Here is a 51,169-nt window from a genome sequence, read left to right as displayed (position 1 = left end):
GGACCACCCCGAACACCACGCCATGCGGGAGTGGTGCGGGGAGGACTTCGAGCCCGGACGCTTTGATTTGTATGAGGTGAATGAGCGCTTGGAGAGGCTGAAAGTCTGAGGCGTCAAGACGGGGCTGGGACGACGCTTACGCTCGACCTGGTCGCCGACCAAGTGGGACACCGATACGTCGAGCGCCTCGGCGTACCTGAACAGCGCATAGGCTGGCATCCGCCGGCCTTGTCGCAGATAGCGGTCAGTCTGATAAAACGAGACGCCCGAGAGCACAGAGAGCACAGAGAGCCGGTAGAGCGTGATCTTGCGGTCTGCCAGGACGTGAAAAACCCGCTCGGCCAGCGCGACGTAATGTGGTCGGGGCGATCACGGTGATGATCGGGAGCAACCCTTTCAAGCCTTGGGAGCCCCAGTACAATCGCAGCGAGGTGGCTCCCCTGCCGGCGCCATCAGCCGATACGCGAGAGTTGATCCAGGCTGCCCTGTGGGGACTGCGGCGGATCTATCGTTCGGGCTACGCCTACAAGAAGGCCGGGGTGATGCTGTCTGGACTGAAGCCTGTGCAGCGACGTCAGGGAAGCCTCTTGGTCGATCCAGAGCGCGAGCGAAAGTCGGCTGCCCTGATACGTCCAAAACCACCTAACCGAAGCCAGGATGCCATGGCATGCCAGATAACACACCGGCAAAACCTAAAAACAAAAAAGCCCTTGAAAAACAAGGGCTTCTTCGTGTTTCTTGGCGGAGAGTGAGGGATTCGAACCCTCGATGCAAGTTTTAGCTCGCATGCTCCCTTAGCAGGGGAGTGCCTTCGACCTCTCGGCCAACTCTCCGCAACAGCCAAGTATTATAGACAACACTTGGCGGTTAGTCAAATCAAGCGGGGGCTTGATCGAGGCCGAATGCGCGATGCAGCACGCGGACAGCCAGTTCGAGGTACTTTTCGTCGATGGCGACGGAAATCTTGATCTCGGAGGTGGAGATCATCTGGATGTTGATGCCCTCTTCCGCCAGGGTGCGGAACATGCGGGATGCGACACCCGGGTGCGAACGCATGCCGACACCGACGATGGAGACCTTCGCCATCGTGCGGTCTCCCTTGATCTCACGGGCGCCGATGTGAGCCTGCACACCTTCGAGTATCTTGATGGCCTTCTCGTAGTCGGGGCGATTGACGGTGAAGGAGAAATCGGTGGTGCCGTCATGGCCGACGTTCTGGATGATCATGTCGACATCCACATTGGCATCGGCGACCGGGCCGAGGATCTGATAGGCGATGCCCGGCTTGTCGGGAACGCCCAGCACGGTGATCTTGGCTTCGTCACGGTTGAAAGCGATGCCGGAGATGATCGGCTGTTCCATGTTCTTGTCTTCCTCAACGGTAATCAGGGTGCCCTCGCCTTCTTCCTGGAACGACGAGAGGACCCGCAGCTTGACTTTGTACTTGCCGGCGAACTCGACGGAGCGGATCTGCAGCACCTTGGAGCCGAGGCTGGCCATTTCCAGCATCTCTTCGAAGGTGATGGTGTCGAGTTTGCGCGCTTCTGGCACGACGCGCGGGTCGGTGGTGTAAACGCCGTCCACGTCGGTGTAGATCTGGCACTCGTCGGCCTTGATCGCGGCCGCCAGCGCCACGCCGGTGGTGTCGGAGCCGCCACGACCGAGGGTGGTGATGTTGCCACCTTCGTCGACGCCCTGGAAGCCGGCGACGACGACGACTGCGCCGGCATCGAGATCGCGGCGGATGTTGTCGCCGTCGATGTCGAGGATGCGCGCCTTGGTGAAGGCGTCGTCGGTGAGGATGCGCACCTGGCCACCGGTGTAGCTGCGAGCCTTGATGCCCATCTCCTCTAGGGCCATGCACAGCAGGCCGATGGTGACCTGCTCGCCGGTGGAGATCACCACGTCGAGTTCGCGGGGGCTGGGGTTCGGGCTGATTTCCTTGGCCAGGGCGATCAGGCGGTTGGTCTCGCCGCTCATCGCGGACAGGACGATCACCATCTGGTGGCCTTGGGCCTTGAACTTCGCGACCCGCTTGGCCACGTTCTTGATCCGCTCGGGGTTGCCGACGGAGGTGCCGCCATATTTCTGAACTATGAGCGCCATCTTGACTTCTAAGAAGATGAGGATTTGGAAACCCGTGATCTTAGCGGATAAAGCAAACTCTTGCAGCTTTAGCAGTTCGCCCCGATATGTGCACGACGTCACGGGAAGTTCGTGCGGTAAACCCTAACCCATCCAAATATAACGTTGTATGTGTTGCGAGTAGTGATCTATACTTTCCGACATATAACGAAAGTTATAGCAGACAACAGCCCTCCCGCTGTTAATAACGAACAGAGTCAAACCCTTGAGGAACATAAGATGAAAACCACCGAAAAAGTCGATGTCCGTGAGATCCGTCGCAAGCTTGGCATGAACCAGTCCCAGTTCTGGTCCAAGATCGGCGTGACGCAGAGTGGCGGTTCGCGCTATGAGAGCGGTCGCAACATTCCGCGCCCGGTGCAGGCCCTGCTCCGTCTGGTGCATATCGAGCAGGTCGACATCACCAAGATCAAGAAGGATGACGTGGAAGTCGTCGAATACCTCAAGGCGACCAACCCCGAACTCTTCAAGACCCTGAAGAAGGAAGCCCGCGCCAAGCGCAAGGAGCGCGTCGCGCACTGAATCGCCGACGATTCGCCCTCAGGGGTTGACGGTCACCGTCAATCCCCGGGGCGCGATGCTTTCCTGCACCCGACGGGCAATGGCTTCCATCTCGTCCGGCGTGAGCGGCTGCAGGTGTCTGGCTTCCGGCTGAAGTGAAGGCCGAGCCACGCCATACAGCAGCACCCCTTTCGGCAGCTGGCCGGCAGGGGTTTTCTGGGCGCACGTCAGTGCGTGATCCAGTGTATCCAGATAGCTCGTCACCTGTTCCTGCGATGGTAGTTCGCCATCCCAGCGGAACAGGCACGTCTGCACCCAGGTCGGGCACAGCGACGCGCACTGAGCCAGCCGACGGGCGTGGGCGAGCGGGTCGATGTCGATTCCGTTGATGCGCTGGATGTCGGCTCCTGTCCCTGCGTCGAGCTTGAACCACACCTCGCCACCGGCCTCGGCCAGTCGCGTCAGCGCGGTCTGCACGTAGGGGCGATCGATCAGGCTGCCGTTGGTGATGAGGCGAATCGGCACGTGGCCAAGCCCGGCGGCGTCGCGCAGGGCGACCACTCGCGCCACGATATCGGCAAAGGCCTTGCTGCTGGTCGGTTCGCCGTTACCCGAGAAAGCGATGTCGCGGATCACGCGTGCTTCGGGTGGCACGTGCTCGATCATGAACGTGCCGTGCACCAGTTCGTGCAGAAAATCGCCCAGTTCGGCTTCGAGCTGAGCCTGATCGATCTCCGGCGCCGCGCCGCGCACCAGTCCGGGAACCTGGCAGTAGGCGCAGTGCCAGTTGCAGGCACTGTTGGGATTCAGGTTGATACCCACCGACACGCCACCCGCGCGCCGCGACACCACCGGGTAAACATAGGTCAGATGGCTGAAGCTCCGGTTGTGGTCGGTGACCGTGAGCATCTGTCCGGTGCGGTTCATGCGGTTTATCCAGGTGCGAAAACGAGGCGCGTATAATACGGGACCTTTTTTCTCGGCCGGCGCTGCGCGTCCGGTTTTCGCCATGCAAATCACGCGCCGCCTGGAATTCGACGCCGGCCACCGCATTCCCGACCACGCGAGCCAGTGCCGACACCTGCACGGCCACCGCTATGCGCTGGAGATCACCCTGTCCGGCGACATCATCCGCGCGGACGGCATGTCGGCCAACGGCATGGTCGTCGATTTCGGCGAGGTCAAGGCAATCGCCAAGCGCCACGTGGTGGACGTGTGGGATCACGCGTTTCTCGCCTATCGGGGCGATACCGCGGTGGTGAGCTTCCTGCAGGGCATTCCCGGCCACAAGACGGTGCTCCTCGACGTCGTGCCGACCGCCGAGAACCTTGCCGTCGCCGCCTTTCGCATCCTCGATCCGCTCTATACCGGCGCGTTCCAGAACCACGTCCGCCTTGAGCAGGTGCGCATCTACGAAACCCCCAACTGCTGGGCCGACGCCCACCGCAGCGACCTGGCCTGAGGCCTCACGCCACCTGCAGCGTCAGGCGGCCCACGCCGTCGACGCCCGCCTCGATGCGTTCGCCCGGCATCACCGGCCCAACGCCCTCCGGCGTGCCGGTAAAGATCAGATCGCCCGGCGCGAGCGCGAACAGTTCGGATAGCCGGGACACGATCTCGGCCACCGACCAGATCATGTCCGCCAGATCGCCCCGCTGACGGGGCTCGCCGTTCACCTCGAGCCATACCGCGCCGCTTGCCGGGTGTCCGATGGCGCTGGCCGGCACCAGCGGCGAGATCGGCGCCGAATGGTCGAAGGCCTTGCCCGCTTCCCAGGGGTGTCCCTTCGCCTTGAGCGTCGCCTGCACGTCGCGGCGCGTCATGTCCAGACCGACACCATAGCTCCACACGTGGCGCAGGGCTTCGGGGACCGGAATGTCCGCCCCACCCTGGCCGATCGCCACCACCAGCTCCACCTCGTGATGAAAGTCGGCCGTACGGCCCGGATACGGCAGCATGGCCACCGAATCCGGCGTCACCGGCAGCACGGCATCGGCCGGCTTGCAGAAGAAAAATGGCGCCTCGCGGCTCGGATCGCTGCCCATCTCCCGCGCGTGGGCGGCGTAGTTGCGCCCCACGCAGAAAATCCGCCGCACCGGGAAACGCCCGGCGCCCTGTGCCACCGGCACGGTGACCGCCGCCGGCGGTGGAATCACAAAATCGTTCATCGTCGCTTTGCTTCCAAAAAATCCGAATCATGACCAAACCCGCCGGCGGCCGAAAGCCCCGCCGACGCGGTAACGGGCTACCACCCGGGCGGCGATTGCCGCAGCCACACTGTTCGCGTCGAATCCACCCCAAACGCGAACCAAGGAGACCAATCATGTCCAAGAAAATCCTGATGATCTGTGGCGACTTCTGCGAAGACTACGAAACCATGGTGCCCTTCCAGGCACTGCTCGCGGTCGGTCACACCGTTCATGCGGTGTGCCCCGACAAGAAGGCCGGCGACACCATCGCCACTGCGATCCACGACTTCGAAGGCAATCAGACCTACACCGAAAAACGCGGCCACAACTTCATCCTCAACGCCACCTTCGCCGACGTGGATGTCGAGCGCTACGACGCGCTGGTGATTCCGGGTGGGCGCGGGCCCGAATATCTGCGCATGTACCCCGAGGTGTTGGCCGTCGTGCGCCATTTCTTCGACGCGGACAAGCCCGTCGCCGCCATCTGCCACGGGGCCCAGCTTCTCGCCGGTGCCCGGGTGCTCCAAGGCCGCACCTGCTCCGCCTACCCCGCCTGCCGCGCTGAGGTGGAACTGGCTGGCGGCAGCTACGCCGACATCCCGGTGGATCAGGCCGTCACCGACCGCAACCTCGTCACCGCGCCGGCCTGGCCGGCCCACCCGGCCTGGATCGCCCAGTTCCTGACCGTACTCGGCACCACCATCCAGCACTGATTTCCGCCTCCGGCACAAGCGCCCCCGCAGCCCCTACAATGGCCTGGCGGGGGCTTCCCCGTTTGTGGAGCGCCACCGATGTGCCAGATCTTCATCAACGCCGATCCCGATCTCTACGCCACCCGCAGCCGCTCGATCCGCCTGCACGGCGTCGCTACCAGCCTGCGCCTGGAAAACCTGTTCTGGCAGGTGCTCGCCGAGATCGGCGGGCGCGACGGGCTCAGCGTGCCCCAGCTCCTCGGCCGGCTCTACGACGAACTGGAAGCCAGCGGCAGGCTCGACGACAGCACGAACTTCACGTCCTTCCTGCGGGTCTCCTGTCTGCGTTACCTGCAACTCCAGCTCGCAGGCCGAATTCCTGCCGATCCGCGCGTTCCCATCCGCGGCCTCGATCCGGCCTGGGTGCTGGCTGCCGAACGCCGGCCGTCCGCCTGACGCGTCCGGATCGAAAATCCACCCACGGGACCCCAATCATGATCGACCTCTACTACTGGACAACCCCCAACGGCCACAAGGTCACCCTCTTCCTCGAAGAAACCGGCCTGCCTTACACCGTTCACCCGATCAACATCGGTAAGGGGGAACAGTTTCAGCCCGAGTTCCTGCGCATTGCCCCCAACAATCGCATCCCCGCCATCGTCGACACCGCCCCGGCCGGCGGTGGCGAACCCATCTCGATCTTCGAATCCGGCGCGATCCTGCTCTACCTCGCCGAAAAGACCGGACGCTTCCTGCCCGCCGACCCGCGCGGTCGCGTCGATACCCTGCAATGGCTTTTCTGGCAGATGGGCGGCCTTGGCCCCATGGCTGGTCAGAACCATCATTTCACCCAGTACGCCCCCGAGCCGATCCCCTACGCCATCGACCGCTACGTCAAGGAAACCGCCCGCCTCTACGCCGTGCTCGACCGCCGCCTGGCCGACCGCCCGTTCATTGCCGGGGCCGATTACTCCATCGCCGACATGGCCTGTTACCCGTGGGTCGTTCCCCACGACAAGCAGCGCCAGAATCTCGCCGATTTTCCCAACGTCAGGCGCTGGTTCGACGCCATCGCCGCTCGTCCCGCCACCCAGCGCGCCTACGCGCTCGTCGCCCAGATCAACCCGGCACAGGGCACGCTGAGCTCCGAAGCACGCAAGAACCTGTTCGGTCAGGACGCCGCCACCGTCGCCCGCTCCTGACGTGCAGCAGGACGGCGGGGCGCGGTTCCGGTAAAATTAAGTGTTTTGCTGAAGCCGCCTTCTCGCTCCGGGCCCAAGACCGCTTCACCCTCCACCCGGCCCGCGCCCCGCACGCCCATGACCGCACCCATCGAACGCTTCGACCAGCTCGACCTCCAGGCGCCGATCCTCGCCGCCCTCGCCGAGATCGGCTACGAAACCCCCTCGCCCATTCAGGCCGCCTGTATCCCGCATCTGCTCGCCGGCCACGACATCCTGGGTGAAGCCCAGACCGGCACCGGCAAGACTGCCGCCTTCGCCCTCCCCGCCCTCGACCGGGTCGACCTCGCCCAGCGCAACCCGCAGGTGCTGGTCCTCGCCCCCACCCGCGAACTCGCCATCCAGGTCGCCGAGGCCTTCCAGCGCTACGCCAGCAAGATGCCCGGCTTCCACGTGCTGCCGATTTACGGTGGCCAGAGCATGGTCGTCCAGCTACGTCAGCTGCAACGCGGCGCGCACGTGGTCGTCGGCACGCCGGGTCGGGTCATGGACCACCTCGAACGCAAGAGCCTCAACCTCGACAACCTGACCACCCTGGTCCTCGACGAAGCCGACGAAATGCTGCGCATGGGCTTCATCGACGACGTGGAATGGATCCTCGAGCACACCCCTTCCGCCCGTCAGACCGCGCTGTTCTCGGCCACCATGCCGGACGCCATCCGCCGCGTCGCCCACCGCTACCTGCGCGATCCGAAGGAAGTGAAAATCAAGGCCGCGACGGCCACCGTCTCGACCATCAAGCAGCGTTTCCTGCAGATCGCCGGCCCCCACAAGCTCGACGCCCTCACCCGCATCCTCGAGGTCGAGGACGACTTCGACGCCGCCATCGTCTTCGTGCGCACCAAGACCGCCACCGTCGAACTGGCCGAAAAGCTCGAGGCCCGCGGCTACGCCGCTGCCTGCCTCAACGGCGACATGACCCAGCAGCTGCGCGAGCGCGTCATCGAGCAGCTCAAGAACGAAACCCTCGACATCGTCGTCGCCACCGATGTGGCTGCCCGCGGCATCGACGTGCCCCGCGTCAGCCACGTCATCAACTACGACATCCCCTACGACACCGAGGCCTACGTTCACCGCATCGGCCGTACTGGCCGCGCCGGCCGCGCCGGCAACGCGATCCTCTTCGTGGCCCCGCGTGAGAACCACCTGCTGCGCCAGATCGAGCGCGCCACCAAGCAGCCCATCGAACTCCTCAAGCTGCCCAGCCGCGAGGCCGTCGCCGACAAGCGCGTCGCCGCCTTCCGCCAGCAGGTCAGCGAAGTCCTGGAATCCGAAGACCTCAACTTCTTCCTGGATGTGATCGCCGGCATCGAACAGAAGCACGACGTGGACGTCCACGAGATTGCCGCCGCGCTCGCCTTCCTCGCCCAGAAGGATCGCCCCCTGCAGATGCCCGACAACGGCAAGCCCGACATCGCCCAGATCGCCGCCGGCAAGCCCGAGCTTCGCGCGCCGCGCGAGCCGCGCGAGAACCGCGGGCAGATCCTCGAGCGCCGCCGCGACTATGCCGAAGGCCGCCTCGCGCGTTACCGCATCGACGTGGGCCGCGAACACATGGCCAGCCCCAAGGACATCGTCGGCGCCATTGCCAACGAAGCCGGCATCGAAAGCCGCTTCATCGGCCAGATCAACCTGTTCGAGGACTACAGCACCGTCGAACTGCCCGCCGACCTGCCCGCCGACATCGTGCAGATCCTGCGTCGTGCACGGGTTCGTCAGCAGCCGCTCAACCTGCGCCTCGCCAGCCCCGAGGAAGCCAGCCGCGAGCGCGGCCGTCCCGGTCCGGGCGGACGTGGTGCGCCGCCGAAGAAGCCGTTCCGAAAAGAAGGCGGTTTCGACAAGCCGGCCGGCGGGTTCAAGGCGCCTCGCAAACCCAAGTTCTGACGCCGATCAAGTGCCGGACACACTTCGCTGCGTGAACGGCGCGGGGCTCTGTTAAAATTTCAAACTACATTCATTAATTTGAAACACAGAGCCCATGTTCGGACGCCTGCTGCCCCAAGAGGGGCGCTTTTTTGAACTCTTCAACAACCACGCCGAGCAAATCGTGCTCGGAGCCCAGGAGCTCGTCGCCCTGATGGACGACATCTCCAGCGCCGAAAAGCGCATCTCGTCCATCGAGACCATCGAGCAACTGGCCGACAAGATCACCCACGAGACCGTCGCCCAGGCTCACAAGAGCTTCATCACCCCGCTCGACCGCGACGAGATCCATGGCCTCATCAACGCCATGGACGACATCCTCGACACCATCCAGGACGTCGCCGAGTGCACCACCCTTTACCACATCCAGCGCATCACGCCGGAAGCCCAGCAACTGGCCAACGTCAGCCTCTCCTGTTGCTCCCGCGTGAAGATCGTCGTCGGCCTCATCTCCAACATGGACAACGCCGGCGCGATCCTGCAGACCTGCCAGGAGATCGACCGCCTCGAGACCGACGCCGACCGCATCATGCGCGGCGCCATGTCCAAGCTGTTCCGCGACGAGCGTGACGCCCTGCAGGTCATGAAGCTCAAGGCCATCTACGAGCAGCTCGAATCCATCACCGACCGCTGCGAGGACGTCGCCAAGATCGTCGAAGGCATCGTGCTGGAAAACGCCTGAGCATCGCCATGGAACCCGTACAGATCGGCTTCTGGGTCATTGCCGGGCTGGTGGTCGTCGCCCTCGTTTTTGACTTCATGAACGGCTTTCACGACGCGGCGAACGCCATTGCCACCGTCGTGTCCACCGGCGTGCTCAAGCCTCATCAGGCCGTGGCCTGGGCTGCCTTCTTCAACTTCGTCGCGCTCTTCATCTTCCAGCTCAAGGTGGCCAGCACGGTGGGCAAGGGCATCGTCGATCCCGGCATCGTCGACCACCATCTGGTATTCGGCGCGCTGCTCGGCGCCATCGCTTGGAACATCGTCACCTGGTACTACGGCATTCCGTCGAGCTCGTCCCATGCGCTCATCGGCGGCATCGTCGGTGCCGCGATCGCCAAGGCTGGCACCGAACCGTTGATCGGCGCGGGCATCGGCAAGACGGTCGCCTTCATCATCATCTCCCCGTTGTTCGGCTACGTCCTCGGCTCGCTGATCCTGGTCATCGTTGCCTGGATCTGCCGCAACAAGACCCAGCGTCGGGTGGACAAGTGGTTCCGGCGCCTGCAACTCGTTTCCGCCGCGCTCTACAGCCTCGGCCACGGCGGAAACGACGCGCAGAAGACGGTGGGCATCATCTGGATGCTGCTCATCGCTGCCGGCGTCACGCTGCCGGGCGAGCCCGTTCCGATGTGGGTCGTTGTGCTGTGCTACCTGGCGATCGGTCTCGGCACGCTGTTCGGCGGCTGGCGGATCGTCAAGACGATGGGCCAGCGCATCACCAAGCTCAAGCCGGTGGGGGGCTTCTGCGCCGAAACCGGCGGCGCGATCACCCTGTTCCTGGCCACCAGCCTGGGTATCCCGGTTTCCACCACCCACACCATCACCGGCGCCATCGTTGGGGTTGGCTCGGTGCGCCGCACCGCCGCGGTGCGCTGGGGGATCGCCGGCAGCATCGTCTGGGCCTGGATCCTCACCATTCCCTGCTCGGCGCTGATCGCGGCCGGGGGCTACTGGCTCGGTCGCGGGCTGTTCTGACCCGTCGGACCGCTTGACGCGCGAGGAGAGAAACCCGATCCTCGCGCCTCTCAGCTTCCGTCAGGTTTTCACGCCGCTTCCGTCGATGGCCACGCCTACTCTCAAGCAACAAAAGATCTTCGCCGCCGTACGCATCGTCGGCGGCTTTGCCGCCGCCCTCGTCCTGGGCTACTCCTTCGCCGTCAACGTGCTGGCCGGCAAGCCGGTCGAAGGCCCGTTGTTGCTCACCGGCGCCATGGCCTTTGTCGGCCTGGGTTACGCGGCCTACTACACGCGCAGCCTGAGTCGTCTTGCCGAAGCGGAAAAGTCCGCCGGCGAATCCTGAGGATGGGCGCCGTCGTTCGTCTGACAGCGCTGCTGGGCGGCGTGCTGATCGTCGCCGGTTGCGCCTCCACCGGTCCGGTTGAATCCCGCCCGTCGCCCAAGTTGCCATCCCCGCCCGGCGGCGGGGCGATACCTGCGCCGCCCCAGCCCGTGCCGGAAACGCCCCGACCCGTGGTGCCACCCACTGCACCGATGCCGGCGCCGCTCCCCGTGCCTACCCCCCAGGTGCCCGCCCCTGTCGCCGCCCGACCGGTCGTCGCACCTTATCCCGGCGAGCGCGAAGGCCGGGCGCTGGTGAGCCATTTCCTGCCACCTTACGCCAAGGACAAGGATGGCTGGGCCGCCGACATCTTCGGCGCGTTCGCGGCCCTGCGCATTGCGCCTACGCCGGACAACATTTGTGCCGCGGTTGCTGTCATCGAACAAGAATCCACCTTCCAGGCCGATCCCGTCGTGCCCGGCCTGTCGCAGATCGTCTGGAAGGAAATCGAGGCGCGCCGTGAGCGCATCCACCTGCCGCGCCTGCTCCTCGATGCCGCGCTGCTCAAATCCAGCCCGGACGGGCGCAGCTACAAGGCGCGCATCGACGCCCTGCGCACCGAGAAGCAGATGAACGCGCTGTTCGAAGACATGATCTCCGAATTGCCCAACGGCCAGTCGCTGCTCGGTGGTTACAACCCGGTCCGCACCGGCGGCCCGATGCAGGTCAGCGTCGCCTTCGCCGAGGAGCAGGTACGCGAGAAGCCCTACCCCTATCCGCGTCGCGACAGCATCCGCAACGAAGTCTTCACCCGCCGCGGCGGCGTTTACTTCGGCGTCGCGATCCTCCTCGACTACCCCGCGCCCTACTCCAAGATCCTCTACCGCTTCGCCGATTTCAACGCCGGCCGCTACAGCAGCCGTAACGCTGCCTTCCAGAATGCGGTGCGCCGCCTCAGTGGGCAGCCGCTGGCACTCGACGGCGATCTGCTGCGCTACGTGGACGGCAGCCCGGCCGCCGAGCCCAGTGCCACCCTCACGGCCCTGGGCAGCCTGACGGGCCGCCTCGCCATGTCTCGCGCGGAGCTCGTCCGCGACCTGCGCCTCGAAAAGACCGCGCAATTCGCCCAGACGCCGCTTTACGCCCGGGTGTTCGCCCAGGCCGACGCCGCCTTCGGCGCCCAGCCGCGGGAAACCATGCCCCAGATCGATCTCAAGAGTCCGAAGATCCAGCGCAAACTCACCACCGCCTGGTTCGCCGAACGGGTCGACGGCCGCCACCGGACCTGTCTCGGCCGGGATCGCAGCGCCCTGCCCTGATCGCCCCGCTGCCCCGCCGTTCCTTGACCCAGGCCAGATTCCGGCGTCCCCGTACCCTATACAATCGAGTACAAATCGCGGCATCGAGCCGTGGTTTAATATTTAGTTATAACGATTACCATGGGAGATAAACCGATGAACGTCCAGGCTCAATACGCCGCCAAGCGCGTAACTCCGGCCGAAGCCATTCGCAACGTCCATAACGGCGACACCATCGTCGTTCCGACCGGCGTGGCCGAGCCCCCCGCGCTGCTCACCGCCCTTTCCGAACACCGCCGCGACTTCCGCGACGTCAAGGTGTCCCAGATCCTGGCTGTCCGCAAGTTCGGCTACCTCGATCCGACCACCGCCGAGAACGTCCGCCACGTCGCCTACTTCTTCAGCGGTGCGACCCGACCCGGCTTCAAGGAGGGCGTGGGCGACTTCTATCCGAGCTATTTCTCGGAGATGCCTCAGCTCATCGAGCGCGGCCTGATGCCCGCCGAAGTGGTGTTCACCCAGGTTTCGCCGATGGACGAGCACGGTTACTTCTCCCTCGGCCTAGCCCCCGATTACACGATGGCCGCCATTGCCAAGGCCCGTGCCATCATCGTCGAGGTGAATCCCAACGTTCCGTTTGCCTTCGGCAACTGCCACATCCATATTTCCCAGGTCACCGCACTGGTCGAGAACGACGAGCCGGTGCTCGAAGTTGGCCTGCCGACCATCGGGCCCGTGCAGGAAGCCATCGGCAAGTACGTCGCCGACCTCATCGACGACGGCTCGACCCTGCAGATCGGCTATGGCGGCATTCCCGACGCCGTGGTGATGCAGCTCACTCACAAGCACGATCTGGGCATCCACACCGAAATGGTCGGCGACGGCATCCTGACCCTGCTCGAATCGGGCGCAGTCACCAACCGCCGCAAGAACTTCATGCCTGGCAAGATGGTCGCGACCTTCGCGCTCGGCTCGAAGCGCCTGTACAAGTTCCTGCACCGCAACCCGATGGTCGAGATGCATCCGGTCGATTTCACCAACGACCCGTACATCGCCGGTCAGAACGACAACCTGATGTGCATCAACGCCACGCTGGAGATCGACTTCCTGGGCCAGTGCGGCTCCGAGAGTCTCGGTCCGATCCCCTACTCTGGCACCGGTGGTCAGTCCGACTTCGTGCGCGCGGCCAACCGTTCGAAGGGGGGCAAGGCTTTCATCGTGCTGCCGTCGACCGCCAAGGACGGCACCATCTCGCGCATCGTTCCGACCCTGACTCCGGGCACCCATGTGTCCACCAGCAAGAACGACATCAACTACGTGGTGACCGAGTACGGCGTCGCGCAGCTGCGTGGCAAGACCGCCAAGCAACGTACCCAGGCCCTGATCGGCATCGCGCATCCGGATTTCCGTGCCCAGCTCACCGAGACCGCGAAGAAGATGAACCTGCTGTAAATCGGCTCCAGAGGGCCGCCACGGCGGCCCCATCTCGGCGCCATGATCTCGGCGCCATGGCCAGACGCCACAACGCCGCCCCGGTGCCTACCGGCGCGGCGTTGTCGTTAGTGGGGCCAGGCGTGTCGTGGCAGCCAGGCCGGCGATCAGGGAATCTCGTATTCCAGTTCGTACTTGGCGCCGTCGTCCAGGCCGAGCACATCGACGAGATAGGGCATGACCTTCTTCAGCGTCGGTGGCAAGGTCCACGGCGGATTCACGATGAAGAGCCCGCTGCCGTGCATCCCGAAACCGTCTTCAGACGGCGCGTGTACGTCGAGGCTCACGTGCAGCCAGCTGGTGATCGGCAGGCGCTTGAGCTTCTCGGGAAGTTCGCGCGAGGCCATGCTGTGCAGCTTCGGGTACCACACGATATAGGTGCCCGTCGGGAAGCGACGCAGGCTTTCCTTCATCATCGACACCACGGTACGGTAGTCGGTCTTCACCTCGTAGGGCGGGTCGATCAGCACCAGCGCGCGACGGGTCGGCGGTGGCAGGAAGGCGTTGATACCCGTGAAGCCGTCCTGCTCGAGGATGATCGCGCGACTGCCGGCGTCCTCGAAGGTTTTGTTGAGCAGCCGGTTGTCGGCCGGATGCAGCTCGAACAGGCGCATCTTGTCGTCCGGTCGCATCAGCGGCGCGGCGCAGCACGGCGAGCCCGGATACAGTCGCAGCTTGCCGCCCGGGTTCAGGTCGCGCACCACACGCAAGTATTCCTTCAGCTCGGTGGGCACGTCCTTGCGCCCGAGGAGGCGGCCGACGCCCTCCTCGTACTCGGCGTTCTTGCGGGCGAAGGCTTCGTCCAGCGCGTAACAGCCTGCGCCGGCATGGGTGTCGATGTACCAGTAGGGCTTGTCCTTCTGGTTGAAGTATTCCAGCACCTGGACGAGGACAAAGTGCTTGAGCACGTCGGCGTGGTTGCCGGCGTGGAAGGCGTGGCGGTAACTCAGCATGGATGATGGCCCCGGCGGACGGGACGGACAGGTTCGAAGGAATCAGGGGTGCGATGCTAACACCTCGACCAGCGCCCCGCCTCACCGCCGGTCAATCGGCGGCGTCGTATTTGCGGCGCGAGCCGCGAAAGCGCGCCACCGGGTATTTTGCTTCGTTCTTGGCGAGCTTGGCGCGTGTGGCGGCGTCCAGGTCGATGCCGGCCTTGTCGGCGATCAGCAGCAGGTAAAGCAGCACGTCGGCGCATTCGTCCTCCAGGGCTTCGCGGCCGTGGAGATCGTCGGGCAGCGTGGCGATCTCGGCATCGGTCTTCCACTGGGTCAGTTCCAGCAACTCGCCGGCCTCGAGGTTAAGGGACACGATGAGATTGCGCAGCGAATGAAATTGCGCCCAGTCGCGGGCATCGCGAAAGGCCGTGACGAGCCGCGTCAGGGCGTCCAGGTCGCCTGACATTGCTTATTGGCCCACGCCGCGCGGCGTGGGTCGTCCCGGCGCGGCGAGTCGTGTCCGAGCCATGAGTTTCCTTCTCCGCGGGCTGTCGCGAAGTGTCTCGAAAATGCCGCTAAGCCCTTATTTCGCTTAATGAAAGCGCATCAAAAAGGCGCGTTTTTCGTTGCAATCGACTGTCACCCTGATATTATGCGCGCTCTTCGTCCGGCCATTCGGCGGCACGGGCGAAACTCAACCATAACAGGAAAAATAAAATGCCGATCTACCGCCTCGGAGAACACATCCCGCAAATGCAGGACGGCGTCTGGGTTGCCGATACCGCCACGGTCATCGGCGACGTGCATCTCGGTCGCAACGTGAACATCTGGTTTGGCGCAATCCTGCGCGGCGACAACGATCCGATCACCATCGGCGAGAACACCAACGTGCAGGACGGCTCCGTGCTCCACACCGACGATGGTGTGCCCCTCGATATCGGCGCCAACGTCACCATTGGTCACAAGGTGATGCTCCACGGCTGCACCGTGGGCGACGGCTCGCTGATCGGCATCAACGCGGTGGTGCTCAACCGCGCGGTGATCGGCAAGCACTGCCTGATCGGCGCCAACTCGCTGATCCCCGAGGGCAAGGTGATCCCCGACCGTTCGCTGGTATGCGGTTCGCCCGGGCGCATCATCCGCGAGCTTACCGATCACGAGATCGCCAAGCTCCAGGCCAGCGCCGACGGTTACGTGAAGAACGCCCTGCGCTACCAGGACAAGCTCGAAAAGCGCTGAACATGCGAAACGGCCCCGAAATCGGTACAGATTTCGGGGCCGTTGTCCTTGATCGGTACAGATCGGGCCGACTCGTCAGTCCAGGGTCAGGATGATCGGCTGATGGTCCGACGCGGCGGTGGCCTGATCCACGGCGACCGCCTCGACGCGATCCACCAGGTCGGCGCTCACGAAGAAGTAGTCGCAGCAGTAGGGTCGATCGGGCCACTCGGCGCCGTTGAGGCCCACCGTGCACATGTGGGGAATGTCGCCGTAGCAGCAGCGCCAGGCGTCCTCCCAGCCCGACACGTCGGCGCTGATCGGTGCGGTCATGCGGTAATACTCCGGGCTGCCCGGTTCGCAGTTGAAGTCGCCGCAGACGATTGCCGAAGCGGGCCGCGCGAAAACCGCGAAGGGCGTGCCCTCGGCGCCTTCCTTTTCGACCATTCCACCGGCTTCGACGAGCCGCACCGCGTCACACTGCAAGGTGTGCAGGGCCACGATCTGAGTCATGCGCTGCACCCGTGAGTAGTACTCGAGATGGGTGTTGAGCACGCGCACGGGCCCGCTGGGCGCCTCGACGATCAGTTCGATGCACACCCGCGGCATGCTCGGCACCGCTTCTTCCGGGGGGCGCGGGAGGCTGTGGCGAAAAACCTGCCCAACCGGCAGGCGCGACAGCGTCAGGTTGCCGAAGCTGCTGCGCCCGCCGCGTCCGTCGGGCATGTCCACCGCGGTGGCGAAGTGCACGCTGTAGCCCGGAAAGGCCTCGGCGAAACGTCCCACGCCATCCACCGGCTGGCCGCCCTGCAGCGCCGCAAAGCCGACCGCGACCTCCTGCAGGCAGATCACGTCGAAATCGCCCAGCGTGCGAATCGCGGAGATGGTGCGCGAGAGGTCGACGACCCCGTCGGCGCCGCGGCCCCACTGGATGTTCCAGCTCAGTAGTTTCATCGGTAAACCTTTTTTCAAGCTCGACGGCCCAGGCACGGATACCCGCTTTGAGCGTTGCCGAAAAGCATAGCAAGCTTGCCGTCATTCCTCCGCCTCAATCCTCCGGCGGGCGTGCGCAATTGCCGCTCGCTGCAAAGCTCGGACACGATCGGCGGGCATATGTCACACCTGTGTACCATGACAGAGGATACTTGAATCCACCGACGAGGATTAAAGCGCCCCCCTCCGCTGCCGTAAACCTCTTCGTCTCCTGTTTGCCGAGCCGCCACTGCCATGACCACGCCCCAGGAACTCGTCGCCTGCGTCGAAAAACTCGCCAGCCTGCCTGCCGTCTATCACCGGATCCGCGCCCTGCTCGACGATCCGGACAGTTCGATCCACGAGGTTGCCGATGCCGTGGCCGGCGATCCGGCGATCACCGCGCGGGTGCTGCGCGTTGTGAACAGCGTGCTGTACGGCTTCCCAGGAAAAGTCGAGACGGTGACCCGCGCGGTCAATCTGATGGGTATGCAGCAGGTGCACGATCTGGTGCTGAGCACCGCCATCGTCGGCACGTTTTCGGGCATCCGGCCGGCCCGGATGCACATGACGCGCTTCTGGCAGGCGTGCATCTTCCGGGGTCTGGCGGCGCGGGCGGCGGCACGCCAGCTGGGGACCGGCGATCCGGAGCGGATGTTCGTCGAAGGGCTGCTGGCCGACATCGGCCATCTGGTGATGTTCCAGGGCGATCCGGAAGGCGCCAGCGCGGCGCTCGAAGCCGCGAAGACCCGCCGGATTCCCCTCCACGAGGCCGAACTGGCGGTGGTCGGGTGCAATTACGCCGAGGTCGGCGCGGCGCTGGCCTCCGCCTGGCACCTGCCGAGCGGCTTCGCGGCGGCGATCGGCGCCCAGCTGTTGCCGGCCCTCGGCGGCCCCCACGTGACCGAAGCCGCCCTGCTCCACCTGGCCAACCAGATCGTCGCCACCGACGAAGACGAAGCCGCGGACGAAATCGCCCTGCAAAACCTTGACCCGATGACGGTGGCGATGCTCGAACTCGACGTCGAGCGGATCGCCGCGATTCGTCGCGCGGTGCACGACGAGCTCGCGGCGGTGATCGCCCTGTTCTTTCCCCAGGCCTGACCCGGGCTGCGCTCAGAGACGGCGGAAAACCGTCTCGATGTGCTCGCCGGCCGCAAGCTTGCCACGCCACACCACGGTGGTGCTGGGCACCAGACGGTCGTAGCCGCGCGAGACCCAGCCGGCCAGCGGCGTGTCGGAGCCGTGCAGGATGCTCACCTCGCCGCCTTCGGGCAGCAGCATCAGCAGGCACACCGGGCCGTTGGCGACGGAGATGCCGTCCGGCGTGCACGTGAGGTTGCAGTGCTCGCTGAAATGCCAGTGCAGCGCCACCGCCTGCTCGCTGCCCGATTGCACCTCGTCGGTCACCGTCAGCTTCCCGCTGAGCCGCTCGAGCGTCCAGCTGCGGCGATGCACCGGCCGGCCGGCGAGACGCCGATAGCCGTCGTGCTCGGCCACCAGGCGGTCGGCGATGCGGGTCGTCTCGCGCTCGAGCACCGTTGTCCTGTACTTGCGCACCCACATGAACTTGCCGCCCGACACGGCCTGATCCTCGTCGCCGATGCTCAAGGTGTTGTGCATCGCCGTGCCGCGGAAGCCGTCGCGCCAGGCGCGCGGGCCATGGTAGGTGCCGGTCCCCGGGTCGACCAGAAATTCCCGCCCGGCCACCGACAGGGTGAACGACAGCGCGTCGGCGTGGCCGTGGGCGGCGATGCCACCGAGGCCCAGCGGCGCGGCGTCGGCCACGATCCGCAACTCGTCCGGCGTGTCCAGGTTGGCGCCCAGGACGTAGATGCCGCCGTCGGGAAAGTCGGTGCGGGCGGTGGCCGGTGCGGCCTGCAGCAGCAGCGCGTCGAAGGGCGCGCAGGCTTCGCGGCCGAGCAGCCAGCGGGTACGGGCGTCCACGTAGCCCGCCTTGCGGGCGAGACCGGCGTTGGAGAACAGCACCGCACCGCTGGCGAGCTGGCTCTGGAACGGGCAGCCGCCGGCGGCGAGCGAGAATCCGCTGACGCGGCCGTCGTCGGCATCGCCGAACATCGGTACGTTACCGCCGGCGTCCATAATGGCCGCGACGTATTCGAGCATCGCCTCCATGCGCTGCCAGTAGGCCTCGGAGAACGGCTTGCCGGTGGCGCGGGCGGCGAGCCCTGCGAACAGCAGGAAATCCCACACGAACTGCTGGTAGGCGGTGGTCTGCTCGCGATTGACGCCGTCCGGCGCGTTCTGGGCCAGCGCCTCGCGTTCCAACCCTTCGCGGGCGTGGCGCCGCCACTGCTTGGCTTCGTCCCAGAACGGCCAGGTCGCACCCGCCACGAACAGCCCGGCCAGTTCGCCGATCAGGTGGTTGTTGGCCGAGGAGTGGCGCGACGGGTGGCTGCGGATGAACTCCGCGTGGCGCCACACGCTGCTGAGCCAGTCGGCGCGCAGCACCTTGCCCACCGGGTGTTCGAACAGCGGCGACTGCAGGCCGCCGATCAGCTGCCAGACGATCGACCAGTTGATCAGGCGGATGCCGGCTTCGAGGGCGCTCGACCAGTTGGGGCCCAGCGGGTATGGGCATTGCACGAACCAGCTCTCCAGCAGCGTGCCGATGCCTTCGAGAAAGCGCATGTCGTTGGTGGCCTGCCAGGCCTGGGCCAGACACACCAGTTCGAGGTGGCGGTTGGGCTCCCACAGGTATTTGATGTCGCCGGTCACCGCCGTGTCGCGGAACGACATCACCTTGCCGTAGCTCAGCGGCAGCAGCGCGCCGTTGTCGGGGTTGCGGTTCCATTCGGGCGGAAAGCCCAGCGCCACCGCGTCCCGGGCGAACAGGCGCCAGTGGCCGGAGAGGATCTCGTTGGCGCGCTGGATCACCGGGGCGGTCTGCTCGGGCAGCTCGCGCGGGAGCCAGCGGGCGCCGACGCGGTCGAGGCGCACCATCGGCACATCCACCGGCGCACGGCGGCGCTCCATGGCCTGGGTGGCGGTGGAGCCGGCGCGGCCCACGATTTCGGCGACGGACATGCAGCGCAGGCGGTTCCAGTACCACCCGACCTGGTTGAGGCTAGACATCGGTTTCATTGCTCCCACTGAGCCGGCTGACGATCTGCCGGAATTTTCCATTCCGCGTGCGCGCGATCTGCGCGACGCGTTCGATGCGTACGATGACCTGGGCGCCCAGGCGGTCGCGCGCGCGCAGCAACAGCGCCTGCTCCTCCCGGTGGCCGAACTCCGGTCCCGCGACGATGCGGATGCACACCTCGTCGAGGCGTTCCTGCACCACCTGGGCTTCGACCAGGCCGAAGAGGCCGGAGAAGATCCAGTCCAGCATCACCACGTGGCGGCCGTCGGGGGTGCGGATCGCGTCGTCCACCCGCCCGAGCACCCGCTCCACCACCCGGAAGCTGCGCCCGCAGGGGCAGGCGAAGCCGGGATCGGCCAGCACCACGCGGTCGTCGGCGCGGTAGCGTAGGAAGGGCATCACGCGGTTGCCGAAGCCGGTGGCGATGAGGTTGGCGGTGCCGTCGCCGTTGGTTTCGAATTCGACGCGGCCGTAGTCCTCCATCACGTGGTAGTGGCCGTGCTCGCAGGTGCCGATGGCGGCCACCCGTTCGAAGGCGCCATACCAGTCGAACACCGGGCAGCCGAAGCGCCTGGCGATGATCCGGCGCTCGGCCTCGCCCAGGGTTTCGGACGAGGTGACGATGCCGCGCAGGGATTTGCCCCGGTAGTTGCGGTCGTGCTCCTCGAGCCAGCGGGCGAGGTAGCCCACCGACGAGGGGTAGGCCTGGATCATCACCGGGTCGAACTTCTCCAGCGCCTCGATGTAGCCGGCGCCGTTCTGGGGCGTGAGGTGGTAGGAGGACAGCATCAGCATGTTCTCCGCCCGGTTCATGCGCCACAGGGTGCCGTCGGCCTGGCGCGACGGCACCACCGGATCGCCGCGCAGCCAGGCGCGCCGTTCGCCCCGGCGGTAGCCCGCCCAGCGCGCCTGGCGCTCGACGAAGGCCTGTTCGAAGGCAATCGAGGCGCGGTCGCGCCAACCCGCCATCGCGCGGCCGGTGGTGCCGCTGGTGGAGCCCTTGAAGCGCAGCCAGGGCCCGCCTTCGGCCAGCAGGCGCTCGCCGGCGGCAATCACCTCGTCCTTGGTCAGCACCGGGATCTCGGTCAGGTCGTCCAGCGAGCGCCAGCGCCGCGGGTCGATGCCCAGGCGCGCGAACATCTCGCGGTAGTACGGCACCCGCCGCCCGGCATGCAGGGCCAGGGCGCGCATCGCTTCGAGCTGCAGCGCCGACCATTCGGCGGGCGCCAGCCACTGGCTGCGTTCGATCGCGGCGGTGGTGCGACGCACCACGCCCTGGGCGGTGATCACGCTGCGCAGGCGGCTGGTGAGGGCCAGGAGTTCTTCCTGCACGCCCGGGGAGGCGTGGCGGTAGAGCTTGGAATGACTAGAAAACATGATCGGCTCAGTCCTTCTTTTCGCGCGCCGGTTCGTCCAGCGTGCGCCAGGCCGCGGCAAGCAGGCCGCGCACCCGTTCGATGCCGTAGCCGTCGAGCACCCGGCGGCGGCCCGCCTCGCCCATCCGGCGGGCGAGCGCGGCGTCGGCCAGCAGCGGCTTGAGTGCGGTGACCAGCGAGGCGACGTCGTCCGGCTCGGCCAGCAGGCCATTCACGCCCTCGCGGATCACCTGCGGAATGCCGCCGACGCGGGTGGCCACCACCGGCAGGCCGGCCGCCTGGGCTTCGAGCATCGCCATCGGGACGCCTTCAAAGCGCGACGGCAGCACGAAGATTCCGGCGCGGGCGAGCAGGCAGGCCTTCAACTCGCCGGCGACCCAGCCGGGCAGCTCGACGCGTTCGCTCATGCCGGCGGCGGCCACCGCCGCGCGTACCCGGGCCAGGTCGCCCTCGCCGGCCATCACGAGACGCAGCTCGGGGCGCACGCCGGCCAGTCGCGCCAGCGCGTCGATCAGCACGAAAGTGCCCTTCTCCTCTTCGAGCCGGCCGAGGAACAGCAGGGTTTGCGGCTCGCGCTGCACGTCGGTGGGCAGGGTCACGGGCAGCACCGGATTGGGCAGCACCCGTACGTCCGGGTGGCCGATGGTCTGGCGTAGCCAGCTCGCCCAGGTTTCGGAGAGTACGAATACCACCCGCGCGCCGCGCACGGTGCGCGCGATCCACGCCCGTTCGAGCGCCGAGGCGCCGGCGTGGTAACGGTCGAAGGCGCCGCCGTGGAGATGGAAGATGTACGGCTTGCCGGCCAGCCGGGCGAGGCCCAGCAGCAGGCTCTTGCGCCGGAAGCTGGCGTTGGAGGCGGAATGGGCGTGCACCGCCGCCACCTGGCCGGTCGCCAGCAGGCCGCCGAAGCGCAGCAGCGCCACCACAAAGGCCAGCAGCTTGGCCAGCGCGCCGCCATCCACGTAGGTGGCCAGATGGCGCACGGCACGGCCGTCCTCCAGCCCGGCATCGCGCCAGACGCGCAGCACCGAGGCGATGCCCCCGCGGGCGTCCGGTGCAGGCCCCAGCATCACCAGCAGCGGTCGTTTTCGCTCAGGCATGGAGCGCGTGACCGTGTTCGCCGATGTGCTGGACGATGGTGCGCAACTTGCCGTTGGGCGTGCGCAGCACGTGGTCCACTTCCTTCAGCTCGGCGTCGACGAGGCCGTGGAACTTGCTCTGGAAGAACTGCTGCAGTTCGGAGCGGGTGTCCTGGCCGAGGCCCTGCTCGGTCTGCAGGCACACCACCAGCCGGCCGGGTTCGAACTGCTCGTACTGCACCGCCTCGACGCGGGTAAAGGCCGGCGGACGCAGGCCGCCCACCGAGGTCATCGGGATCGCCCGGCCGTCGCGGCCGTAGATGAAGTCGGAATCGCGGCCCTCGATCCGTTCGAGCACCGCGAAGCCCGGCAGGCGCGGGTGCGCCGGGCCGGCCGACCAGCGCGCGATGTCGCCGGTGCGGTAGCGCACGAAGGGCATCACCCGGTTGTCGAAGCCCGTCACGACGATCTCGCCGGACTGCCCCGGACGGGTGATCGGCCGGCCGGCACGATCCACCAGCTCGACCTTGCCGTACAGAGGCCACACGAAGTAACGCGGATCGTCGGCCATCGAGGCGGCCATCACGGCCCGCTCGGAATGGCCGTAGTGCAGCAGCACCGGGCAGTCGAACACCTGGCGGATGGTGTCGAGCATGAAGGGCTCGACGGTTTCGGAGAACAGCTGGATGCCGCGGATGCCGGCCGCGAAGCGCGACTTCGGATCGTGCTGGGCCAGCCAGCTGGCCAGCAGGTACACCGCCGACAGGTAGCCCTGGATGCCGCTCACCCGATGGCGCCGGGCGGCGTCCAGGTGTTCGGGCATCAGTTCGGGGGTGAGGTGGTTGGGGCTCACCGGGAGCATCCGCTTGATCGGATCGTAGGTGTGGGTGATGCCGGCCTCGGCGCCGCGCACGTTGCGTCCGCGCAGCGACAGGATCACCGCCCGCCGGGAAAGGCCGAGACGGCGGTTGAAGCTGTCGATGTAAGCGGTTTCCTTGCAGCGGGTCAGGCCTCGTTCGAGCAGAAAGCGCAAGGGCTCGGACGACGAGCCGCTGGTCTGCATCGGCAGCTCGGCGGCGGCTGGCCGGGCGACCGAGCGGTAATCCTGCGGCCGCGACTTGAGGTCGGCGCGGCAGGTCAGCGGAAAGGCGGCGAGCCAGGTCTCGACCGGATCGCCCTCGCGCAGCAGGGGGCGCACCGACGCGTAGGCCGGCACGGTTTCGGCGGCCCAGCGCAGGGTGCTGCGCAGGCGCGCTTCGGCGAGCTGGGCGAGCTTTTGCGGGCAGTTCAGCTGGGCTTCGTTCAGGAAGCGGCGGTAGCTGGCCCCGTAGCGCACGCGCTTGGGCAGGCAGCCGTAGGCCAGCCCGATCGGGGTCTTGATCCACTGGGGTGCGTCCAGGTACTTGCCCAGCCAGCGGTAGAGACGGTCTTCGACGCTCATGACGGTTCTTCTTGTTCGTGATCGCGGGGCTCAGGCCTGTGCCGGCGCGCTCGCGGCGGGCGCCGCGAGGTGCTGGATCATCAGGCGGCGCTTGCCGCGGGCGGTGCGTTCGATATGCGGTACGACCTGCAGTTCGGCATTCACCATGCCGAGCAGCTTGGTCTTGAAGTAGTCGTCGATCACGGCCAGCACGGCGGGGTCGAGCGGCGTGGCCGACTGCAGGCGCACGACGATGTGGCCCGGCACGTGCTGCTCGTACTGGGTCGCCTCCACCTGCAGGAACGCCGGCGGCCGCAGCCCGCCCAGGGAAGCCACGGGAATGCGGCGCCCGTCGCGGGCGACGAAGTAATCGTTGTTGCGCCCGTCGATGCGTTCGAGCACCGGATAACCCGGCAGCGCGGGGTGCGGCGGCTTGTCCGACCACATGGCGAGGTCGCCGGTGCGGTAGCGGATGAAGGGCATCGCCTTGTTGTCGAACCCGGTGGCGACGATCTCGCCCTGCACGCCGGGCGCGGTGATCGTCTGGCCCGCCTCGTCGATCAGCTCGACGTGGCCGTACAGCGGCCATACGAAATAGCGGTGGTCGTCGGGCATCGAGCCGGCCATCACGGCCCGCTCGGAATGCCCGTAATGCACGAGCACCGGGCAGCCGAACACCCGCTCGATGAGCGCCACCATGCCGTCGTCGGCCGATTCGGAGAACAGCTGCACGCCGCGCACCGCTTCGGTGAAGCGCGGGTGGGGATGGAAGTCGAGCCAGCGCGCCAGCTCGTACACCGCCGACGAATAACCCTGGATGAAGCGCACGCCGTGTTCGATGGCGGTCTCCACGTGGGCGGGCATGTAGGCCGCGTCCAGGTGATTGGGGCTGATCCACAGCATCCGCTTGATCGGCTCGAAACTGTGCAGCGGGCCGGCGTCGGCGGCCGCGCCGCGGATGTTGCGGCCGCGCAGCGAGAGCACCACGTCACCCCGGACAAGGCCGATGCGCTGACTGAAGGCCTCGATGTAGGCCGCTTCCTTGGCGCGCGAGACACCCTTGTGGAGCGAGAACTTGAACGGCTCGGCCACCGAGCCACTGGTCTGCATCGGCAGGCGTTCGGCCTCGCCGCAGGCGGTGGACAGGTAGGCCTGCGGATTACGCTTGTAGTCGAGCTTGGTCATCAACGGGAACAGCGCCAGCAGTTCCTCGGCCGGTATGTCGGTGAGCAGCTGGGTGGCCAGTGCGGCGTAGGCCGGCACGGTCTGGGCGGCCCAGCTGAGGGTCTCGCGCAGACGCGACTCGGCCAGACGCTTGATCTCGCCGGGCGCGGCGAGTGCCGCCTCGGCGCGATAGCGGCCGAAATCCTTGCCGTGACGCAGGCGGTCGGGCAGCAGGCTGTACAGGCGGCCCAGCGGCTCCTTGATCCACTGGGGGGCGTCCATGTAGCGCTTGAGCCAGCGGTAACCCCAGTCTTCGATCGCCATCGTGCCTCCCCCGCTCAGCGCCGGACCCACTCGCGCGCGAACAGCGCGACGAAGGCCATGTCGTCGATGAAATAGCGGCGGAACATGCGCCGCGGTTCCTGCAGGAAGCGGTAGAACCATTCCAGGCCGGCGTTCTGCATCCACACCGGCGCACGCTTGACGAGGCCGACGGCCACGTCGAAGGTGCCCCCGACGCCCATCGCGAACGGGATCTGCATCGCCGCCTGGTAGCGGGCGAGGAATTCCTCCTTCTTGGGCGAGCTGATCGCCACGAACAGGATGTCCGGGCGGGTGACGGCGATGTCGGCCACCACCCGGGCTTCTTCCTCGGGCTTCCAGTAGCCGTTGCGGTAGCCGGCCAGGGTCAGGCCGGGATAGCGCGCCGGGTAGATCCGCGCGACGCCGCTCACCACCTCCTCGCGAGCGCCGAGCAGGAACACCCGCCAGCCCTTCTGGGCGGCGCGGGCCATCAGCGCCTCGAACAGATCGACGCCGGTGACGCGCGCCTTGAGCGGCTTGCCGAGCAGACGCGAGGCCCACACCACCGGCATCCCGTCGGCGTTGATGAGGTCGCAGCCGTTGATGATCTCGCGCAGCGCGGGATCGCGGCTGGCCTTGACGATCTTGTCGACATTGACCACCACGTGCTGGTGTGGCCGGCCCGAACGGATGAAGCCGTCGACCACGCCGAGGGTTTCCTCCATGTCCAGGTTGTCCACCTTGCAGCCCATCAGATCGATTCTCATTGCGCTTTTGTTCCGTCGGAATTATCCCCAGCCCCTTCCGGGGCCCGCGTGGTGTAGGCCACGGGTCTGCGGCCGCGCACAGCGGCAAAACGTGACCGTCTTGTCAGGTAGTCGAAAACAGTGAGTCCGGCCTGGTGGCTCAGGGTGTGCACACAGGCGATGCCGGGCTGCCAGCCGGGATCGATGCGCTGCTCGGTGTGCTCCACGTATTCGGTGGGCGTGAGCGTCTCGATGCGTCGCAGGCTGAGGGCGTGGCCGTATTCCGGCACGCAGACCTGGGCGGGACGCAAGAGCTTGCCGTCGTGCTCGAACAGCGGCCCGGCCGGCCGGGCGAAGCGCGCGTCCGCCACCACCGGGTTAGCCGCGTGGGGCTGCCACGGGCCGAAGGGCGAGTCGGCGTAATAGGCGTGCAGCTCGTCGTGCTTGTCGGCGCCGGGCTCGGTAACGTTGCCCAGCAGCCACCAGCGGCCGTCGTGTTCGAAGAGCGTCGCATCGACCATGTCGATGCCGGTGAGGATGTCGGCGGCCTTCTCCCACTTGTCGGGCAGGCCGACACAGCGATACAGCTCGACACTGCGGTTGGCGCCGCTCTCGGGCACCATCCACAGCGCGCCGTTCCAGGCGAACAGGAAGGGGTAGGACAGGTGCCAGGGGCGCTCCATCACCGGCACCGGCGGCGCCCAGCTGCGGTCCGGCTTGACCCGGATCGCCTTCAGGGTGCCCTTCCCTTCCTTGTAGATCACCTCTTCGATGAACACCCACCAGCCACCGCCTTCGGCCGGCCACACCATCGGGTCGGCCCAGAAGCGGTCGGCCGGCGGTTCGATCAGCGTCGCCCGCGCCGGGTCGAGGCAGATCTCGTCGCCGAAAGCCAGCGCCAGGCCCCACTGCTCGCGGCTCAGCGCCTTCACGGCCGAGCGCGACACGGTGCGTTGCAGCAGCGTCGCGAAACGCGTCGTGGCCCCCGTCGCGGCCGCGCTGGCCGGCGCGGTGGCCGGCACCGTGCTGCGGCCGCGCGGGGTCATGCCGTCGTCGGCAAGGCGCAGCAGCGCGCGGCGAACCATGCCCATGCCCTTGGCGATGGCGCGGCGCCGGTTGCGGCGAATCGAGAAGGTGCAGGACGCGCCCAGCGAGGCGTCCAGCACCTCGCCGCCGCGCAGCGCCTCGAGGCGGATCACGGTGCTGTCGCTGCCCGTCACCACCGGCGCGGCGCCGGCCAGCGGGTCCACCGCCGGACGGCCGGCGAGCATCAGCGTCCATTGCTCGGCGGGGCCGTCGGCGAGCAAGGCCGGCGCGGCACGCAGATCGAGTAGCACGTCGCAGCCCTGCCCGGCCAGCCACGCCGACGGCGTGCCAAGCTCGGGCCGCCATTCGGCCACGCCCTCTGGCGCGACGAGGCTCACGTGGCGCAGCGGCGAGGCGCCCCGGTCGAAGACCAGTTCGTCGACCCGGTCGGCCCAGTCGGGCTCGGGCAACGTCGCGCTGTCGCGCAGCAGGCCGACGAGGGTGATACCCGGCAGGGCCGCACAGTCGCCCACGAGGCGGACGACCCAGCTCGGCACCGGCCCGGCCGGCAGGAAAACAGCAAGGCGGACTTTCATCGGCACTCCCGGTGGGGCAGCGTGTTCATGCGAAAACCTCCGGCGCCCGGCGCTGCACGGCCCGGCGCAATAACAGGTTGCGCGACAGGGTCGCGCCAAGAAGAACGACAAAAAGGCTCAGCACCGCATCGACGCCGCGCGGCGCCACCGCCATCACGCCCGCGCAGGCGACGACGAAGAACAGCAGCGACAGGACGTTCACACGCAGGGGCAGACGCGTCTCCTCGACGGTCTGCAGGTAATTGGCTTCGGGCAGCACCAGCTGACCGACGTAGAAGCTCGCCAGCTGGAGCAGGAAGATCGCGCTGGCGCCGGCCAGGGCGAAATCCGGCCGCTGGCCCCAGGCCGCCAGTGCCGCCCAGGCGACGATCGCCACCAGACTGAGGCCGCTGTTCATGCGCACCAGCCTGCGCCGCAGCGCATCCACGCTGGCCCGCACCTCGGCGCTGCCCTGCTGACGCACGACCCGCGCCAGGGCCGGCAGGGCGTTGAAGCTGAGGGCACGCGGAAACAGCAGCAGCACGCTGGTGAGGCTGCCGATCAGCGCCACCAGGCCGCCGTAGCCCTCGCCCGCCACCCGCACGGTGAGTGGCACGAGGATCATCGACATGCCGGCGCTGACGAAATTGAGGGCCGCCTGTTCGGCCGCGGTGCGGGCGCTGCCCGTCGGCAGGCGCGCGTCGCCGCCCCGGGCCTGGCGGGCCAGCAGCGCGAAGCCGGCCACCCCGAGCAGCGCGCTGGGCACCGCCAGGGCGGCGTAGGCCATCCAGCCCCGCGTGCCACCGAACAGCGCAATGCCTACGGCGAGCAGCGCGACCAGCAGCGTTTCGAGCACCAGCAGCGCACGGTAGGTGGCCAGCGCCAGCCCGTAGTGGCGGGCCAGGGTGTAGGCCGTCCAGCCGGCCAGCAGCAACGCCGTCCAGCCCGGCTCGAACAGCCAGCCGCCCCACGCCAGCAGCGGCAGCGGCAGGCAGGCCAACGCGGTGAAGGTCAGCGCACCGCGGGCGAGGCCGAGCATCACCGGCGCGCTCTTCCCCTCCCCCGCCACCGGCACGCGAGCCAGCACCAGCGCCGACCAGCCCACCGCCGAGAACAGGCCCAGCATCATCGCGATCGACAGATCGTTGGCGAAGCGCCCCAGCGCCTCGGTGCCGCAGATCGTCTGCACCAGCGCGAAGTGCAGCAGGCGCTGGCCGCCGGGCGCCGCGGTCACCGCCAGCACCTCGCCTCGGCGCATCAAGGCCGCGAAGCCGCTCATCGGGTGTCCTCCCGCTGGCGTTGCCAGGCCGCGGTGGCGGCCACCAGGGCCAGCGGCATCAGCAGGCTGGCCTGGGGACGGAACATGATCCCGTTGGAAAACGCGGTGGAGGCCACCAACGCGGCCAGCAGCGGCAGCGCGACCCCCGGCGGAAACGCGCCCGCCCACACCACCAGCACCGCGATGATCGCGCCCAGGCCGAGAATCCCCTGCTGGTTGAGCAGGCGAATGAAGTCGTTGTGCGAGTCCTTGGCGCTCCACCACCAGACTTCGGAGACGATCCAGTCCGAGCCCTCGCCGTGGCCGAACAGCCATTCGAGCAGCGTGCTGTTGGCGAGGATGTCGATCTTCTGCAGCCACATCGAGAAGCGGCCCGAGGTCACCTCCACCATCTCGTCCCAGGACGGCAGGTGGATCAGGCCGAACAGCAGCGGCACGAAGGCCAGCGCCAGCCCCACCGCCACCGCGACGAACATCGCCACCGGCGCCATGCGGGTACGCTGCACCAGCACCACCGCCCCGAAGGCCAGCGCCGCCACCATCGAGGTGCGCACGCCCCAGCCGTAGAACACCAGCAGCACCGAGAACAGCAGCAACCCGACGAACACGCGGCGTCCCAGGTGGCCCGCCTCGAACAGGTACAGCGACAGGCCCGCGCAGACCACCACGAGGTAGGAGCTGGTGTGCAGCGAAGCGAAGTAAACCGGCCAGAACGGTTCGCCACCCCGGTTGAGCGACGGCGGCATGACGATCAGCGCGAACACCATCAGCACCCAGATCAGGGCCAGGGTGATGCGCAGCAGGCGGATCAGCAGCACCGGCTCGCGCTCGAACAGGCGCAGCAGCAGCACCGAGAGCAGCGGCGGCGTGACGATCTTGAAATACTCGAACACCGCGGTGGAGAAGTTGAAGCCGGTCAGCGACTCGGTCATCAGGAACGACGCCAGCCCCACCGGCACGGCCACCAGCATCAGTGGCGCCCGCTGCAGGATCGCGTCGGCGTAGGTCACCAGCCCGGCGAACAGGGTCGCCAGCAAGGCCGCGTCGGCGAGCCGGTTGTAGATGGATTCGCCTTCCGCGTCGATCACCGGCTGGGTGAGCAGCACCGCCACCAGCAGCTTGCCCCACAGCGCGATGAAGATGCCCCACGCAAAACGCCGCGACACCCGCGCCTCGAAGGGCGTCGGCGTGCCGAGCGGCAGCGGGGCGGAAAGCGTCGCGCTCATCAAAAGTCCAGCAGCACGCCGCCGATCACCAGCACGCCGGCGTCGCGCAGACTGGCCGACAGCGCCGCCACCCGCTTGTGGGCGGAGGCATGACGGCGGGCCACCACGACGGCACAGCCGCAGGTGGCGGCGACGAGTTGGGCGTCGGCGCCCACTTCGTCGGCCGGGGTGTCGACCAGGGTCATCTCGAAGGCATCGCGGGCCAGCGCGATCTGTGCGCCGAAGGCCGGGCGGGCCAGCAACTCCTGGGGGTTGGGCGGCACGATGCCGGCCTGCAGCACAGACAGGTGGTCGAAGCGCGAATGGGGCTGGATCGCCCCGCCCTTGTCGCCCCGCTCGGCCAGCCGCGCCGCCAGACCGCCGGCCGGCGGCAGGCGGAACAGGGTTTGCTGGCGCGGATTGCGCAGATCGCCGTCCACCAACAGGGTGCGCTCGCCCAGTTGCGAGAACACCACGGCCAGGTTGGCGGCGAGCCAGCTACGCCCCTCGCCGCGCGCCGCGCCGACGATGGCGACGCTGCGCAGCAGCGGGTTGGCCATGCGCCGCAGCACCAGCTGACTGCGCAGCTTGCGCAACGCCTCGACGCGCGACGAGCCCGGCTCGAAGGCCGCCACCAGCTCCGGGTCGGCGCCCTGGTCGCCGGCCGACAGCACCGGGTAGTCGAACTGGCGCGACAGGGCGGCATGTACGTCGGCCTGGCTGACCAGACCGAGTTCGATGGCCGCCGCGCCGAAGGGAATGCCGCGCTCGCGCTGACGGGCGGCGACGCGGGCCACCGCGTCGGCCGGCAGGCGGCCGGTGGAGACGAGGATCTCGCCCAGGTTGGGGAAAGCCACCGGCGCTTTTTCGAAGGCCGACAACGGGTTACCGCTGCGGCTGGAAAGGGTTTTCATGTCCATGATGGCTCCTCAGGCGCGCCGCAGGGCGGGCAGGAAACGCGTCGGCGCGGCCGTGGGGGCACCTTGCGCCGCCACGGGGCTCGAGATTTCGGCCAGCAGCGGTGCGCCGATGGCGTCGGCCAAATCGTCGGCGCCGCGCACCCGACGGTCGATCAGCTCGCGCACGATGCTGACCGCCATGCCCAGCAGCGCGCCGATGAAGATCGCCAGGCCGAGGTTGAGCAGCAGCTTCGGGCTGGCCGCCTCGGTGGGCGGCACGGCGTGGGAGAGCAAGGCCACGTTGCCCTGGCGCGACTTGCTCTCGAGGCTGGTCTGGGTCAGGCGGGCCATCACCAGGTCGTAGGCCTTCTGGGCGCTGTCCACCTCGCGCTGCAGCACGCCCATCTCGTCGCGCTGCTGCTTGAGTTGCAGCACGCGCTGCTTCTGGGCCTCGAGACGGCCCTTGAGGTCGCCTTCGCGGGCCTGGTTGATGCGGGTGTTGGTGCCGACCACCGCGGCGACGTTGCCGGACTCGGCGCGCAGGCGGGCGCGCAGCGAATCCACCTCGCCCTTCACACGCTGATACTGGGGATGGTTCTCGCCCAGGTAGCCTGCGAGTTCGGAGAGCTTGGCCTCCTGGCGGGCCAGGTCGATCTTGAGGGCCTGGATCAGCGGGCTGGCGGTGACTTCGTTGCTGCTGCCGCCCTGGCGCTGGCGCGACGCCGTCTCGGTGCTCTGGGCCTGGACGGCGGTGAATTGGGTGGACAGTTCGGTCAGGCGCGCGCTTTCCAGGTCGAGCTTCTCGTCGCCCACCAGACCGTGGGTCCGCTGGAATTCGGACAGGCGGGCCTGGGCGTTCTCGAGGTTGGCGCGCAGGGCCTTGGTGTGCTCGTCGAACCAAGCGGCCGACTGCTTGGCCGGCTCCACCTTCAGCTCCAGGTCGGTCTCGAGATAGGCCTTGGCCAGGGCGTTGGCGTAGTCGGCGGCGAACTTCGGGTCGTCGGCCGTTACGGTGACGGTGAGCACGTTGCTCTCGTGGGACGGGCTGACCTTGACGTATTTCTTCAGGCGTCCGGCGATCCAGCGGTTGGCGTCGCCCTGCCCGCCGGAGGCCTTCTGCCACTTCTCGGCCCAGCGCGGCATCTGCGCCACCTTGAGGGCGGCCACCGCCCGCGCGCCCACGCGTTCGCTGGCCATGATGTCGGCCTGAGTGGCCAGGAAGCCCGGCGTGGTAGCGCCGCTGCCCGGCTGCACCACCAGCGGATCGCCGCCGCGGGACTCGACCACCACTTCGGTGGAGGCGACGTACTGCTTGGGCAGCAGCAGGCTGACCACCAGGGCCAGCACCACCACGCCGCCCCACACGCCGAGCAGTTCCTTGCGGCGGGCCTTGAGTACGGCCAGGATTTGAGCGATTCCCATGTTCGGTCCGATCAGAAGAGCGCCTCGCGGACGACGACCACGTCGTCGGCCTGCACCGGGTCGTTGAGCTGCGGGGTGAGGATGCGGGTGGTGCCGTCCTCGCCGCGGCGATGGATGCGCACGCCGCGCTCGGTACCGCGCTGGTTCAGGCCACCGCCCATCGCCAGCGCCTGCAGCACCGTCATCTGGCGCTCGATGCGGTAGGCGCCGGCGCGCTGCACCTCGCCATACACGTACACCTGGGGCGCGCGATTCACGTAGAGGGTGTCGCCGGCCTGGATCGGCACGTCCTTTTCGGGCGTCCAGGTGACGAACAGGTCGGTCACGTCGATCTCGGCGCGCACCCGACGGCCGCCGCGCATACCGGTCAGGATCACCTTGTCTGCGCCCTGGGGGGCCATGCCGCCGGCCAGGGCCAGGGCGTCGGTCACCTTCATCGCGGTGCTTTCCAGCGGATAGCGGCCGGGCCGGGCGACCTGGCCGAGCACCGCCACCTGGGCGCCGCGCACCTGCTGGAGCACCACCGTCACCTGGGGCTGGAGCACGTAGCCGCCCTTGCGCAGCCCGTCGGCGATGGCCTTTTCGGCCCCGGCGACGCTGAGCCCCCCCACCTGCACGTTGCCGACCAGCGGGTAGCTGATCGCTCCGGTCTCGGAGACGCGCGTCTCCAGGCTCAGGTCGGGGTTCTGGAACACCGAGATCTTCAAGCCGTCGCCGGGCCCGAGGCGGTATTCCTGCGCCGCCGGCTCGGCCACCCCATCCTTCGCCACCGCCGGCGCGCTCGCCAGCACACAGCCGGCGACCACCGCGCCGAGCCAGGCCTTGCCGCGCATCCAGCCATTCATCAAAACACCCACTGCAGACTCCCCGCCAATGTCCAATAGTTGAAACTCAAGCCCGCCTCGCTGGATTCACGCCGCTCCCGCGTCAGGGCGGTGATCCAGCGCGTGCGAGGCGCCAGTTGCCAGGTGCCGGCGACGGAGGCCAGCATCGATTTGTCTTCCCGCTGGGCGCCGGTGCTGACCCCGAAGCCCGGATCGCCCCGGTACTGGGCGTCGCGCCACTCCAGCCGGCTCTCCACGCGCAGCTTGGTCGAATAGGCCCAGACGGCCCCCAGCCGCAGCCCCTTCACGGCCACGTAGTTGGAGACGAAGTCCTGCGCCGGCTCGATGTCGTAGCGCAGCGTGGTGCCGAGCGTCGTGCGCGGCGTGACCTGCCAGTCCAGCCCGAGCATCGCGTTGCGGCCCGAGTAGTTGTTCTGCGGAAAGCGCTGGTAGGTGCGCGTCACCGAGCCCACCCGCCCGAGCAGCCGGGTTCCGCTGCGCAGCGGCAGGTTGGCTTCGGCGAACAGTTCATCCTGGTCGAAGCGCGATTCCGACAGCCCGGTGCTCGTGATCGGTGCGTTGGGGTACTGCCCCTGCGCCCGCCGGCGGGTGATCGCGACCACCGCGCCCGATTCCGGGACATAGCGCAGCACCGTGTCGAGCCCGGTGAAATCGATCTCGTTGCTCGGCCGCGAACCGTCCGGATAACGCCGGCTGCCCTGGGCCGCCTGCACGCCCACCTGCCAGTCCGGCATCAGCTGGTAGAAGCCGCCGGCGCTCACCTGGCGGGTCACCGCGAGGCTGCGCTGCTGCTGCCGGTAGTACGCAAAATCGTCCATCGCCTCCCGGTGTTCCGCCGCGAGCTCGCCTTTCCAGTCGGGGCCGGCGCTCCAGCGCCAGCGGCCCACCGCCGTGTTGGCGTTGTTGTTCAAGAAGTCGAAGGCGCCGTAGCGCGTCATCGACAGTTCGTATTCGAGTACCAGTTGCTGTCCGGCGTAGGACTTGTCCAACCCCAGGCCGAGCTTCGTCACGCTGTACCAGTCGCCCATTCCGGCAAGCCCCGCGGCCTTCGCCGCCGCCGCGCCGGAGAGGCGGAACAGGTTGCTGTCGTAGGTCAGCGTTTCGCCCAGGCTGATCCGCGATCCGATGCCCTTGCCCAGCGGCAGGTCGATCGGATCGCTGCCGCGCATCTCGGCGGCGATCCGCGCCGAGGCCTCGCTGAGCCCGCGGGTCAGCGCGAGCTCGGGCGGATCGAGCTCGTCGCTCTCGAAGAGCAGACCCGGCCGCTCTGCTTCACCCAGCATGATCGAGACGCGCAGGGGCGACGGTTCGCTGGCGAGCGCCGGAAAGCCGGCCCCGACGAGCAGCAAAACACCCCCGACACGAACACCAAATTCACGCAAATCCGCACCTCAGTTGGCAAGTTGCAGCATCTTGAGGGAGGATCAAATGAAATCAAGCCAAATTTTACGCATTTTGCAAATGAACCCCATCTGAGCACAGTTTTTTGCAAAAAAATTCACATATCCAATAAATTTGACATTAACGTACCCCAACTTACAGTACAGTCCGCATCAATTCAGACAACCCACGTAGCCGATACCCCGCCATGCAGGCCGCCATCGAACGTCACGACCCGGGCATCAAATCCCACCTGTCGCTGATCTCCATCTTCGAGGCCCTTCTCGACCCGATCGCTTTTTCCGGCAGCCTGCTGGCCGTCGCCAAGTGGTTTGGCGTTGCCTGGCAACCGGCTTATCTGGTGCTCGCGATCACGGTCTTCCTGCTCGCCCAGCCGATGCCGATGCACATCGACAGCGGCCTCAAGGCGCTCTATCGCGGAAGCTGGGTGAAGGGGGTGGCGGTGTTCGGGGTGCTCTCGCTGATCGGCTTGATCACCGGTTTCGGCAACGCCTACGCGCCGGAAGTCCTGCTCACGTGGTTTCTCGTCGGCCCCGCCACCGCGGCGCTGGCGCGCCACGCCGCCCACAGCCTGACGCCGATGGTGATGGCCCGCGCGGGCTACCGGCAGCGGGCGGTGATCGTCGGTGCCAGCCACGCCGGCCTGGCCGTGGCCGACCGACTGGAGCGCTCGCGGCGCGTCGGCAAGCGCCTCCTCGGTTTTTTCGACGACCGTCACGCGGGGCGTCACGCCCGTTCCGGTATCCGCCACCTGGGGCAGATCCGCGATCTGGCCGACTACGTGCGCAAGCACGACGTGGACGTGATCTACATCGCCCTGCCGATGAGCAGTCAGCCGCGCATCCTCCAGTTGCTGGACGAACTGCGCGACACCACGGTGTCGATCTACTTCGTGCCGGATTTCTTCATGACCGACCTGATCCAGGCGCGTCTCGACGACCTGGGCGGATTGCCGGTGGTGGCCGTTTGCGAATCGCCCTTCACCGGCATCAACGGGCTTTGCAAGCAGGCGTTCGACTTCGTCGTCGCGGCGCTGATTCTGGTGCTGATCTCACCGCTGCTGCTGCTCATCGCCATCGCGGTCAAGCTCACCTCGCCCGGCCCCGTGCTGTTCCGCCAGTACCGCTACGGCCTCGACGGCGAGCGCATCCTGGTTTACAAATTCCGCTCGATGACGGTCTGCGAGAACGGCGACACGATCACCCAGGCCAAGGTCGGCGACAGCCGCGTGACGCCGCTGGGCGCTTTCCTGCGCCGCACCTCGCTGGACGAACTGCCCCAGTTCATCAACGTGCTGCAGGGGCGCATGAGCGTGGTCGGACCGCGTCCCCACGCGGTGGCCCACAACGAGACCTATCGCAAGCTCATCAAGGGCTACATGGTTCGGCACAAGGTGCGCCCGGGCATCACCGGCTGGGCGCAGGTGAATGGCTGCCGTGGCGAGACCGAAACGCTGGACAAGATGAAGCGGCGCGTCGACTACGATCTGGAATACCTGCGCAAGTGGTCGTTCTTCATGGACCTGCGGATCATCCTGCGCACCATCGGCCTGATCCGCAAGGACCCGAACGCCTACTGAGCGGCCTGCTCCCCGTCCAGGCAATGCAAAGGGCGCCCATGGGCGCCCTTTTTATCGTCGACCGACCACGCTGCGGATCGGTCTAGAGTTCCACACTTTCGCCCTGCCGGGGCAGGCGCACGTCCTGCCACCCGAGGCGTTGGCGGATCGCCTCGGCAAAGGCCGCCGACGCCGAGGCTTCGCCATGAACCACGAAGGCGTGCCGCGGCGGCGTGTGGAAGTCGCTCAGCCAGTCGAGCAGCCCCGCCTGGTCGGCATGGGCCGACAGCCCGCCGACGGTGTAGATCCGCGCTCGCACCGGCACCGGCTCGCCGAAGATGTGCACCACCCGGGCGCCATTCACGAGGCGTCGCCCGAGGGTGCCTTCGGCCTGGAAGCCGGCGATCAGCACGCTGCATTCGCTGCGCGGCAGGTTCTCGCGCAGGTGGTACTTGATGCGCCCCGCCTCGCACATCCCGCTCGCCGAGACGATCACCGCGCCGCTGCGCACGTCGTTGAGGGCGCGCGAACCCTCCACGTCGGCGACGAACGCGATCTTCATCTTGTCGGGGTGCGCCTCGATCCAGGCGATCAGCTCGCGGGTCTCGCCGTCGAGGATCGCCGGATGGGCCAGGGTGATGCGCGTCGCCTCGTTGGCCATCGGCGAATCGACGTACATCTTCACCGGTGCAAGGCGCCCCCGCCGCACGAGATCGGCCAGGATGTAAATGATCTCCTGGGTCCGTCCCACCGCAAACGAGGGGATGATCAGATTGCCGTGGCAGGCGCGGGTACGCTCGAAGGCCGCGACGATCTCGTCCTCCGTCTCGGCCAGAGGGCGGTGCAGGCGGTTGCCGTAAGTGGATTCGATGAGCAGCACGTCGGCCGAAGGCACCACCTTTTCCGGGTCGTTCAACACCGGCCGGTCGCGCATCCCGATGTCGCCCGAGAACACCAGCCGACGTGGATGCGCGCCGCCGCTCACGGTCACCTCCAGCCAGGCCGAACCGAGGATGTGGCCCGCGTCGTGAAAGCACACCTTGACCGTCGGCGCCGGGTTGAAGGTTTCGCCGTAGGCCGTCGGCTGCAGCAGGTCCAGTGATTTCTGGGCCTGCGCCACGGTGTACAGCGGTGGCCGCACGCCCCGCTCGCCCTGGCCGCGCCGGTGCTGGTGGCGCAGCTGCCACTCGGATTCCTTCTCCTGGATGTGGGCGCTGTCGGGCAGCAGCACCGCCAGCAGATCGATGGTGGCCGACGTCGCGTAGATCGGCCCGCGAAAGCCCAGCACCGCCAGACGCGGCAGCAGGCCGGAGTGATCGATGTGGGCGTGGGTCAGGAGCACGAAATCGATGTCGCGCACGTCGAATCCGAAATCGAGGGCCCGCTGGTTCTTCGTGCGCGCCTCGCTGCCGCCCTGGAACATGCCGCAATCCACCAGAAAGCGCACATTCCCGGTCTCGACCAGGGTGCACGACCCCGTCACCTCGCCCGCCGCACCGAAAAAGCTCAAGCGCATGATTTTCTCCTCCTGACCCCGCCGAGCATGAACCTCGCCCCGGGCGATTGCAATGACGCAGGACAACCCACTGGCCGCGCCCCGACGCCGCAACCGCCGGCCGTCGCGCGGTGCAATGGGACATGGCGAAACTACATATCGGCAAATCTGCCCTCAAGAGCCCTACCCCTAGTAGCTCGTTATTGACAAGCCTGCCCCGGGCGACTAGCATTCGTAGCGTCATTGGTTCCCCGCCAGGGGATTGAAAGGGAAGCCGGTGCGAGGCACACGCCTCAATGCCGGCACTGCCCCCGCAACTGTGATCGGCGAGTTCCGCGCCCCCTCTCTGCCACTGGATTGCACCGCGATCCGGGAAGGCCGGCGCGAAACGCAGACCCGAGAGTCAGGAGACCTGCCGTGACCCATTCCTTCCGAGCTGCAAGGGCGGGGTGCCCCTGAGACAAGGTTCCTGCTGACGCCACTGCGCGCCAGCCCCCGGCGACGGGTTGGTCGGCCCCTGGGGCCGCGCGACGCCCGTCCGCGCCAGGTTCTCGCCCTGCTTCCATTGCTGCCGAAGGTCCGCTCACGCCGCCCCCGCCGCAGGGGTCGAGTCACCGCAGGTCGCACCCGATGAAGCAGCACGCGCTCCGCCTTCTCCACCTCGCTCACCGCTGGCTCGGCATCGCCAGCGGGCTGCTGATTCTCGGCTGGTTCGTCTCCGGGCTGGTGATGCTCTACGTGCCGTTCCCCAAGCTCACGCCCGACGAGCGCGTCGCTCATCTCGAGCCGCTGCGGGCCGAGTCACTCCGCCTCGCCCCGGCCGAAGCCGCCCGCGCCTGCGCCGGCGCACCCCGCAGCCTGCGGCTGGCGATGGGGGGCGGGCATCCGGTGTATCACTTCGTCACCCCCGACGGCGCCTGCAGCGTCCGCGCCGATGACGGTCGCCGCGTCGAGGTGTCGGCCGAGGGGGTGCGGGATGCCGTCCGACGCTTCGCGCCCACCGCCACGCCGCTGGCCATCGACCCCATCGAACGGGACCAATGGACCGTCTACGCCACCTACGACGTTCATCGCCCCCTGCTGCGGGTGCCTCTCGACGACGCCGCGGGCACCACGCTTTACGTCTCGTCCCGCAGCGGCGAAGTACTGGCCGACACCACCCGCTTCGAGCGTGGCTGGAACTGGATCGGCACGGTTGTCCACTGGATCTACTTCACCCCGCTGCGCGGCGACGACACGCGTCTGTGGCGCCAGCTGGTGCTGTGGCTGCCCGTGCCGGCCGTGCTCGCGGTGGGCGCCGGGCTTGCCCTCGGCGTCCAGCGGCTGCGACTGCGACGGCGTTATCCCCGCGGCGCCGTCACACCCTATCGGGGCTGGAAGCGCTGGCATCACCTGCTGGGCCTGGGCGCCGGCACGCTGGCGGCAAGCTGGCTGGTATCGGGCTGGCTCTCCAACCACCCGTTCGGGCTGCTGCCCTTCAGCGGGCTGCCCAAAGGCGCCACGCAGACCCTTGCCGGCCTCCCCTTCCGCCCCGCCGACGACCTCGGCCTGCTGCGCCGCCAGCTTGCCCAGGTCGAGGATGCCCGCGAGGCCGAGTGGTATCGCTTCGGCGGCCGCAGCTATCTCGAGGTGCGTACACCGGGCCACGTGACGCGACTCGACGATCTCGCCCGCCCTGCGCCCCCCTTCTCGCCGGAAGCCCTGGCTGCCGCCATCGAGGCCGTAGAGGGCCGGCCGGTGGACCGTGCCGAACTCATCCACGAACCCGATCTTTATTACTACGGCCGGCGCAATCAGGTCGTGCTGCCCGCCGCGCGCATCCGCGTCGCGGACGCCGAGGACACCACCTGGTATCTCGACCCGGCGACCGGCCGGGTACTGTCGCGGATCGACGACGCCAATCGCCTGCACCGCTGGGTGTTCAACGCCCTGCACCGCCTCGACGTGCCACCGCTGCACGCGCTGCCGGGGCTGCGCGAAGGGCTTGCGACGGCCCTGTGCGTGCTCGGTGCGCTGCTTGCCGGCAGCGGCTGCGTACTCGCGACCCGTCGACTTGCAAGGCGTCGCCGGAGCCCGGCGGCTGCGCATCACGCCGCTGTCGCAGTCCCGAAATGCGGCTCGGTGAGGCCGCCGTCTCCGGTCGTCGGCGCTCCGGAAGGCCCCGTCGGCTGAACGGTGTGACGTCGCTCCCACGCAGGAATTCGTCATCGCAGGCCGGCATTTTCCCGACAAATCAAAGGCCTGAGACGGTTTTCCGACGTTTTTTCATTGAATTTTCAGCCGAAAAACACTACTAAATGTAGTAGAAAAAAAAGTTTTAGCCCACTATTGATTTTTTTAAGTGTTTGTTTTTTAAGTTTAAAAATTTTTGCTCATTTCATCCTTCGGGGGTAAGCTATGCGCCGAATTAAATCCCTACCGATCAGCCATCCAAGAGCCATGACTGCCACGACCAAATCCGCCAAAATCCAGCCCGTCACCGCCGCCAGCCTCGAGCCCCAAGAGATCTCCGGCGAGGTCCTGCTCGAGAAGTACGCCAAGGGCAACGAGCAGACCATCTCCGAGGTGCGCCTGCGTGTCGCGCGCGCCCTGGCGGCCATCGAGTCCGAGGACAAGCGCCTGTTCTGGGAGACCAAGTTCCTCGAAGCCCAGGAGCGCGGCTTCGTGCCCGCCGGCCGCATCAACTCCGCCGCCGGCACCAACCTCGCCGCCACGCTGATCAACTGCTTCGTGCAACCGGTGGGCGATTCCATCACCGAATCCGTCGACGGCCGCTGCGGCATCTACACCGCGCTGGCCCAGTCCGCCGAGACCATGCGTCGCGGCGGCGGTGTCGGCTACGACTTCTCCTCCATCCGTCCGAAGGGCGCGATGGTGCGCGGCACCCAGTCCAACGCCTCCGGCCCGGTCTCCTACATGCGCGTCTTCGACCGCTCCTGCGAGACCGTCGAATCCGCCGGCTCCCGCCGCGGCGCCCAGATGGGCGTGCTGCGCTGCGACCACCCGGACATCGAGGAATTCATCCACGCCAAGGACCACGGCGACCTCACCAACTTCAACGTCTCCATCGCCGTGACCGACCTGTTCATGCAGGCCGTCGAATCCGATGGCGACGTCGAGCTCGCCCACAAGGCCGAGCCCTCCAACGACATCAAGGCCGCCGGCGGCTACCAGCGCGACGACGGGCTGTGGGTGTACCGCAAGGTGCGCGCCCGCGACCTGTGGGATCAGGTCATGCGCTCGACCTACGACCACGCCGAGCCGGGCATCCTGTTCCTCGATCGCATGAACAAGGACAACAACCTTTACTACTGCGAAACCATCGAGGCCACCAACCCCTGCGCCGAGCAGCCCCTGCCCTCCTACGGCTGCTGCTGCCTGGGCTCGATCAATCTCACGCTCTACGTGAAGGACGCCTTCACCGAGAAGGCCAGCTTCGACTTCACCGGCTTCGGCAAGACCATCGAAACCTCCATCCGGATGCTCGACAACGTGCTCGAAGCCACCCACTGGCCCCTCGAGCAGCAGCACGCCGAAGCCCAGTCCAAGCGCCGCGTCGGCCTCGGCTTCACCGGCCTCGGCAACGCGCTGGCCATGCTGCGCCTGCGCTACGACACCGACGAAGCCCGCGCGATGGCCACCCAGATCTCCGAGTTCATGCGCGATCAGGCCTATCTGGCCTCCGTCGAGCTCGCCAAGGAGCGCGGCGCCTTCCCGCTGTTCAATGCCGACCTGTACCTCTCCGGCGGCAACTTCGCGTCGCGCCTGCCCAACGAAGTGAAGGACAAGATCCGCAAGCACGGCCTCCGGAACTCGCACCTGCTGTCGATCGCCCCCACCGGCACCATCAGCCTGGCCTTCGCCGACAACGCCTCCAACGGCATCGAGCCACCGTTCTCCTACACCTACACCCGCAAGAAGCGGATGGCCGACGGCACCTTCAAAGAGCACGCCGTCGAGGACTACGCCTGGCGCCTGTACCGTCACCTGGGCGGTGACGTGAACAAGCTGCCGCCGTACTTCGTGACCGCGCTGGAAATCTCCGCCAAGGCCCACAAGGACATGGTCGCGGCCGTCGCCCCGTACATCGACACCTCCATCTCCAAGACGGTGAACGTGCCCGAGGACTACCCCTACGCCGACTTCGAGGACCTTTACCTCGAAGCCTGGAAGGCCGGCCTCAAGGGGCTCGCCACCTACCGGCCCAACAGCGTGCTCGGTTCGGTCCTGTCAGTCACCCCGAGCAGCGAGCAGAAGCAGCCCCAGGACGTCGAGATCTCCGACGACACCAACCGTCGTCTGTCCATCAAGAACCTGCCGGCACCGGTGCTCTCCTCCCTGCGCTGGCCCGGCCGCCCCGACCTGCCGGACGGCAACGCCGCCTGGACCTACATGCTGAACACCCCGCAGGGCAACTTCGCCCTGTTCGTCGGCCACATGGACCCGACCGAGGACAGCCCCGCCAAGGGCGCCTTCCCGTTCGAAGTGTGGGTCAACGGCGCCGACCAGCCGCGCGGCCTGGGTGCCGTCGCCAAGACCCTGTCGATGGACATGCGCGCCAACGACCGCGGCTGGCTCAAGCTCAAGCTCGAGGCCCTCGCCAAGACCGTCGGCGAAAAGCCCTTCGAACTGCGCTTCCCGCCCCACGGCGAACAGAAGCTGATGCCGGGCGTCGTCTCCGCCTTCGCCCAGGTCGTGCGCTACCGCTGCGAGAAGCTCAACGCCCTCGACGGCGACCTGCCGACCCCGGTGCTCGACAGCGTGTTCAGCCTGCAGGAACCCAAGACCGGCACCGACGGCACCCTGTCCTGGACGGTGGACATCCAGAACCCGGCTACCGGCGAAGACTTCGTGCTCGGCCTCAAGGAAATCACCCTGCCGGACGGCGTCACCCGCCCCTACTCCATGTGGCTGTCGGGCAACTACCCGCGTGCTCTCGACGGCCTGACCCGCATCCTGTCCCTCGACATGCGCGTCATGGACCCGGCCTGGATCGGCATGAAGCTGCGCAAGCTCATCGACTACCCGGAACCCCTGGGCGACTTCATGGCCTTCGTGCCCGGCACCCGCCGCCAGCAGAACTGGCCCTCCACCGTCGCCTACATGGCCGCGCTGGTGATCCACCGCTACGCCATGCTGGGCGTGCTCGACGAAGCCGGCTACCCGACCCGCGAAATGGGCATCCTCGAAGCCCCCCGCGACGACAACGAGCCCAAGCTGATGCAAGGCGCCCTGTGCGGCGAATGCGGCAACTACTCGGTGATCCGCAAGGACGGCTGCGACTTCTGCACCGCCTGCGGCGCGGTGGGAACCTGCGGCTGAGCGGCTATATCAATGGCTTTTTTGCTTGTGTGGGAGTCCCCATATCGTGCAAGTTAGACCCCATATCTTGCAAGTTTGGACCCCATATCGTGCAAGTCGACAGGCCAGCTAGCCGGTAAGCCGTAAAACCTCAATGCCCACCCTCACCGGTGGGCATTTTTTCGTCTCAAGGCACGAGGGGACAGGGCTCGAAGCGCACCGAAGCCCCAGTTTGGGCACAAAACCGGAGTAATCAGGGAGGTGAAGGTGACCCTATAGGAACTAGGCGTCTATAGCCTGCGTGGCTTGGACCCCATATCTTGCAAGTTTGGACCCCATAACATGCAAGTCCGCCACTCATTAAAATCAATGGGTTGGGTCGTAAACTTACCCATAACCTGCAAGTTTCCTCGGCAAGTTTACGCATATCGTGCAAGTTTCGCCGGGAATGGGACAGCGCAGGATAGGCTGGCCAGGGACAGCTCTAACGGTGCAGCAGGCGCGGCAAAGGGTCGGTAACGCGACGAGGTGCGCTGACGACAGCTAGCGCCGAAGACGAATCTGTTGAGCTATGGGCCGCATTTCAGCCAAAAGCGGGAGGACTGGCTTTGGCGTGGTGCCCGACTTGCGGGCACCACCACATTCGGAGAAGCAGGCCTTCAAAAGGTTGGTTACATCAGCTCCGAGCTCTCGGATGATAAGATGAAAGAATACTTATATCGCTTGGGGAACAAATGGCGGACTGTTATCTGTGCGGAGCCTATGTTCCTCGAGGGCAAGGCTACCGACGGAATGTTCAGACGGGCACCTCGCATCGAATTTATGTCGGACGGCGCCTCAGCGGATCCACGGGCGTGCAATATGGAACCCGGACGCTCTGTCACACCTGCGCCAGAATCCTGGATGAGCAGACATCGGGCGGCGGCCTCCGGGCCGTCGGCTTCTTCGGCCTGTGCGCGGTGCTTCTTGTTCTCGGCTTCAAAGCTTTCAAGGCCGAGATGCCCCTCGTCGGCTTTGCGCTGTGGGCAGCCGGCCCCATCGCTTGGGCCATCGTCGAGTCCAGCATCAAGAGGCAGATCGCCAAACGGGTTTGGCAAGAAGAGAATCAGCCCTACATTCAGCCCCAGCAAGCCTTTGATACCCCTGCACCTACCGAGGCGCAAGACGAGGACAACGGCTCCGCGGGCATGGAAGCCTTGCGCGGCTCCTTCTCGGCGGGAGACTTCCGCCTCGGTTTTTCCGCAATCAAGGACGACGAAAGTCTCATGGAATGGTGCGAACGCACCGCGGAGGCTTTCCCTACCGGCTTGGACTTCAGCAAGAAGGAAATCTACGACCTGCTCCTCTCCGCCGTACAGTTCCGCAAACCGAGGGCGGGCGAGCCTGTCGCTGTTTGGTTCGAAGAAACAATCAAGCGCATGCGGGAGGTGTCGAGGAGCGTTTCGACCAACCTCTTTGGCCCGGAATCAGGTCGGAGGCCGGACGAGTCGAACCTCCAATGGCTCAGCCGCGTCGGCCCCCTATTCCTGAACGTGAAGGACGGGGAGAGCATGGATGACGTCATCGACGCGCTGGCTGGAATCGCCGACCAAGCACCTCCGAACAAGGGCGAGGGCGTTATGGCTTGGTTCGAGCGGGTACGGCCGCTCATCATCGAATACAACGCACGCCAAGACGAAGCAGCGTAGGTGAACTCGGCGATGAAGAAGTTCGATCTGAATATCGACCGGATGCTTGAAAACTGGGAGGCGTTCCACGCCGTCAGGGAAATCATTGCTAACGCCCTCGACGAGCAGGCCCTGACCAGCACACCCGAAATCTCCATCGCTCGCGACGCAGAAGGCCTCTGGCGGATTCGGGACTTCGGCCGGGGCCTAAGCCACGAGCACTTCACGATGAACGAGAACCAGGAGAAGCTCGAACATCCGGGGCTCATCGGCAAGTTCGGCGTAGGCTTGAAGGACGCTTTGGCCACCTTCGATCGACTCGGAGTGGAAACCCGCATTCTCTCCAAGTTCTGCGACGTCGCCTTCGACCGCTCAGAGAAGCATGACTTCTCCGACGTAATAACCTTGCACGCGTGCATCTCCGCCCCTTCCGACCCCACGTTCGTTGGCACGGAGTTCCTCCTCAAAGGCTGCTCCGACGAGGATGTAGAGAAGGCCAAACGGCTGTTCCTCTGCTTCTCCGGCGAGGAGGTTCTTGAACGGACGCCCTACGGGGAAGTTCTGCGGAAGGCTGGCTCAGTCGCCTACATATACATAAACGGGATCCGCGTCGCCGAAGAGGAGAACTTCCTCTTTTCCTACAACATCACCTCGCTGACAGCAGCCATCAAGAAGGCCCTCAACCGCGAGAGGACGAACGTTGGCCGTACGGCCTACTCCGACCGAGTGAAGTCGATCCTGCTCGCCTCGTCCTCGGAGGCAGTCGCAAAGGCTCTGGTTGACGACCTCGGCCATTTCGGAAGTGGAACCCTGCATGACGAGATGAAGTGGGCGGACGTCTCCGTACATGCGTCGAAGATCGCCAACGCCTCGGGGAACTTCCTCTTCCTGACCGACGAGGAGATCATGGACGCACCTCGGTTCGTCGAGGAGGCCCGGGCGAGCGGCCGACAGATCGTCACGATCCCTAGCTCTGTCAAGGAAAAGCTCTCGGGACAGGTCGACGCGGGCGGCCACGCCATCCAGGACCTGGGCAACTTCGTCTCGGCTTGGAACGACAGCTTCGAGTTCAAATTCGTTTCCGCCAACGCGCTCACTCCCGGGGAGCGATCGGTATTCGAAACGACTGATCGGCTCGCCGGCCTCATCGGCGGCCTGCCTTCGAGCGTTAGGAAGGTGAGGATCTCAGAGACGATGCGGCCCGAGACTGGCAGCTTCTCCGAAGCCCGAGGGCTCTGGACTGGTGAGGACATCGTCGTCAAGCGGAGCGAGCTCGCCTCCATCGAGTCCTACGCGGCCGTTCTGTTGCATGAGCTTGGGCACGCACGCAGCGGGGAGACGGACATCACCATCGGCTTCGAACAGGAACTGACCGCTCTTCTCGGGAAAGTTGCCGCCGAGGCCCTGCGCGAAGCTGCGGCCCGTGCGGAGGAACCGCAGCAAGCGCAGGCCAGGCCTCGAAGCCCCAACCTCCCTGACGCATTGCATCAGCAGCAGGCGGCAAGCCTCCAGACCTCCCCCGAGAAGAAGTCAGGGTTTTGGGCCCGGCTGTTCGGCAAGGGCTAGCTGTCACGGAGCCTTTTGGCTGACTTCAACGAGTCAAGGCGTTACGAGCGTCCTTCGGAGGCCCTAACCCTATCTGGAAGCAGGTGGCGGATACTTATCGAGACTGTCGGCAATCTCCGGAAACAGGAAAGCAATGAGGCCGTCGAAGCGACGGTCGGGTTGGTATTCCGAGGAACCTTGGTCCATCAGCGGCCTGTAGTGCGCGACCCTCTTCCGCCAAAGTCCGGACTGGTCCTGGGACAGAATCATCCCCCCGCGGCCGTAGGCAGCCAAGGCGAGGCGGAAAACCCACAGGTAGCGCTTGTGCCCACCGGCTATGCGGTGCGCAATCTCGATGAACTTCTTGTAGTTCCATCCGATGATCTGACCGTGCTTGGCGCTATACAGGGCGTTGAGCAGGGTCTCCGAGCCTTCCCCACCTGGATAGGTCGTCAGTTTCAGACCGACCTCGTCAAAGGCCTTCCGGAGTCCGTTCCAAGGCACCAAATCGTCGCGGCTGTCGTTCCGGCCGCGCTTCGCCCGATCTAGCCAGAACGTCTCGAAACGTCGCCGCAGTGTCTCTTCCCCGGCGATCTTCGAGTCCGCGGACCGCTGGGCGACGGCTCCGTCGAAGTCGTAGAAGTAAATCCGCTGCCGCTCGGCGTCGATGGTGAGTTCGTCGATGGAAACAATCTTCCGCCGCCATTGGAGGACAACCGAGCCTCCATCCGCAACTGGCTCCGTCCAGCGGCATTCGAGGCACAGCTTGCCGGCTGCCTTCGAGGCAGCGAGCGTCTCCTCGCTAGCCAAAAACACATTGCGGTTGTTGTTGTAGAAGACATCGTCTTGCGTGAGCCGGTTGCCGCCATCGTCGAACCGCTTGAACAGCCAGATCAGCAGGCCACCCTCCTGGAGGTAGAACTCCCGACGTTCGGCGATAACGCGGATATAGGTGGTTGAGAGCTGGATCTCAAAGGCCATCCGCAGCTCCCCAAACTTGGCCTGGACATCCGGACGGCGCCACGCCCCAATAGCCCCCTTCCAAGTCTCCTCGGTCTTCGGGAGGGAGAACCTATGGTCGCAGGCGATGCTCTCGGCGACGATCTCCTTCATTCGGAGGTGATCGCGGCTCTCCTTGGCTCCGTTGTATCGGCGGGCGTCGATCTCCCTTTCGCTGAGCTCACCTCGTGTACGTGCGGAGCAACGGCCATCCTCGACCTGGTGGCGGAAGAAGAATCGACGGCCTTCCTTTCGGGAAACCAGATAGACGGGGACCTGACAGATCGGGCACAGGAACTTGGGTTTTTCCCGGGCGATGGCTGTACGCAGCTCCATCCTGAACTGAATGGCCTTGGAGTAGTCGTTTCCGATCGCTTTTGCGGCCCCGATCGTCTCCCCGCTGTCCATGTCCAGGATTTCAGGGATCTCGGGATTTTCAACCACCAAGGATTGCCATTCGCTCATGTCGAAAGGATACGGCATCGTTGAAACCGACAGAAGAGCGGCGGTACGAGCCGTCGCGCTCAACGTCTCTGCATTCGGACGTACCGACTGCGGCCCAGAAGCGGCTGGCCAGGCAGAGGATGAGCACTTCAGCCCCAGGCTAACCGGCGCTACAGCTCAGACGCCGCGGCGCCGAAAGCCACCGTGATCGATTCAAAAATACTGCCATAAGAGTATTTATTGGTCAAAACTGCCATCCAACACCTAAAATTCGGCCATAGTAGTATTTTAAAGATCATCATGCGTCGAGTCATACCCCGAGCCTTTCCTCCCGACAACCTCGTGGGAGAGCCCACCACCGTGGCCAACTTCATCCGTGCAGCCAGGACTCAATCCGGCTTAACCTTAGAAGACGCAGCGCTGGCGACCGGCGTCGCCAAAAGCACGCTACAAAAAATTGAAACAGACCCCTCAACAGTGAGCTTCGCTATCGTCTTGGAGGTAGCAAGGCAGCTCGGGGTCACGCTCTTCGCCGTCCCGGCCGAGCGGCGTGAGATAGTCCGCCGGATGATCGCCCACCTCCCCGACTCCTCGACGCGCGCCCCCCAAGCTTGAGGAGCCACGCACCACGAGGCTACGCGCGGGAGATTGCAGAGCGGGGGGAGCATCACTCCATCAACCGGATCGACGCTCTGAGTGCGCTCCCTGCGACTGAAGTCTGCGACAATGCTAGATCAATCAAAATGCCCGTGATCCCGTGACGCCCGCAGCCTTTATCGCCAAGTGGAAAGACAACCCCCTTTCTGAACGAGCCGGCTCACAAGCCTTCTTCCTCGACCTCTGCAACATGCTAGGGGTGCCCACTCCGAGCGACCCCGACAACTACTGCTTTGAGCGTGGCGCAACTAGGACTGGCGCAGGACATGGCTGGGCGGACGTCTGGATGCGGGGCCACTTCGGATGGGAAAACAAGGGCCCCGGCGGCGACTTGGCCGGCGCGCTGCGCCAGCTCATGACCTACGCCCTTGCGCTCGACAACCCTCCCCTCCTGGTTGTCAGCAACCGGGAACTTACTGAGATCCACACCCACTTCACCGGCACACCGAGCGAGACCCACACTATCCGCCTCGAGGACGTCGGCACACCGGAAAACCAGCAGAAGCTACGCTGGCTCTTCACAGACCCCGAGAGATTCCGCCCGGGCCGTACGGTTCTCGACATCACCGCCGACGCAGCCGGGCGTTTTGCCGACATCGCGAAGTCAATGACTGCTCGGGGGCACGAACCCCAGAAAATCGCTCACTTCCTCATCCAGTGCCTCTTCTGCATGTTCGCCGAAGACATCGGACTGCTTCCCCGGAAGATGTTCGAGCGCGTTATCGACAAGCGACAGGGCGACGCTCGAAAGCTCGCTGTCTCTGTGGCAGAGCTGTTCGCTGCCATGCGCTCCGGCGGGGATTTCTTGCTTGAGGACATCGCGTACTTCAACGGCGGCCTGTTCGAGCACATCGACGTAGTCGAGATGATCCCTGAAGAAATCGATGCCCTGCTCAAGGCGAGCAAGATGGACTGGTCATCGATTGAGCCGTCGATCCTGGGCACGCTGTTTGAGCGCGGGCTCGATCCGAAGGTCCGCGCCCCGCTGGGAGCTAACTACACCGACCCCGGCACCATCATGAAGCTCGTCGGCCCGGTTGTCGTCGAGCCGCTCGAGCGTGAGTGGGACAGCGCAAAGGCCAAGATCGGACCGCTAGTGGCCAAGTATCAAGCCGGCGGCCGCGGGTCTCAAACGGCGGGCCAGGAGGCGCAGGCGCTCTTCCTCGGGCACCTGGAGCGCCTCAGGAACTTCCGCGTGCTCGACCCGGCCTGCGGATCGGGCAACTTCCTGTACCTCAGCCTGCGCGCGCTGAAGGATCTGGAGCACCGCGCCAACCTTGACGCCGAGGCGCTGGGCCTTCACCGGCAGCTCACGATCGAGACCTGCCCGGACAACGTGCTGGGCCTTGAGATCAACGCCTACGCCGCCGAGTTGGCCCGGGTAACCGTGTGGATCGGCGAGATCCAGTGGATGCTCAAGCATGGCTATGACTGCCGCAGGAATCCTATCCTGGCCCGCCTTGATCACATCGAGAATCGGGACGCGCTGATCAACTTCGTCCAGAGCACCGACTGGGACGACACCGACGCCGACGGCAACGCCATCCACGGCGAGATGAGCATCGCCAGCGAGGCCCCCTGACCGACCTGCGACGCCATCGTCGGCAACCCGCCCTTCCTGGGCGACAAGCGGATGCGCTCCGAGCTGGGTGCTGCCTACGTGGATTGCCTGCGCAGGGAGTACAAGGGTCGCGTTCCCGGCGGCGCCGATCTGGTGCTGTACTGGTTCGAGAAGGCCCGCGCCCAGATCGAGGCCGGTTGCTGCCAGGCTGCCGGGCTGGTCGCTACTAACTCGATCCGCGGCGGCGCCAACCGCAAGGTGCTGGACCGCATCACCGAGACAACCCGCATTTTCGAGGCTTGGAGCGATGAGCCGTGGGTGAATGAAGGCGCTGCGGTCAGGGTGTCGCTGGTTGGATTTGGCCCCCTGTTCGACACTCAACGGAAAAGCCGGCTCGACGGGGTGGAAGTCACTTGCATTTATGCGGACTTGAGCGCAGCTGATGAGGTCAATCTGACCAGAGCCGCAGTGTTAGCTGAAAACAGGCGGTGTGCTTACATCGGTGGCATGAAGAAAGGCTCCTTTGATGTTGAAGGACAAACCGCCCGTGCATGGTTGCAACAAGGCGGCAATCCCAATGGCCGACCAAACTCAGATGTCCTCCGACCTTGGGTAAATGGCTTGGATATAACGCGGCGGCCATCGGACACCTGGATCATCGACTTCGGCTCGAATTGCTCACTGGACTTCGCTCTCAGCTACGAAGCTCCATTCCAGCACGTCATTGAGAACGTGAAGCCAGCTCGCGAGCACGTCAATAACGCACTGGAGAAAGAGCGATGGTGGCTACATGCCCGCTCGGCTCCTGATCTTCGTAGCGCTATCGAAGGGTTACCGCGGTTTATGGCTACTGCCCGCGTAGCCAAACACCGTCTATTTGTCTGGTTGCGTCTCCCAGTCGTTTGCGACGGGCAGGTCGTCGTCATCGCAAGATCAGACGACACCACCTTTGGCATCCTGCATTCCCGCTTCCATGAGCTGTGGGCGCTGCATCTCGGCACCAGTCTCGAAGACCGGCCCCGCTATACCCCCACCACCACCTTCGAGACCTTCCCCTTCCCCACCGGCATGAGCCCCACCGACACCGCCGCCGGCGCACCAGGGGGCCCAGCGGCCGAGGCCATCGCGGCCTCGGCCCGGCGCCTCGTCGAACTGCGCGACAACTGGCTCAACCCCGCTGACTGGGTGGAGCGCGTCCCGGAGATCGTGCCCGGCTACCCTGACCGCCTCATCCCCCGCCCCGGCCACGAGGCCGAACTGAAGAAGCGCACACTCACCAACCTCTACAACCAACGCCCGGCCTGGCTCGTCAAAGCTCACCAGGCCCTCGACGCCGCGGTGGCCACCTGAATCGCCCCGGGTTTCGCGGAGGCTCCCACTCTTGAGAAGATGGAGCCATGAAGAAGACAACGAAATACGCCCCGGAAGTGCGCGAGCGTTCAGTGCGGATGGTGTTCGAGCAGCGCAGCGAGCACCCGTCGCAATG

43 protein-coding genes, 1 tRNA gene and 1 riboswitch are annotated in these 51,169 nt (G+C 66.2%); of the genes, 22 read left to right on the top strand and 22 right to left on the bottom strand.

Going from position 1 to position 51,169, the window contains the following annotated elements; all coding sequences use genetic code 11:
• The first annotated feature begins 356 nt into the window (after window positions 1–356).
• Window positions 357–752 (top strand): hypothetical protein, encoded by a 396-nt coding sequence (locus ACE3P2_RS10890; RefSeq protein ID WP_374264307.1) that lies wholly within the window; start codon window positions 357–359, stop codon window positions 750–752.
• On the opposite strand, the gene ACE3P2_RS10885 is transcribed toward ACE3P2_RS10890, so the two are convergent.
• Window positions 740–833, bottom strand: a tRNA-Ser gene (locus tag ACE3P2_RS10885). The two genes, ACE3P2_RS10890 and ACE3P2_RS10885, sit on opposite strands and share 13 nt — an antisense overlap.
• A 43-nt stretch (window positions 834–876) precedes the next feature.
• Window positions 877–2,106, bottom strand: coding sequence for an aspartate kinase (locus ACE3P2_RS10880; RefSeq protein WP_374264305.1), 1,230 nt, complete (start codon window positions 2,104–2,106; stop codon window positions 877–879).
• Between the two features lie 258 nt (window positions 2,107–2,364).
• On the opposite strand from ACE3P2_RS10880, the gene ACE3P2_RS10875 reads away from it, so the two are divergent.
• Window positions 2,365–2,667 (top strand): helix-turn-helix domain-containing protein, encoded by a 303-nt coding sequence (locus tag ACE3P2_RS10875; protein WP_374264304.1) that lies wholly within the window; start codon window positions 2,365–2,367, stop codon window positions 2,665–2,667.
• 18 nt (window positions 2,668–2,685) lie between these two features.
• Here ACE3P2_RS10875 and ACE3P2_RS10870 read toward each other — a convergent pair whose 3' ends face one another.
• Window positions 2,686–3,573 carry a radical SAM protein gene (locus ACE3P2_RS10870; protein ID WP_374264302.1) on the bottom strand — a complete coding sequence of 296 codons (888 nt, stop codon included), beginning with the start codon at window positions 3,571–3,573 and terminating at the stop codon, window positions 2,686–2,688.
• A gap of 82 nt (window positions 3,574–3,655) precedes the next feature.
• On the opposite strand from ACE3P2_RS10870, the gene queD reads away from it, so the two are divergent.
• On the top strand, window positions 3,656–4,108 hold the full coding sequence (queD, locus tag ACE3P2_RS10865; protein ID WP_374264300.1) for a 6-carboxytetrahydropterin synthase QueD: 453 nt from the start codon (window positions 3,656–3,658) through the stop codon (window positions 4,106–4,108).
• 4 nt (window positions 4,109–4,112) lie between these two features.
• Here the strand turns inward: queD and ACE3P2_RS10860 are convergent, their stop codons facing one another.
• On the bottom strand, window positions 4,113–4,814 hold the full coding sequence (locus ACE3P2_RS10860) for a fumarylacetoacetate hydrolase family protein (RefSeq protein WP_374264298.1): 702 nt from the start codon (window positions 4,812–4,814) through the stop codon (window positions 4,113–4,115).
• A gap of 155 nt (window positions 4,815–4,969) precedes the next feature.
• Between ACE3P2_RS10860 and ACE3P2_RS10855 the strand changes: the two genes are divergently transcribed.
• The 9 genes from ACE3P2_RS10855 (at window position 4,970) to ACE3P2_RS10815 (ending at window position 13,443) form a co-directional block, all read left to right on the top strand.
• The gene (locus tag ACE3P2_RS10855; protein WP_374264296.1) at window positions 4,970–5,548 is read left to right on the top strand and encodes a DJ-1/PfpI family protein; all 579 of its coding nucleotides are present in this window, start codon (window positions 4,970–4,972) and stop codon (window positions 5,546–5,548) included.
• A gap of 78 nt (window positions 5,549–5,626) precedes the next feature.
• The gene (locus tag ACE3P2_RS10850) at window positions 5,627–5,983 is read left to right on the top strand and encodes a ribbon-helix-helix domain-containing protein (RefSeq protein WP_374264295.1); all 357 of its coding nucleotides are present in this window, start codon (window positions 5,627–5,629) and stop codon (window positions 5,981–5,983) included.
• Window positions 5,984–6,021: 38 nt separating this feature from the next.
• Entirely contained in the window at window positions 6,022–6,729 is a 708-nt protein-coding gene (locus ACE3P2_RS10845; protein ID WP_374264294.1) for a glutathione binding-like protein, read from the top strand.
• Window positions 6,730–6,846: 117 nt separating this feature from the next.
• On the top strand, window positions 6,847–8,652 hold the full coding sequence (locus ACE3P2_RS10840; protein WP_374264292.1) for a DEAD/DEAH box helicase: 1,806 nt from the start codon (window positions 6,847–6,849) through the stop codon (window positions 8,650–8,652).
• A 94-nt stretch (window positions 8,653–8,746) separates the two neighbouring features.
• On the top strand, window positions 8,747–9,373 hold the full coding sequence (locus tag ACE3P2_RS10835) for a DUF47 domain-containing protein (RefSeq protein ID WP_374264290.1): 627 nt from the start codon (window positions 8,747–8,749) through the stop codon (window positions 9,371–9,373).
• Between the two features lie 8 nt (window positions 9,374–9,381).
• The gene (locus ACE3P2_RS10830; protein WP_374264288.1) at window positions 9,382–10,389 is read left to right on the top strand and encodes an anion permease; all 1,008 of its coding nucleotides are present in this window, start codon (window positions 9,382–9,384) and stop codon (window positions 10,387–10,389) included.
• An 85-nt stretch (window positions 10,390–10,474) separates the two neighbouring features.
• Complete coding sequence (locus tag ACE3P2_RS10825) at window positions 10,475–10,714, top strand: hypothetical protein (RefSeq protein WP_374264286.1); 240 nt, start codon at window positions 10,475–10,477, stop codon at window positions 10,712–10,714.
• A gap of 209 nt (window positions 10,715–10,923) precedes the next feature.
• Window positions 10,924–12,012 carry a DUF1615 domain-containing protein gene (locus tag ACE3P2_RS10820; protein ID WP_374264284.1) on the top strand — a complete coding sequence of 363 codons (1,089 nt, stop codon included), beginning with the start codon at window positions 10,924–10,926 and terminating at the stop codon, window positions 12,010–12,012.
• Between the two features lie 135 nt (window positions 12,013–12,147).
• Window positions 12,148–13,443, top strand: a complete 1,296-nt coding sequence (locus ACE3P2_RS10815) for an acetyl-CoA hydrolase/transferase family protein (RefSeq protein ID WP_374264282.1) — start codon at window positions 12,148–12,150, stop codon at window positions 13,441–13,443.
• Between the two features lie 146 nt (window positions 13,444–13,589).
• Here the strand turns inward: ACE3P2_RS10815 and ACE3P2_RS10810 are convergent, their stop codons facing one another.
• Window positions 13,590–14,435: a 23S rRNA (adenine(2030)-N(6))-methyltransferase RlmJ gene (locus ACE3P2_RS10810; RefSeq protein WP_374264280.1), complete on the bottom strand. Its 846-nt coding sequence runs from the start codon at window positions 14,433–14,435 to the stop codon at window positions 13,590–13,592.
• A 91-nt stretch (window positions 14,436–14,526) separates the two neighbouring features.
• Complete coding sequence (locus ACE3P2_RS10805; protein ID WP_374264278.1) at window positions 14,527–14,886, bottom strand: nucleotide pyrophosphohydrolase; 360 nt, start codon at window positions 14,884–14,886, stop codon at window positions 14,527–14,529.
• 251 nt (window positions 14,887–15,137) lie between these two features.
• Here ACE3P2_RS10805 and ACE3P2_RS10800 point away from each other — a divergent pair, with 251 nt between their 5' ends.
• On the top strand, window positions 15,138–15,659 hold the full coding sequence (locus ACE3P2_RS10800) for a gamma carbonic anhydrase family protein (RefSeq protein WP_374264276.1): 522 nt from the start codon (window positions 15,138–15,140) through the stop codon (window positions 15,657–15,659).
• 75 nt (window positions 15,660–15,734) lie between these two features.
• Here the strand turns inward: ACE3P2_RS10800 and ACE3P2_RS10795 are convergent, their stop codons facing one another.
• Window positions 15,735–16,592, bottom strand: a complete 858-nt coding sequence (locus ACE3P2_RS10795) for an endonuclease/exonuclease/phosphatase family protein (RefSeq protein ID WP_374264274.1) — start codon at window positions 16,590–16,592, stop codon at window positions 15,735–15,737.
• A 273-nt stretch (window positions 16,593–16,865) separates the two neighbouring features.
• Between ACE3P2_RS10795 and ACE3P2_RS10790 the strand changes: the two genes are divergently transcribed.
• Window positions 16,866–17,714 (top strand): HDOD domain-containing protein, encoded by an 849-nt coding sequence (locus ACE3P2_RS10790; protein WP_374264272.1) that lies wholly within the window; start codon window positions 16,866–16,868, stop codon window positions 17,712–17,714.
• Window positions 17,715–17,726: 12 nt separating this feature from the next.
• On the opposite strand, the gene ACE3P2_RS10785 is transcribed toward ACE3P2_RS10790, so the two are convergent.
• From ACE3P2_RS10785 to ACE3P2_RS10725, 13 genes are read right to left on the bottom strand one after another with little or no spacing between them, the layout of a single operon-like run.
• Window positions 17,727–19,706: an alginate lyase family protein gene (locus ACE3P2_RS10785; RefSeq protein WP_374264270.1), complete on the bottom strand. Its 1,980-nt coding sequence runs from the start codon at window positions 19,704–19,706 to the stop codon at window positions 17,727–17,729.
• Window positions 19,699–21,093 (bottom strand): phenylacetate--CoA ligase family protein, encoded by a 1,395-nt coding sequence (locus ACE3P2_RS10780; RefSeq protein ID WP_374264268.1) that lies wholly within the window; start codon window positions 21,091–21,093, stop codon window positions 19,699–19,701. Before ACE3P2_RS10780 ends, ACE3P2_RS10785 begins: the two co-directional genes overlap by 8 nt.
• A 7-nt stretch (window positions 21,094–21,100) precedes the next feature.
• Window positions 21,101–22,192 (bottom strand): glycosyltransferase family 4 protein, encoded by a 1,092-nt coding sequence (locus tag ACE3P2_RS10775; RefSeq protein ID WP_374264266.1) that lies wholly within the window; start codon window positions 22,190–22,192, stop codon window positions 21,101–21,103.
• Window positions 22,185–23,612: a hypothetical protein gene (locus ACE3P2_RS10770; RefSeq protein WP_374264264.1), complete on the bottom strand. Its 1,428-nt coding sequence runs from the start codon at window positions 23,610–23,612 to the stop codon at window positions 22,185–22,187. The genes ACE3P2_RS10775 and ACE3P2_RS10770 overlap by 8 nt, the downstream gene beginning before the upstream one ends.
• A 30-nt stretch (window positions 23,613–23,642) precedes the next feature.
• The gene (locus ACE3P2_RS10765; RefSeq protein ID WP_374264262.1) at window positions 23,643–25,079 is read right to left on the bottom strand and encodes a hypothetical protein; all 1,437 of its coding nucleotides are present in this window, start codon (window positions 25,077–25,079) and stop codon (window positions 23,643–23,645) included.
• A gap of 14 nt (window positions 25,080–25,093) precedes the next feature.
• Complete coding sequence (locus tag ACE3P2_RS10760) at window positions 25,094–25,825, bottom strand: WecB/TagA/CpsF family glycosyltransferase (protein ID WP_374264260.1); 732 nt, start codon at window positions 25,823–25,825, stop codon at window positions 25,094–25,096.
• On the bottom strand, window positions 25,822–27,426 hold the full coding sequence (locus ACE3P2_RS10755; RefSeq protein ID WP_374264258.1) for a hypothetical protein: 1,605 nt from the start codon (window positions 27,424–27,426) through the stop codon (window positions 25,822–25,824). Before ACE3P2_RS10755 ends, ACE3P2_RS10760 begins: the two co-directional genes overlap by 4 nt.
• A gap of 25 nt (window positions 27,427–27,451) precedes the next feature.
• Window positions 27,452–28,684 (bottom strand): hypothetical protein, encoded by a 1,233-nt coding sequence (locus tag ACE3P2_RS10750; protein WP_374264256.1) that lies wholly within the window; start codon window positions 28,682–28,684, stop codon window positions 27,452–27,454.
• Window positions 28,681–29,910: a hypothetical protein gene (locus tag ACE3P2_RS10745; RefSeq protein WP_374264254.1), complete on the bottom strand. Its 1,230-nt coding sequence runs from the start codon at window positions 29,908–29,910 to the stop codon at window positions 28,681–28,683. Before ACE3P2_RS10745 ends, ACE3P2_RS10750 begins: the two co-directional genes overlap by 4 nt.
• Window positions 29,910–30,803, bottom strand: a complete 894-nt coding sequence (locus ACE3P2_RS10740; RefSeq protein ID WP_374264252.1) for a polysaccharide biosynthesis tyrosine autokinase — start codon at window positions 30,801–30,803, stop codon at window positions 29,910–29,912. Before ACE3P2_RS10740 ends, ACE3P2_RS10745 begins: the two co-directional genes overlap by 1 nt.
• Window positions 30,804–30,818: 15 nt before the next feature.
• Complete coding sequence (epsF, locus tag ACE3P2_RS10735) at window positions 30,819–32,210, bottom strand: chain length determinant protein EpsF (protein WP_374264250.1); 1,392 nt, start codon at window positions 32,208–32,210, stop codon at window positions 30,819–30,821.
• An 11-nt stretch (window positions 32,211–32,221) separates the two neighbouring features.
• On the bottom strand, window positions 32,222–33,055 hold the full coding sequence (gene epsE, locus ACE3P2_RS10730) for a polysaccharide export protein EpsE (RefSeq protein WP_374264248.1): 834 nt from the start codon (window positions 33,053–33,055) through the stop codon (window positions 32,222–32,224).
• Window positions 33,055–34,437: a hypothetical protein gene (locus ACE3P2_RS10725; protein ID WP_374264246.1), complete on the bottom strand. Its 1,383-nt coding sequence runs from the start codon at window positions 34,435–34,437 to the stop codon at window positions 33,055–33,057. Before ACE3P2_RS10725 ends, epsE begins: the two co-directional genes overlap by 1 nt.
• A 206-nt stretch (window positions 34,438–34,643) precedes the next feature.
• Here ACE3P2_RS10725 and ACE3P2_RS10720 point away from each other — a divergent pair, with 206 nt between their 5' ends.
• A complete protein-coding gene (locus ACE3P2_RS10720) occupies window positions 34,644–36,035 on the top strand; it encodes an undecaprenyl-phosphate glucose phosphotransferase (RefSeq protein WP_374264244.1) in 1,392 nt (463 codons plus the stop codon).
• Between the two features lie 82 nt (window positions 36,036–36,117).
• Here the strand turns inward: ACE3P2_RS10720 and ACE3P2_RS10715 are convergent, their stop codons facing one another.
• Window positions 36,118–37,530 carry an MBL fold metallo-hydrolase RNA specificity domain-containing protein gene (locus ACE3P2_RS10715; RefSeq protein WP_374264242.1) on the bottom strand — a complete coding sequence of 471 codons (1,413 nt, stop codon included), beginning with the start codon at window positions 37,528–37,530 and terminating at the stop codon, window positions 36,118–36,120.
• 206 nt (window positions 37,531–37,736) lie between these two features.
• A riboswitch (cobalamin riboswitch) is annotated at window positions 37,737–37,944 on the top strand.
• 195 nt (window positions 37,945–38,139) lie between these two features.
• Here ACE3P2_RS10715 and ACE3P2_RS10710 point away from each other — a divergent pair.
• The 4 genes from ACE3P2_RS10710 to ACE3P2_RS10695 all read left to right on the top strand — a co-directional run bounded on the left by ACE3P2_RS10710 (window position 38,140) and on the right by ACE3P2_RS10695 (window position 46,043).
• Window positions 38,140–39,681, top strand: coding sequence for a hypothetical protein (locus tag ACE3P2_RS10710; RefSeq protein WP_374264240.1), 1,542 nt, complete (start codon window positions 38,140–38,142; stop codon window positions 39,679–39,681).
• A gap of 267 nt (window positions 39,682–39,948) precedes the next feature.
• Window positions 39,949–42,831 (top strand): adenosylcobalamin-dependent ribonucleoside-diphosphate reductase, encoded by a 2,883-nt coding sequence (locus ACE3P2_RS10705; protein WP_374264238.1) that lies wholly within the window; start codon window positions 39,949–39,951, stop codon window positions 42,829–42,831.
• An 833-nt stretch (window positions 42,832–43,664) separates the two neighbouring features.
• Complete coding sequence (locus ACE3P2_RS10700; protein ID WP_374264236.1) at window positions 43,665–44,498, top strand: hypothetical protein; 834 nt, start codon at window positions 43,665–43,667, stop codon at window positions 44,496–44,498.
• 12 nt (window positions 44,499–44,510) lie between these two features.
• A complete protein-coding gene (locus ACE3P2_RS10695) occupies window positions 44,511–46,043 on the top strand; it encodes an ATP-binding protein (protein WP_374264235.1) in 1,533 nt (510 codons plus the stop codon).
• Window positions 46,044–46,112: 69 nt separating this feature from the next.
• Here the strand turns inward: ACE3P2_RS10695 and ACE3P2_RS10690 are convergent, their stop codons facing one another.
• Window positions 46,113–47,504 (bottom strand): DUF6035 family protein, encoded by a 1,392-nt coding sequence (locus tag ACE3P2_RS10690; RefSeq protein ID WP_374264234.1) that lies wholly within the window; start codon window positions 47,502–47,504, stop codon window positions 46,113–46,115.
• 321 nt (window positions 47,505–47,825) lie between these two features.
• Here ACE3P2_RS10690 and ACE3P2_RS10685 point away from each other — a divergent pair, with 321 nt between their 5' ends.
• The 3 genes from ACE3P2_RS10685 (at window position 47,826) to ACE3P2_RS10675 (ending at window position 51,033) form a co-directional block, all read left to right on the top strand.
• Window positions 47,826–48,080, top strand: coding sequence for a helix-turn-helix domain-containing protein (locus ACE3P2_RS10685; protein WP_374264232.1), 255 nt, complete (start codon window positions 47,826–47,828; stop codon window positions 48,078–48,080).
• A gap of 142 nt (window positions 48,081–48,222) precedes the next feature.
• The gene (locus ACE3P2_RS10680) at window positions 48,223–49,704 is read left to right on the top strand and encodes a DNA methyltransferase (protein WP_374264230.1); all 1,482 of its coding nucleotides are present in this window, start codon (window positions 48,223–48,225) and stop codon (window positions 49,702–49,704) included.
• Window positions 49,705–49,719: 15 nt separating this feature from the next.
• Complete coding sequence (locus ACE3P2_RS10675; RefSeq protein ID WP_374264309.1) at window positions 49,720–51,033, top strand: DNA methyltransferase; 1,314 nt, start codon at window positions 49,720–49,722, stop codon at window positions 51,031–51,033.
• The last annotated feature ends 136 nt before the right edge of the window (window positions 51,034–51,169 follow it).

The sequence above is a fragment of the Zoogloea sp. genome, from assembly GCF_041911615.1.
In the GTDB taxonomy this organism is placed as follows: Bacteria; Pseudomonadota; Gammaproteobacteria; order Burkholderiales; family Rhodocyclaceae; genus Zoogloea.
The sequence above is the reverse complement of the archived record's forward strand: the minus strand, read 5'-3'. Positions and strand labels throughout refer to the sequence as shown.

Excerpts from the sequence above, each read along its gene's own strand:
- ACE3P2_RS10880 (WP_374264305.1), bottom strand. The coding sequence starts at position 2,106 with ATGGCGCTCATAGTTCAGAAATATGGCGGCACCTCCGTCGGCAACCCC.
- ACE3P2_RS10875 (WP_374264304.1), top strand. The coding sequence starts at position 2,365 with ATGAAAACCACCGAAAAAGTCGATGTCCGTGAGATCCGTCGCAAGCTT.
- ACE3P2_RS10870 (WP_374264302.1), bottom strand. The coding sequence starts at position 3,573 with ATGAACCGCACCGGACAGATGCTCACGGTCACCGACCACAACCGGAGC.
- queD (WP_374264300.1), top strand. The coding sequence starts at position 3,656 with ATGCAAATCACGCGCCGCCTGGAATTCGACGCCGGCCACCGCATTCCC.
- ACE3P2_RS10860 (WP_374264298.1), bottom strand. The coding sequence starts at position 4,814 with ATGAACGATTTTGTGATTCCACCGCCGGCGGCGGTCACCGTGCCGGTG.
- ACE3P2_RS10855 (WP_374264296.1), top strand. The coding sequence starts at position 4,970 with ATGTCCAAGAAAATCCTGATGATCTGTGGCGACTTCTGCGAAGACTAC.
- ACE3P2_RS10850 (WP_374264295.1), top strand. The coding sequence starts at position 5,627 with ATGTGCCAGATCTTCATCAACGCCGATCCCGATCTCTACGCCACCCGC.
- ACE3P2_RS10845 (WP_374264294.1), top strand. The coding sequence starts at position 6,022 with ATGATCGACCTCTACTACTGGACAACCCCCAACGGCCACAAGGTCACC.
- ACE3P2_RS10840 (WP_374264292.1), top strand. The coding sequence starts at position 6,847 with ATGACCGCACCCATCGAACGCTTCGACCAGCTCGACCTCCAGGCGCCG.
- ACE3P2_RS10835 (WP_374264290.1), top strand. The coding sequence starts at position 8,747 with ATGTTCGGACGCCTGCTGCCCCAAGAGGGGCGCTTTTTTGAACTCTTC.
- ACE3P2_RS10830 (WP_374264288.1), top strand. The coding sequence starts at position 9,382 with ATGGAACCCGTACAGATCGGCTTCTGGGTCATTGCCGGGCTGGTGGTC.
- ACE3P2_RS10825 (WP_374264286.1), top strand. The coding sequence starts at position 10,475 with ATGGCCACGCCTACTCTCAAGCAACAAAAGATCTTCGCCGCCGTACGC.
- ACE3P2_RS10815 (WP_374264282.1), top strand. The coding sequence starts at position 12,148 with ATGAACGTCCAGGCTCAATACGCCGCCAAGCGCGTAACTCCGGCCGAA.
- ACE3P2_RS10810 (WP_374264280.1), bottom strand. The coding sequence starts at position 14,435 with ATGCTGAGTTACCGCCACGCCTTCCACGCCGGCAACCACGCCGACGTG.
- ACE3P2_RS10805 (WP_374264278.1), bottom strand. The coding sequence starts at position 14,886 with ATGTCAGGCGACCTGGACGCCCTGACGCGGCTCGTCACGGCCTTTCGC.
- ACE3P2_RS10800 (WP_374264276.1), top strand. The coding sequence starts at position 15,138 with ATGCCGATCTACCGCCTCGGAGAACACATCCCGCAAATGCAGGACGGC.
- ACE3P2_RS10795 (WP_374264274.1), bottom strand. The coding sequence starts at position 16,592 with ATGAAACTACTGAGCTGGAACATCCAGTGGGGCCGCGGCGCCGACGGG.
- ACE3P2_RS10790 (WP_374264272.1), top strand. The coding sequence starts at position 16,866 with ATGACCACGCCCCAGGAACTCGTCGCCTGCGTCGAAAAACTCGCCAGC.
- ACE3P2_RS10785 (WP_374264270.1), bottom strand. The coding sequence starts at position 19,706 with ATGTCTAGCCTCAACCAGGTCGGGTGGTACTGGAACCGCCTGCGCTGC.
- ACE3P2_RS10780 (WP_374264268.1), bottom strand. The coding sequence starts at position 21,093 with ATGTTTTCTAGTCATTCCAAGCTCTACCGCCACGCCTCCCCGGGCGTG.
- ACE3P2_RS10775 (WP_374264266.1), bottom strand. The coding sequence starts at position 22,192 with ATGCCTGAGCGAAAACGACCGCTGCTGGTGATGCTGGGGCCTGCACCG.
- ACE3P2_RS10770 (WP_374264264.1), bottom strand. The coding sequence starts at position 23,612 with ATGAGCGTCGAAGACCGTCTCTACCGCTGGCTGGGCAAGTACCTGGAC.
- ACE3P2_RS10765 (WP_374264262.1), bottom strand. The coding sequence starts at position 25,079 with ATGGCGATCGAAGACTGGGGTTACCGCTGGCTCAAGCGCTACATGGAC.
- ACE3P2_RS10760 (WP_374264260.1), bottom strand. The coding sequence starts at position 25,825 with ATGAGAATCGATCTGATGGGCTGCAAGGTGGACAACCTGGACATGGAG.
- ACE3P2_RS10755 (WP_374264258.1), bottom strand. The coding sequence starts at position 27,426 with ATGAAAGTCCGCCTTGCTGTTTTCCTGCCGGCCGGGCCGGTGCCGAGC.
- ACE3P2_RS10750 (WP_374264256.1), bottom strand. The coding sequence starts at position 28,684 with ATGAGCGGCTTCGCGGCCTTGATGCGCCGAGGCGAGGTGCTGGCGGTG.
- ACE3P2_RS10745 (WP_374264254.1), bottom strand. The coding sequence starts at position 29,910 with ATGAGCGCGACGCTTTCCGCCCCGCTGCCGCTCGGCACGCCGACGCCC.
- ACE3P2_RS10740 (WP_374264252.1), bottom strand. The coding sequence starts at position 30,803 with ATGAAAACCCTTTCCAGCCGCAGCGGTAACCCGTTGTCGGCCTTCGAA.
- epsF (WP_374264250.1), bottom strand. The coding sequence starts at position 32,210 with ATGGGAATCGCTCAAATCCTGGCCGTACTCAAGGCCCGCCGCAAGGAA.
- epsE (WP_374264248.1), bottom strand. The coding sequence starts at position 33,055 with ATGAATGGCTGGATGCGCGGCAAGGCCTGGCTCGGCGCGGTGGTCGCC.
- ACE3P2_RS10720 (WP_374264244.1), top strand. The coding sequence starts at position 34,644 with ATGCAGGCCGCCATCGAACGTCACGACCCGGGCATCAAATCCCACCTG.
- ACE3P2_RS10715 (WP_374264242.1), bottom strand. The coding sequence starts at position 37,530 with ATGCGCTTGAGCTTTTTCGGTGCGGCGGGCGAGGTGACGGGGTCGTGC.
- ACE3P2_RS10710 (WP_374264240.1), top strand. The coding sequence starts at position 38,140 with ATGAAGCAGCACGCGCTCCGCCTTCTCCACCTCGCTCACCGCTGGCTC.
- ACE3P2_RS10705 (WP_374264238.1), top strand. The coding sequence starts at position 39,949 with ATGACTGCCACGACCAAATCCGCCAAAATCCAGCCCGTCACCGCCGCC.
- ACE3P2_RS10695 (WP_374264235.1), top strand. The coding sequence starts at position 44,511 with ATGAAGAAGTTCGATCTGAATATCGACCGGATGCTTGAAAACTGGGAG.
- ACE3P2_RS10690 (WP_374264234.1), bottom strand. The coding sequence starts at position 47,504 with ATGCCGTATCCTTTCGACATGAGCGAATGGCAATCCTTGGTGGTTGAA.